Origin of the sequence: Arthrobacter sp. LAPM80, assembly GCF_046736435.1 — a bacterium.
Classification (GTDB): Bacteria; Actinomycetota; Actinomycetes; order Actinomycetales; family Micrococcaceae; genus Specibacter.
This window is the reverse complement of record NZ_JBCHVD010000018.1, coordinates 1-57,671: the sequence shown is the minus strand read 5'-3', so window position 1 is coordinate 57,671 and position 57,671 is coordinate 1. Positions and strand designations below refer to the sequence as shown.

Below are 57,671 nucleotides of genomic sequence, written 5' to 3'. Positions count from 1 at the left end.
GGGTGCCCAGCAACGAGTTCCCGGCCATTTCACGGTCAAGCAGCTCGAAGAAGTCAATGGCACCAAAGCTCAACCGACTTCCGTCCAGATCCTCCGGGCGGAAGCAGGTGACGATGTGGATGTGCGTCCGGGCGCGGGTCATGGCAAGTGCGAACTTGGCCCGGCCGTCGGGCTCTGACAATGAGCCGAAGCCGTGCAGGGCACGCCCGTGCGGCGTGCGGCCGTAGCCGAGCGAGAAGATGACCCTGTCCCGGACCAGTCCGGCAGCCCTGTCAACTGTGACAACCCTGAATGATTCCGGGCCTGAGGCAAAGAACTCGGCCAGCAGCGGGTGGTTGGCCATGTGCAGGCGGATGGCCTGCGCAACCCTCACAGCATGGCGTTCGCTGGCGGTGATGATGGCCAAGGACTCGCGCGGGTGGACCCGTGCGTGTTCAAAGACCAGGTCAACAACGCGGTTGACCTCGGCGACCACCGATTCCACCCCGCTGTCGCCAACGCCGGGAAGGCCCTTGCCGTCGGGCAGGTAATCCACGGTGATGGCACGGTCCACGCCTGTCACGGCGCGGCCGTCGGGCAGGCGCTCCAGCTGGGAGTCGTAGAATCCTGTGCTGAGCTGGCGGACCAGGTCCTCATCCACTGCACGGTAGGAAACCGTCAGGCGGTGGCGCGGGAACACCCGCGACAGCGCACCAAACACGCTCTCCAGGGGATGCTGGCCGGCGCCACGGGTGTCGGGCGCACTCACGGCGACGGAGAAACTCTTGGGGCAGGCGGTCTGCTCATCGCCGAAGGCGACCACCTGCTCGGCACGGGCCAGCGCCGGCAGCGCCGACTGCAGGGACGTGGACTCGGCGTCGAGAATCACGACGGCGTCAAAACGATAGCCTGCCGGAATCGCCGAGGGCACCACGAGCGGGCTCAGCACAAAGACAGGTGCAAGGTTACGCAACAGGTCAGGCGCCTGGGTGGCCAGCGCGGCAAGGGAAACCCGGCCGTCCTTCAACACATTGCGCAGCATCTCGCCCTGGCGGTCGCGACCGGCCAGCGCCTCGGCCCACTGCTGGGCAAGGCCCCAGCGGATCCGACCCGGGCAGGAGGCAACGTGTGCCTGATCGGCCAGGCGGAACTCGGCTTCCAAGCGGCGCAGGTTTTCGCCGTCGGACATGGCAAGGTATTCATCCCCGCTGATCATGGCCTCAAGCGCAGACTGCCACCAGGCCAGCTCGAGCTCGGCGCCGACATGTGCGGCGGGCACCTCGCGGCGGGCCAAATCGTCAAGAAGTTCGCCAAGGCCCTGCTCGCGCATGCCTTCCAGCAGCAGGGTGCGCTCGGGCAGCGTCTCGAGGGATTCCTTGGAGGCGACGAGGGCTTCCAGGCGGCCGGCGAGCTCACCGGCGTTGAAGTTCAGCAGGTCCCCGCCGTCAACTGTGCGCTCCAGGACGCTCCCGAGCGTCAGCAGCTTCTCCCGCAGGCTCAAGTAGGTGCGGCTCAGCTCGGCCAGACCCGCGGGCACTGTCGGGTGGCGCTTGCTCGTGGCAGCCTCGGCCCACAGGGCGCTTTGCTCATTGACGAGCAACAGCGAGGCGTGCAGATCGGCGATGTGCACGCCGGGGCGGACAAGGTCCTTGGCGTTGCGGCGGAAACGTGCACGCTGCAGGGCGGGCATCTCGATGCCGCGCTCCCGGCGCCAGGCTGCGGTGGCCGTTGCCGCGATCATCTCGTCGGTTGACCAGTCGAAAATATCGGCATTGAACTTATCAAGGCTCTCGCGGATCGCCACCAGCATGTTCAGCTGGCGCCCCCACTGCGCAAAGGAATTACCCTGGCTGATTTGGCCAAATTCAGCCACCTCACGCATCTTCACGGCAAAGTCAGGGACGTTTTCGTTCAGCTGCTGGGCCAGTGCGTAGGCCGATTCGGTTTCCTTGCGCGTGACCATGCGGGCCCCGTGCCAGGCACTGCTCACAGCAACTTGGCTGAACGCACCCAGCTCCGCTGCGCGGCGCAGACGGACGGTCAGTTCCTTGCGATCCTTGATGCTGTCAAGCACGCTGCGCTTCAGGCGCACCGTGGTGGACGGGGCCGGGTGGATCGAGGTCAACTCGGCCAGCGACTGCATGGCCTGGTAGGGGGAGCAACCCCAACGGTCACGCACATTGTGCAGGCTGGCCACGTGGTCAACCAGCTGGTGGCGGTGGTTAACAAGCGTTTCGTGCAGGCTGCCAAGCGCCGGTTCAACGGCTTTTTCGTTGCGTGTGATGGCACGGATCAGCTGTGACTTGATCTGCTGCGGCCCGGTTTGGGCGCTGAGCTGCAGGAGCAGGGAATCCAGGTCGTGGTCGGCGAGGATCTGAGCAAATTCGTTCAGGGTGCCCCGCCGTTCACCGACCACAAGGACGCTCTTGCCGTCGTGAACCAGCTGGGCGACGGCGTTGATCGCGGTCTGGGTCTGACCCGTGCCGGGGGGTGTTGAAACCAGCACCGATTCGCCACTGCGGATCATGTCAAGCACGTACTGCTGCTGCGGGTCGGCGTCGAGCACCAGGATTTCATCTTCAGGCCGGCGGTCATCAAGCGCGGTGAAGCGGGAACGGTCGGGTTCAATCTCAACAGGAAGGACGTCGTCGCCGCTGTGGGCCTGCAGCCTCTCGAGCAGGTCGCTGCCGGCCGACAGTGCGGGATCGCTAAGGTTGTCGGCAAGGAACGCAAAGGTGGAGACCACAAGTTCGTGTTCCACCGTGGCCCCGGGAATGGGCGCAAGGAGGGTGCGGACGCGGTCAAGGACGGGGGCCGGGTCAAAGCGTGCGGTGCTGTAGGCCAGGCGTCCAAGCGCCCCGGCGTCAAGGTGGATGTTCGTGTGCCGGGCCAGGTGCTTGACCAGGGCTGGGTTCACCTGGGCCTGCTCCATCAGCTGGAGTTCGTAGTCATCCTGGCCCTGGCGGACGGTAAGTGCGACGGCGGCCAGCAGCACGGGCGCGCAAATCTCCGACGCGCCTTCTTCCGCGCCAGGGGTCCACCGGGCCATCCCGGCGGCGAGGTATCCGACGTCGATCCCGCGGTCGGTGCTCAGTTCAAAGATTTTGGCACGCAGCGCTGCGGCGGCCCGCTTGGCGCCCGCGTAGTGTTCGGGCTCGCGGACCAGCGTGGACAGGCGCGTCTTGCGGCCTGCCAGAAGCTGGGCGAGGCCCGACGGGTGTGCATGTGTGAGGGCGATGCTGCCGTGCGCGGTCCTGACGAAGGCCAGCGCCGTGTCAGCGCCGGAATAGGAATCCAATCCAGCAAGCCAGGTTTGGAGCTCCAATGAACTCTCCTTGGGACCTGCGACTTCGGACACGGGTGCCTTCTTCTCTGCATTTGAGCGAAACGGTCTTGACCATACTGACATGCAATTTAGGCTATCGTCCCCAGCCTTTTATTGCCTGTTCGGCACACTGGGGAGCACCAAATAAAGCCAGAAATTCGGCTATATTTGCTGCTCCCCAGTAGTCCGGCGGGAATTACTCCCACTCAATGGTTCCCGGTGGCTTGGACGTGACGTCCAGGACAACCCGGTTTACACCTTCCACCTCATTGGTGATTCGGTTTGAGATCTTTGCCAGCAGGTCGTACGGCAGGCGTGACCAGTCGGCCGTCATGGCGTCCTCGGAGGACACCGGACGAAGGACGATCGGGTGGCCGTAGGTGCGGCCGTCGCCCATGACGCCAACGCTGCGGACGTCTGCAAGCAGAACAACCGGCATCTGCCATACTTCGTTGTCCAGGCCGGCTGCTGTCAGTTCGGCACGGGCAATGGCGTCTGCCTTGCGCAGAAGCTCCAGGCGTTCGCCGGTGATTTCACCGACGATGCGGATGCCCAGGCCTGGGCCGGGGAACGGCTGGCGGCCGACGATCTCGGCAGGCAGGCCCAACTCGGCGCCAACTGCACGGACTTCGTCCTTGAACAACGCACGCAACGGCTCGACGAGCTCGAAGCGCAGGTCCTCGGGCAGTCCGCCAACGTTGTGGTGGCTCTTGATGTTGGCTGCGCCTTCACCGCCGCCGGATTCCACAACGTCCGGGTACAGGGTCCCCTGGACCAGGAACTTGATCTCTTCACCCTCGGAAGCAGCCTCGGCCATGATGGCGCGCTCTGCTTCCTCGAAGGCGCGGATGAATTCGCGGCCAATGATCTTGCGCTTGGTCTCCGGATCGGAAACACCGGCGAGGGCGTTCAGGAAGCGGTCCTGCTCGTTGGCAACGTACAGCTTGGCGCCCGTGGAGGCCACGAAGTCGAGCTCAACCTGCTCGGCCTCGCCCTGACGGAGCAGGCCGTGGTTGACGAACACGCACGTGAGCTGGTCGCCCACTGCACGCTGCACCAGGGCAGCGGCAACGGCGGAGTCAACGCCGCCGGAGAGGCCGCAAATAACCTTTGCGTCGCCAATCTGGGCCTTGATGCGGTCAACCTGCTCGTCAAGGATCGACGTTGCGGTCCAGTTCTTTTCCAGCTTTGCGCCGTCGAACAGGAAGTTCTCAAGCACCTTCTGGCCGAATTCGGAGTGCTTGACCTCGGGGTGCCACTGGACACCGAAGAGGCACTTCTCCTCGTTGGCGAACGCGGCAACCGGAGCGCCCGCGGAGGAAGCAAGTACGTCGAACCCCTCGGGGGCCTTCTGCACGCTGTCACCGTGGCTCATCCAGGTGGTTTGGTCCTGGCCGGTTGAGCTGAGGATGGATCGGCTTTCGCCGAGGATCTGCACCTGGGTTGCCCCGTATTCGCGCAGGCCGGTTTCAGCAACGGTTCCGCCCAGGGCTGCGGCCATGGCCTGGAAGCCATAGCAAATGCCGAGGACCGGGATGCCGGCTTCAAAAAGGTCTGCACCAACATTGGGTGCGCCTTCCGCGTAGACACTCGAGGGTCCACCGGAGAGGATGATGGCAGCTGGGTTTTTAGCCAGCAACTGCGCAGTTGTATAGGTATGCGGCACGATTTCCGAGTACACATTGGCCTCACGCACGCGGCGCGCAATCAACTGGGCGTACTGGGCACCGTAGTCCACAACCAGGACGGGCTTCTGGGAAGTCTGGGCCTTAGCGGGATTAGTCACTCTTCAATCTTAACCCACACGGCAGCCACCGGGTCCCGGCCCTGCTCTTTCAGTGACCAGTGACTCAAAAAACGCCCTTCAATGAAGGGCGTTTTTTGAGTCACTGCAGGGCCTTGTCTGGCCCGTAAATTCAGGGGTGGCTGATCAGTACCGCTTCCCGGCCTTGGGATTCGCGGCGACCTCGGCCACTACTTCCTTGTGCACCTTGCCCTCAACGATGAAGGAAAGGAACGGGACAACGCCACCCAGGGCGATCAGGACCAGCTTGCCGAAAGGCCAGCGCATCAGGGTCCACAGGCGGAAGTCCGCGATGAGGTAGACGACGTACATCCAGCCGTGCACAATCAGGACCATGGTGGACAGGTTCAGCCCGCCTGTGACAGGCATGACGCCACCGTCAATGCTGACCAGGCCCAGGCCGTGGCTGGCGCCTGCGGTGTCGGTGCCTCCGGCGATCAGGACACTCTGGAATCCGTAGCGCAGGACGAGTTCAACGACAAGCAGCAACAGCATTGTTCCCGTGGCATATGCGAGCACCTTGTAGAACTTTAGGGCGGTAAGGATCTGTGCCGGGGTTCCGCCAAAACGGCGCTTGGGTGCCTTGGCTGCGGGCTTGGGTGTTGCCCCGGCGGCGTTGCCGTTCCCGGGGGCGGCTTGTCCTGTGTTCTGGTGCTCGGTCACTGTGCCGGCTCTCCTCAATCTCTGCATGGCGTCAGACTGCTCAACGAAGGCAGCCTGTTCATAGTAGGTCAGCCCGTGCGGGCTGTGGTGGGGCGTCAGTCGTCCACTTCGTCGTCGTTATCGATGTCAAAGAGTTCATCCTGGTCGCGGCGGTAGTCGTCAGCCACCAGACGCCACCACAGGAATACTGCAAATCCGGCGAACACGGCCCACTCAATGGAGTAGAAAATGTTCAGCCAGTTGACCTTGCTGTTCTGGTCGGTGGCTGTCACGGTAATCGGCACCAGCGCCCCGGCCTGGGTCGAGGCGCCAACTGCGTGGCCGTCAAGGGTTTCGCTGTAGGAAATGACGAAGGCGGAGTAGGTGGTGACAGACCAGATGTTGGTCAGTTCAGCCGATGATACTGCGTCAACCTGACCGGCAGGCAGGTCCTTCTTCAGCTCAGGGCCTTCGGAGTTCAACAGCCTGCCATCAATTTTCACGGTTCCAACGGGCGCAGCAGGCGGATTGTCGGGGGTCGGGGCCCATCCGCGGGCCACCGGGATCACCACTTCCCGGGTGGCCGCAACGCCTGCGGGGGGAACTGCACCGTCCACCACGAACGCCGTCACGACCCAGTAACCAACCTTGCCGTCTTGCAAACGCGACGGGACCAGGACCTGCTTGGTCGCATCAAAATGGCCAGAAGCAGTGACAAGCTGCCCCTCGGTGTCTCCCAACATGGGTTTGCCCGGCTCGATCGTTTCAAGCAGCGGCTGAACCTTTTCGGTGACCGAAGGCGGTGCCACATCTCGTTGAAGTGAGCGGGAGAACTGCCACTGGCTCAAGAGGACGAGAACGGCGCACACAGCCAGCGCAAAGACCAGCGCGGCGATCCATTTGGGCTTCATGGCAGTTTTTAACACACTTCAACGGTACTTCGTAAGCATGTAGAACAACGAATGCAGTGATGACGGCCCCACCAGTGAAGGTGGGAGGGTGCGGCTGGGCCCACGCGCCCGGGGGACCCGCTGCGAGCGTGCGAGCGGTGGGAGGGTGCGGCTGGGCCCACGCGCCCGGGGGACCCGCTGCGAGCGTGCGAGCGGTGGGAGTGTGCGAGCGGTGGGAGGGTGTGGCTGGGCCCACGCGCCCGAGGGACCCGCTGCGAGCGTGCGAGCGGTGGGAGGGAGCGGGGACTAGTGGTCGAAGAAGACCAGACTGGAGTTGATCAGCTCGGCGATGACCTCGGCGTCGTGCGCCCGGCGCAGCGACTCGCGGAAGTTCTCCTTGAATAGGGAACGCGCCAGAGTGGCCAGCACTTCTAGGTGTGCCGAGAAGGAAGTTGACGGGGTCCCGATTAGGAGAATGACAGTTGCGGGGCCATCCACGGCACCAAAGTCAAGGCTGTGGTCGAACTTCGTGATGCCCACGGCGATGGAAATTTCCTGCACGTACTCGCTCCGGGCGTGCGGCAGGCCGACCCCGCCTGGCAGGCCGGTGGCCATCTGGTGTTCGCGGGCGTTGACGTCGCGAAGGAAGCCCTCAAGGTCCGAGACCCTGCCCTGTTCGAATAGTTTGGCGGCAAGTTGGGCAGCCGCGTCTTCCTTGGATTCCGCCACCATTTCCAGTATTACCAACCCCGGGTTGGTCAGTTCTGTTTCGTAGCGTTCCAGCGAACCCAGTGTCATTGTTACCTTTCGGCGGGATTAAAGGCTGCGAATAAAGAGGCCGCGTGCCAATGCCGGCTGCATGCCCCAGTCTATCCCCACGTGCTGGGGCACGACTCTGGATCTGCTAATTATTGGGAACTCTCAAGCAATCTGTGGTGCGTTCTGAGGTATTTCGCAAATCGGGGTCACTATCCCAGCGGTGAGGTTCGACGCGACGACTGTTAAACCTGAATCCACCGATCCGGTTTGGGGTTGCTCGGCGTTTTAAGCACGAAATGTCCGTCTTTTAGGGGAAAATTGGCTTACCACAGTCAAATTTTCTTACCCAGAAGAGGACATCTCGTAGATGCTAGTTTCCCATACCGCAGCGGCCATGTCAGTTTCCTTTGACGAGGCGAATCTTGTGTCGCCGGCCGGGTTGGTGCCGGTGATGCGCCTGGGCCAGGACGCGGGACTGCACGAGCTAACTGATGAGTGGTTGTCCGTGCCGACGGACAAGGGCGCGAATGCGGGGTTGAAGGTCGCCGCGCTGGTCGCGGGCATGGTTGCCGGGGCCGATTCCATTGATGACATGGCGGTGTTGCGCCACGGCGGGATGAAGAAGATCTTCACGGGTTGCTATGCCCCGTCCACGTTGGGTTCGTTCCTGCGCTCCTTCACGTTCGGGCATGTGCGCCAGCTCGACGCGGTCGCCTCCCGACTCCTGGTGAACCTGGCCCGGAAGGCTCCGCTGTTTGGGACCCCGTCCGGGGAGGACTTTGTCTTCGTCGATGTGGACGACACCATCGTGGAGGTCCACGGATACCAGAAGCAGGGTTCCGGGTACGGGTATTCCGGGGTCCGTGGCCTCAACGCCCTGCTCGCCACCGCCTCCACGAGGGACACCGCCCCGGTGATCATCGGTCAGCGCCTGCGCAAGGGAGCCGCGAATTCGGCCCGTGGAGCCAAGAAATTCATCACCGAGTCGTTGGGGACCCTCAAACGCACTGGCGTGGCAGGGCCGGTGCTGTGTCGTTTTGATTCGGCCTACTACGGCCACCCCGCCGTCAGCGCGGCCCTGGCCGGTGGCGCGCAGGTTTCGGTCACGGTGAGCATGAACCCCGCCGTCAAACGCGCCATCGCGGGGGTCCCGGATTCTGCGTGGGTGCCGATCCAGTACACGAACGCCGTCTTCGACGAGGCCACCGAGGCATGGGTGTCGGCCGCGGAAGTCGCCGAAGTGCCGTTTACTGCGTTCTCCTCACGGACGAAGGATGAGAGAATCACCGGCAGGCTGGTGGTGCGCCGCATCCCGGAACTGAACCCGAAAGCCGTTGAGGGGCAGCCGACCCTCTTTGACACGCACCGCTTCCACGCGTTCTTCACCACCGTTGATGCCAAGGACCTGGACACGGTCGCAGCCGACAAGACCCACCGCCGCCACGCCATTATCGAGCAGGTCAATGCCGACCTCAAAGACAGCGCCCTGGCCCACCTGCCCTCGGGGCATTTCGGGGCGAATTCGGCATGGCTCGTTGCCGCGGTGATGGCCCATAACCTGACCCGGGCTGCCGGGGTCCTTGCCGGCGGGGCTTTCGCCAAGGCCAGGACCGGCACGATCCGGGCCAAACTCATCATTGTCCCCGCCCGGATCGCTTCCAGCGCCCGAAAAATACGGCTCCACCTACCCGAATCCTGGCCCTGGCAAACTGCTTGGGAGAACCTCCACACCGCAACCCACTCGCCACCACGAGCAGCATAAAACCCGTCAACCCAGCCAGTACCGGCGCAACCCAGGAACCCCAACGTGGAACACCAACGGCAGCAAGGCCGAACACTCGCCCCTGCCCCAAATCACAAAATCACGAAAAACCGGGAACTGGCACGAGCCCGGCCCGGATCGGTGGATACAGGTTAAACGCACGGCGCCCCGATCCGCAGGGACCGGGGCGCCGAAAGCGCTGATGTTCACACCGTTTCGCTACGGTGAAACGATGACCTCAACCCGCTGGAATTCCTTCAAATCGGAGTATCCGGTGGTTGCCATGGAGCGGCGCAGTGCACCGATCAGGTTGGAGGCGCCGTCAGCCTGGTGTGCGGGGCCGTAGAGGACCTCCTGCAGGGTGCCAACGGTTCCCATGTGCACGCGGTGTCCGCGCGGGAGTTCCTGGTGGTGCGCCTCCGCACCCCAGTGCCAACCCTGGCCGGGGGCCTCGGCGGCGCGGGACAGGGCAGCCCCGAGCATGACGGCGTCGGCGCCCATGGCAATGGCCTTGACGATGTCGCCGCTTGAGCCCATGCCGCCGTCGGCGATGACATGCACGTAGCGTCCACCTGATTCGTCCATGTAGTCGCGGCGTGCCGAAGCAACGTCGGAGATGGCGCTTGCCATGGGTGAGCGGATGCCCAGCGCGCGGCCTGTGGTGGTGGAGGCTCCGCCGCCGAAACCGACCAGGACGCCTGCCGCGCCGGTGCGCATCAGGTGCAGTGCCGGTGTGTAGCCTGCCGCGCCGCCAACGATGACGGGGACGTCGAGTTCGTAGATGAACTGCTTCAGGTTCAGCGGTTCAGTCGATTTGGAGACGTGCTCGGCCGACACCGTGGTCCCGCGGATCACGAAGATATCGACGCCTGCTGCGACAACAGTCTTGTAGAACTCCTGGGTGCGCTGCGGTGTCAGGGAGCCGGCAACAGTCACGCCCGCGGCGCGGATCTCGGCCAGGCGTGCGGTGATCAGTTCCGCTTTGATGGGTTCGCTGTAGATCTTCTGCAGGCGCACGGTGGTCTCGGGGTCCATGACGGAGGCCTGCAGCAGCGCTATCTCATCGAGTTGCGGCTGCGGATCCTCGTACCTGGTCCACAGGCCTTCCAAGTCCACGACACCCAGTCCGCCGAGCTTGCCGAGGGCGATCGCGGTCTCGGGGGACATCACCGAGTCCATCGGTGCACCCAACACGGGAATGTCGAACTGGTAGGCGTCGATCTGCCATTTCACCGATACGTCCTGGGGATCACGGGTACGCCGGGAGGGCACAATCGCAATCTCATCCAACGAGTATGCGCGGCGTCCACGCTTTCCACGGCCAATCTCAATCTCATAAGTCACGTCCCCTAGCCTATCGCAGCGAGCACCGGAGCCATGAAAGCGGTGGCCTTATTGCGTAGCGAGTGCAGCTTCCAGAGTTTTGGCGGCGTGACTTTCCAGCTCCGCGATGGCTTCCACCCGGGACGCCATCGCAACAAAATCGGGCTCTGCGGCGGCACCCACCAATCCTGTCAGCGCATCCCAGTGCTCCCCTAACGCCCGGTATTGCGCAGCGGCTTCTTGCAGTCCTGCACGTTGGACACCGGAGAACCCCTCCCCTATCAGCGCCGCCTCCGCCAGGAAGCGCGCATACAACGGACGCAGGGCGCCGGGCCCGCTGAAACGTTTTCCTGCCAGCAGCCCGTGCAGCATGTCCATCCCGATCCGCGCACGTTCCGGGTCGGCGAAAATCCGCAACCAGCCGTGCTTGGACTTCCCGTCAGTGAGCCGCTGGGCCCAGGTCTGCATGCCCAAAATGCCAAAATTGTTCGCGTACCCTGGCGGGATTCCCGGCGGCGACTGTTGTGACAGCAGTTCCCGCACCGTCTCCGCCATTGCCTGGCGCACTGTGCCGGCGCCCAATTCCTCGCCGGACACCGGGTCCCCGCCACGAGTGACCACATGCCCCTGCCAATGCTTGTCCGCCTTGCGTGAGCCGCGCGCCTGCGCCAGCGCGGCCGGACTGATCCGCTCAAGCCGCCCTCCGCCGTCGTCCATCAGGTAATCCTCGCCGTCGCGGGAAACCACGGCGACGTCCACCGATTCCATGTCGGCCACCGGATCCTCGGCAGCCCAAGGCAGCTTCCCCCTGACAACCCGCACGACGGCGGGCACCCCGCTTTCCAGCGCAGCATCCAGCCTTGACTGGGCCAGGCTTGCACTGCCCGTCTGCTGGATGTTGATGGCGGCACCGCTGCGGCGCACCAGATTCTCCGTGTAGGGGCCGGGGTGGAAGCGCGTGACGGCCGACGCCGTGGTGGTGTCCTTGTATTCGAAGGTGAAGATCATGAACCCGATCCCCCCGGCCAGCCCTGACAGCATGGCCTCGGTGAAGGGCGCCCCGGTGAACGGGTTGTGCACGCCGGACGCGGCCATGACGCGGGTCCACAGCCCCGAGTCCCAATGCGAATATTCGGTGCCGGGGTTATAGGGGGAAAGCATGCGTCGATTCTATCCGCGCATGGTGAGGGCTGCCCACCACGGATGAGTTCACTGTCGCCTCGCTGACGCTCAGCCGGGCCCCTTGGCCGCTAGGCTTGTTCCATGACCCAGACTGAACTGCGCATGACCGACCACGAGCTTCTGGCCCTGCTCTCCATGACACCCACGGAATCGGCCGCCGTCACACGGGACCTGCTGCGCCTTGACCAGCATGCCGACAACCAGCTGCTGCACAACGCCGGGCTGACCACCCTGATGGCGCGCGGGCTCGCCGAGCCGCAGGGCGAGAAAATTGTTCCCGTGGAGAAGGGCGCCGTAGTTGGATCCGTGCTGTCACAGGCCCAGGAGTGGCTTGAAATCTCCCTGACCACCCCCACCAGCAACCACGTGCTCTTCGCTGTCGGCTCCAACGTTGGTGCCATCCTGCTGAGCATCAACCACTTCGGGCTGCACGAGGTCCAACCGATTGAATCCGGCCCGGCAATGCTCGTCCTGGGCCTGCACCTGTGCAATGAATACCTGACAGGCGCGGCAGAGGGCCTGCCCGCCACAGCCGCCATCCGTCGGATCCGTCTCGGCCAGGAAACCGTCGTGGTCGGGCTGACAGCCGTCGAAAACGGCGACTGGCTGCTGGGCGGCGGCGCCGATTCCGGGCCCGCCGAGGAAGCCCTCCCCGCGGCCGAGGCCATGGCGAAATTCAAGGCCGCGTTGGAGGCCTAGCTCCCCCCTTAAGTTAAAGTGCGACGGCGGTGACCCACCCTCCCAAGGTGGGTCACCGCCGTCGGACTTTAGTGGGGTTATTTGTTGAGGTAGTTCGGGGCCTCAACCGTCATCTGGATGTCGTGCGGGTGTGATTCCTTCAGACCGGCTGCCGTGATGCGCACAAACTTGCCGCGCGCCTTCAGCTCCGGAATGGTCGGCGAGCCGACGTAGAACATGGTCTGTCGCAGGCCACCGACGAGCTGGTACGCCACGGAAGAGAGCGGACCCCTGTAGGCCACGCGGCCCTCGATGCCTTCGGGGATGAGCTTCTCGTCCCCTGTGACGTCGGCTTGGAAGTAGCGGTCCTTGGAGTAGGACTTGTTCTTGCCACGCGACTGCATGGCACCCAGTGAGCCCATGCCGCGGTAGGTCTTGAACTGCTTGCCGTTGACGAACACGGTGTCGCCCGGGGACTCCTCCGTGCCGGCCAGCAAGGAACCGAGCATGACAGTGTCGGCACCGGCAACGAGTGCCTTGCCGATGTCGCCGGAGTACTGCAGACCGCCGTCGGCAATCAACGGCACACCGGCCGGGATGGCAGCCTTGGCTGATTCGTAGATGGCGGTGATCTGCGGTACGCCAACGCCGGCCACGACGCGGGTGGTGCAGATGGAGCCCGGGCCGACACCGACCTTGATGCCATCAGAACCTGCGTCGATCAGAGCTTGGGCACCTTCACGCGTTGCTGCCTGGCCACCGATGACGTCAACGTGGGCTGCAGCTTTTTCACTCTTGAGGCGGGCGATCATTTCCAGTACGCCCTGGCTGTGACCGTTGGCGGTGTCAACGAACAAGGCGTCGACACCGGCGTCGACCAGGGTCATGGCGCGTTCGAACCCGTCGCCGAAGAAGCCGATCGCGGCACCGACACGCAGCCGGCCGCCGTCGTCCTTGGTGGCCAGCGGGTACTGCTCGGCCTTGGAAAAGTCCTTGACGGTGATGAGGCCGCGGAGAACGCCGGCGTCGTCAACGAGCGGGAGCTTTTCAATTTTGTTCTTGCCCAGCAGGCGGGAAGCTTCCTCGCGGCTGATGCCGACGCGGCCGGTGATCAGCGGCATGTGGGTCATGACGTCGCGGACAAGGCGCTGCGAGTACTCGTTTTCGGGGATGAAAACGGTGTCGCGGTTGGTCACGATGCCGATCAGGCGGCCGCCTTCATCAACCACGGGCAGGCCCGAAACACGGTACCTGGCACACAGCTCATCAAGGTCCGCCAGTGTTGCGTCGGGGCCCACGGTGACCGGGTTGGTGATCATGCCGGATTCGCTGCGCTTGACCAGGTCAACTTCCTCGGCCTGGCGCTCGATGGAAAGGTTGCGGTGCACCACGCCCAAACCACCCTGGCGGGCCATGGCGATGGCCATGCGGGATTCTGTCACGGTGTCCATGGCGGCGGAGAGCAACGGTGTTTGCACCGTGATCCGCTTGGATACCCGTGAGCTGGTGTCGGCTTCGGACGGGATGACGTTGGTGTGCCCGGGGAGGAGCAAAACGTCGTCGTACGTCAGGCCAACAAAGGCGAACGGATCATGAATTTCAGGCTGGGACACGAAGGCTCCTTGGCGGGGGTAGAACCATATGAGGGGTGTGCATCCTATGGCCGGTCCCGTGATTACGAAGCTGGCCTGTGCGTTGAATACAGTCTAAACGACGGCGGCGCCGACCTTATTCCGCAGTGGCGCAGCCCACGGCTGCTGTTTCCCCACGTCGCACCGGTTCAGGCAGAAACGTCAAAAGTGCTTGCCGTCCATGCACACGGCCCGACCATGTACTGCCTCTATCCCCTAGAATCAACCGCACGAGCCGACACAACAAAGGAACACCCATGGCACTTCAAATCCGCATTGTTGTCCCATCCGGCGCTGCCGACTCGGTCATCTCGATTGCCCGCAACCACCCGGGGGTTGCGGAAATCTCCTGCATGGAAGGCGCATCCCTGGTGCCGCAGGGAGACGTCATCGTCCTGCAGGCGGTGCGGGAATCGGTCGAAGGGCTGCTGGAAAAGTTGCATGAGCTCGACATCGGCCATCAAGGCTCCGTCAGCATCACAGCACCGGAACTTGTCATTTCAGACAGGCTGGAGGAAGCCGACCGCGAAGTCGCGGGGGACGGTGCCGACGCCATCATCTGGGATGAAGTGGAAAAGGACACCAACGCAGATTCGAAGCTGACGTGGAGCTACCTGACTTTTTTGATCATTGCTGTTCAATTGGCAGGGATCGGCATCCTCACCGATTCCACCATCGCCATCGTCGGGGCCATGGTGGTGGGCCCGGAATTCGGCCCACTGGCAGGACTGGCGTTGGCCGTGGTGGACCGCCGGTGGAAACTTGCCCGCCGGGCCGCCGTGGCGCTCGTTGTCGGTTTCCCGATCGCCATGGCGTTGACAGCGCTGGCCACTGTCGTTTCGGCGTGGTTGGGCTTGTTCAGCCCGGCTGAGGTGCTCAGCCAAAACCGGGCCACCGAATTTATTTACCACCCGGGGCCCTACTCGTTCATCGTGGCAGTTCTAGCTGGGGCGGCAGGCATGCTCTCACTGATCGGCAGGAAATCCGCGGCCCTGGTGGGCGTCTTCATTTCCGTCACGACGGTTCCCGCGGCCGGATATGTTGCCGTGGCACTGGTGCTTGGCGAGCATGGCCGGGCCGCCGGGTCGGCACTGCAGCTGTTCATCAATGGTGCAGGGATCGTGGTGTCCGCTGCCGCCGTGCTGCTTCTATACAGGATGGTGCGGCGTCGGCGGCCGGCACCCACCCGCTACTCTGCAGCCAACGCGGCGGCAACGGCGCACAGTGTGGGCTCGCGGAACCCCTTCCGCCGGTGACCACCTCTTTACGTGGTCCCAGGAGTTCCAATACTGGGATTCGCAGCGAGGCTGAGGCACAGTGGTGATATGAAGGAATTAGCTGCAGGGCTCTTGACTAACCGTTCTCCGGAACCGGACCTCCATGGTACGCCGCGCCCGCAACGGGGCTTGATGACAGTGCTACGCCGATACCCTCTGGTGTGGCTGACGGTCCTAACAGGCATCATAGTGGCGTTTATGCTGCTGACCGGCCATCAAGATGCCGCACGCTGGACGGCAATCATCTACGCCGTCGCCATCGCTTTGCATCAGGGCGTTGGCATGGTCAAGGACATCATGCGCGGTCACTGGGGGACAGACATTCTTGCGGTCACGGCGATCTTTGCCACGGTGGCCGTTGGCGAATACATCGCATCTTTGATCATCATCTTGATGCTGACCGGGGGCGCCGCCCTTGAGGATTACGCCACGGGACGCGCCAACCGGGAGCTGCGTTCGCTGCTCGAACGCGCACCACGCCTTGCCCACCGCGAGAACCCCGATGGGACAACCTCAGATGTGCCACTGACTGAGATTGAGATTGGCGATTCGCTGCTAGTCCGTCCGGCAGAAGTGGTGCCGGTGGATGGTGTATTGCTCTCCGGCCCGGCCATGTTTGACGAATCGGCACTGCGAGGGGAAAGTATGCCTGTTGAGCACTTTGTGGACGATCCCGTGCTCAGCGGAGCCGTCAACGGGCCAGGTGCTGTGCGTATCAGGGTGAGCGCCCGTGAGGAAGATTCCCAGTTCAGCCGCATCATTGCCCTGGTGCGCGATGCTGCCGAAAGCAAAGCCCCCGTGGTGCGGCTCGCTGACAGGTACGCCGTCCCGTTCACGGCTTTTTCGTTGGCACTGGCCGGGTTGGCGTGGTTTCTCAGTAGCGACCCCGCCCGCTTTGCCGAAGTCCTCGTGGTGGCGACCCCTTGCCCCTTGCTGATTGCCGCGCCAGTGGCCTTTTTGGGCGGCATGAGCCGGTCCGCTAAATCCGGAATCATCGTCAAGAGCGGAGGAACACTAGAGCAACTCTCTCGGGTCAAGACAGCCGCATTCGACAAGACCGGAACACTGACAAGTGGCGAGCCCACACTCCATGAGATCCGCAGCATCGGGCTGGACCCTGACGAGTTACTGGCGCTCACTGCCTCTGCAGAGCAATACTCCTCCCATGTGTTGGCCGCCGCTATCGTGACCGAGGCACGGTCCCGAGGATTGGCGCTCCACATCACCGATTCTGCCATCGAGCACGCAACCAATGGGGTCAGCGCCAATTTTGGCGGACGCCATATTTTGGTGGGCAAACGCGCCTTTGTTGCTAGCCAAGCCAGCGGCGTTCAGGAGGTGTCACTGGCAGGCGGGCAGTTGGCCGTCTATGTAGGCATTGACGGGCGCTTTGCCGGGACCCTGATTATGCGGGATCCGCTGCGTCCAGAAGCGCCAGCCACTTTAGCAGCACTGCAGGCACTAGGGGTAGCCGATAGGGTCATGCTCACGGGGGACGCCGAGGCAACGGCGAAGTTTATTGCTGCGGAGGCTGGCATCACCGAGATCCATGCCGGGTTGCTGCCTGCTGACAAAGTGCGGCTCGTCAATGCGTTGGAGCACCGCCAGGTGTTGATGGTGGGCGACGGGATCAATGATGCCCCCGTCCTTGCCTCGGCCGACGTCGGAATTGCCATGGGTGCCAAGGGCTCCACCGCAGCAAGCGAGTCAGCAGATGTTGTCATCATGGTCGATGATCTGGCCAAGGTGGCCCAGTCGGTGCAGATCGGGCAGCGGACGGTGCGGATCGCCGTCGAAAGTATCTGGATTGGCATCATCCTCAGTGTGGGGCTGATGTTTATGGCAGCGTGGGGGCTGATCCCTGCCGTGGCCGGGGCACTTGCCCAAGAAGTCATTGACCTGGCCACCATCTTAAACGCCCTGCGCGCATTGACCCCCGGCAAGAAACCACGTTAAGTGCCAAAAGTGACACCGTTTGCGCTTTCGGACACCGGTATACCGGTGTCCGAAAGCGCAAACGGTGTCACTTTTGGCAAGCCCACACCTTCGGAAGAAACGTGTCGGGCCAACGCCTGCGACGGGTCCAGATATGGGTCGCTAGCGACCCATATCTGAGGGCGTGGGGATTAGTGCTGGTGGGCTGCTTCGGCGTCCTCGGCAGGCTTGTCCGACACGAGAACCTCGGTGGTGAGCACCAGTGCCGCGATGGAGGCTGCGTTGCGCAGGGCCGAGCGGGTGACCTTGACCGGGTCGATGACGCCGGCGGAGACCAGGTTCTCGTACACGCCGGTTGCTGCGTTGAAGCCGAAGCCGTCTTCAAGTTCGCCAACCTTGTGCACAACAACGTAGCCGTCGTGGCCTGCGTTCTGGGCGATCCAGCGCAGCGGCTGAGCTACAGCCTTGCGAACCAGCTCGATGGCGGTTGCAGAGTCGCCGGTCAGGGCGGTCACTGTTGCGTCGTCGTCGAGTGCCTTGGCTGCCTGGACCAGTGCGGAACCGCCACCGGCAACAATGCCTTCTTCCAAAGCTGCACGCGTTGCGGACACTGCGTCCTCAATGCGGTGCTTCTTTTCCTTCAGCTCGACCTCGGTGGCTGCGCCAACCTTGATCACGCCGATGCCGCCGGCCAGCTTGGCCAGGCGTTCCTGCAGCTTTTCCTTGTCCCAGTCGGAGTCGGTGCGCTTGAGCTCGGCGTGCAGCTGGGCAACGCGGGCTGCAACATCGTCAGCGGTGCCAGCACCGTCAACAATGGTGGTGTTGTCCTTGGTGACAGTGATGCGGCGGGCCGTACCCAGCACCTCGAGACCGACCTGGTCCAGGGACAGGCCGATCTCTGCGGAAACAACCTGTGCGCCGGTCAGGATCGCGATGTCCTGCAGCATGGCCTTGCGGCGGTCCCCGAAGCCCGGAGCCTTGACGGCAACAACGTTCAAGGTGCCGCGCAAACGGTTGACGATCAGCGTGGACAGTGCCTCGCCGTCGACGTCTTCGGCAATGATGAACAGCGGCTTGTTGGCAGCAAGTGCCTTTTCCAGCAGCGGCAGGAATTCCTGCAGGTTGGAGATCTTGCCCTGGTTGATCAGAACCAGTGCATCTTCCATGACAGCTTCCTGGCGTTCCGCATCGGTGACGAAGTACGGGGACAGGTAGCCCTTGTCGAACTGCATGCCCTCGGTGAGGACCAGTTCGGTTGAGGTGGTCGAGGACTCTTCGATGGTGATGACACCATCCTTGCCGACCTTCTCGAATGCCTCGGCGAGCAGGTCACCGATTTCCTGGCTCTGAGCGGAGATGGCGGCAACTTCTGCAACCTGTCCACCCTCGACCGGGCGGGCGTTCTCCAGCAAACGCTTGGCAATGGCTTCAACTGAAACCTGGATGCCGCGCTTGAGCTCGCCGGGAGCCGCACCTGCAGCAACGTTGCGCAGGCCTTCCTTGACCAGTGCCTGTGCCAAAACGGTGGCCGTGGTGGTGCCGTCGCCGGCAACATCGTTGGTCTTCGTGGCAACTTCCTTGGCCAGCTGTGCGCCGAGGTTCTCGTACGGGTCTTCAAGCTCGATCTCGCGAGCAATGGTGACGCCGTCGTTGGTGATGGTGGGGGCGCCCCACTTCTTGTCCAGCACTACGTTGCGACCGCGCGGGCCGAGGGTCACCTTGACGGTGTCGGCGAGCTTATCGATACCGGCCTCAAGGGCCTTCCGAGCGTCGTCATTAAAAGCAAGCTGCTTAGCCATGCGTTGTGTTCCTTTCACGCAAAGACCCCACGGCCGTGACCTGTGAACGGTCCCGGTCGCGGGGCTTTACAAAGTGGTTACGGGACGAAAGTCGTTACTTAACGACGATGGCCAGTACGTCGCGGGCCGAGAGGACGAGCAGCTCTTCGCCACCGGTCTTCACTTCGGTTCCACCGTACTTGGAGTAAATGACGACGTCGCCAACGGCAACATCGATCGGGACACGGTTGCCGTTGTCATCAACGCGGCCGGGTCCCACTGCCACAACTTCGCCCTCCTGGGGCTTTTCCTTGGCAGTATCCGGGATAACCAGACCGGAAGCGGTGGTCAGCTCTGCTTCGAGCTGGCGAACAACAATACGATCCTCAAGAGGCTTAATAGAGACCGACACTCGGACCTCCCTTTCACATGCGTAAATTTCTTGGATGCCTGGCAGTCTTCCTCGCCATGATGTGCGGAGCGCCAACCGTCGTCGCGGTGCCGGTAGTGCTCCCATGGCCAAAAAGATCAGCAAGTTAGCAGCCTCAGGGTGAGAGTGCTAACTCCGACTCTAGGGAATCGATTAGCACTCGGTCAAGGCGAGTGCCAGCTTTAGCCCCAAAAGTACGACGGCGGCGGGCCCGGTTTCGCTCATGGCGCACCTTTGCCCCGACCCGACCGTGATGGCAGGATGGGCAAATGACAAAAAGTCCTGTGCACGTGCGAGGCCTGACGAAGGCGTACGGGGCCTTCACCGCCGTCGACGGCATCAGCTTCGACATCGATGAAGGCGAAACCTTTGCCCTGCTAGGCCCCAACGGCGCAGGGAAAAGCACCACTATTGAAATCCTTGAAGGCTACCGGGACAGGACCGGCGGCGACGTGGAGGTGCTTGGCGTCGATCCCCAACGCGGCGGGTTGGACTGGAAGGCGCAGCTCGGGATCGTGCTGCAGTCAACGGGCGAGAGCGGCAATGTCACGGTCCTTGAGCAGCTCAATCACTTCGCCGGCTACTACCCCAACCCGCGCAATGTAGCTGAGGTCATCGAAGCCGTGGGACTTTCCGGCAAGGCCAAGACCCGAATCGGCAAACTCTCCGGGGGCCAGCGCCGGCGGGTGGACGTGGCCCTTGGCATCATTGGCCGGCCCCGGCTGCTGTTTCTGGATGAGCCGACCACCGGCTTTGACCCCGAGGCAAGGCGCCAGTTTTGGGGGCTTGTCACCGAACTCCAGGACGAGGGCACCACCATCTTGCTGACGACCCACTACCTGGATGAGGCGGCAACCCTGGCCGACCGCGCGGGGGTCATCCTTGGCGGAAAACTCGTGGACATCGGCGCCATCGACGACATTGGCGGACCCGGCGCAAAGGTGCCGCTCGTGCGGTGGCGGCAGGACGGCGTCGTACATCAGCAGCGGACGGCCGAGCCATCGGCACTGGCCGCGCGGCTGTATGCGGAGGCAGGCGGAGAGGTTGATTCGCTGGAAATCACCAGGCCAAGCCTTGAGGACATTTACCTTGAGCTTGTGGGCAGCCATGCGGCGGCCGGCGCGGAAGTCCAGGAGGATGCAGCATGAGGACACTGGCGCTGGGGGCATCCCGGATCGGATATGAACTGCGGGTGTACTTCCGCCAAGGCGACTCCGTCTTCTTCACGTTCCTTTTCCCCATCCTGATGTTGTCGGTATTCGCCGTGGCTTTCAGCACCAGCGGGAACCTCGGCGCGGCACCCGACGGCACCGGCGGCATCAGCTTCGCGGCGTACTACGTCCCCGGCATGGTCGCTGCGGGCATGCTGCTCAGCGGCGTGCAGAACCTGGGCGTGGACATTGCCGGGGAGAAGGGCGACGGCACGCTCAAACGGCTGGCGGGCACTCCCCTGCCTGTATTCTCGTACTTCATGGGCAAGATCGGCATGGTGTTCGCCAGCTCGGTCATGCAGGTGATTTTGTTGCTGCTCGTGGCCCGCTTTGCCTTCGATGTGGCAATGCCCACCGAACCCGCCAAGTGGCTGACGTTCGCCTGGGTGTTCCTGTTTGGCGTCATCACCAGCTGCGTTTTGGGCATTGCGCTCTCGGCACTGCCGCGGACGGGGAAAAGCGCCACGGCCGTGGTCATCCCGATCGTGCTCCTGCTGCAGTTCATCTCGGGCGTCTACCTGAACTTTTCCCAGCTGCCCGGCTGGCTGCAAAACATCGCCAGCATCTTCCCGCTGAAATGGATGGCCCAGGGGATGCGCAGCGTGTTTCTGCCGGCGTCGTTCGAGGCCGCCGAACCCAGCGGAGCCTGGAACCTGGGGCTGGTGGCCCTGGTCATGGGGCTGTGGCTCGTCGTAGGCATGGTCCTGTGCCGTTTCACGTTCAGGTGGATTCGCCGGGACAGCTGAATGCCCGACGGCGCCCGGCTGGCCAAGGGGGGCGTCCGGCGTGTCGCGGCTGGCGGTTAGGGTTAATGCATGGCCGCTGACGCAATTTCCCCCCTGCTCACTGTTGAAGGCTGGGAACTTTTGTCCTCCCTTGACCCCTACAGCGAGGCAGACTCCCTCAAGCTCAACGAATCCCTGCGCAAGGCCGGGCACTCCCCCGAGCTCGTGGCCGCCGCGCTCACGCAGTCAAGGCTGCGGGCCAAGGCCGAGGCCAAATTTGGCGAGTTCGCCCACCAGATGCTGTTCACCCAGACGGGGCTGGAACAAGCCACCCGCCTGAGCATCGCAGCCCTGCACGCGCAAAGATTTACGACGGCGGGCATCACCTCGGTTGCCGACCTGGGCTGCGGTCTGGGCGCCGACTCGCTTGCGATGGCCAGCCTTGACATCAACGTGACAGCCGTGGAAATGGACGAGGTCACCGCCGCCTGCACCACAGTGAACCTCATGCCTTTCCCCCACGCCAAGGTGCTGTGCTCCCAGGCGCAGGACGTTGACCTCACAGGCATCCAGGGGGTGTGGCTTGACCCGGCCCGCCGCACCACCAGCACCTCCGGCACCACCCGCCTCTTTGATCCCGAGGCGTTCTCCCCGCCCCTGTCCTTCGTTGAGGAGCTGGCGGACAGGGGCCTGGCCGTGGGCGTGAAAATGGGGCCCGGAATCCCGCACGAGGCCGTGCCGGAGACGGCCGAAGCCCAGTGGATTTCCATCAACGGCGACGTCGTGGAGGCCGGACTGTATTTCAACCAGTTGGCCCGCCCCGGCATCCGCCGCGCAGCCCTTGTCATCGGCCGCCATGGCAACGCCGAGCTGACAAGTGCCCAGAAGTATGAGCCGGCGAAGCAGGACGCGGAGCTCGGCCCCATCAGCGGCTACCTCTACGAGCCCGACGGCGCCGTCATCCGCGCCGGGCTGGTGGCGGACCTGGCCAGGAGCATGGGCGCGCACCTGCTGGATGAGCACATCGCGTACCTGTCCTCCGACACCCACATCGAGACCCCGTTTGCCCGCAGCTACAAGGTCATTGAGGTGAAGCCGTTCAACGTCAAGGCTCTGAAGGCCTGGGTGAAGGGTAATCGGATCGGCGTGCTCGACATCAAGAAGCGCGGCATCTCCACGACCCCCGAGGAACTGCGCCGCCAGTTGTTGACAGGTTCGGGCAAGGGGCCGAACAAGGCCACGCTGATACTGACCCGGATCGGCGAGGACCGTGTCGCGGTAGTTGTTGAACCCCACACCCCCTAAACGCTCGGTTACTTTTGGTCCACTTTTGACGAACGCTCCCGCACCAAAGTGAGGGAGCGTACGTCATTTAAGCCCCAAAAGTAACCGAGCGTTGCGTGGTGCGGGGTCAGCTGCGGGAGAACTCCGAGGCTTCTCGGACCAGTTCGGGGCTGGGGCGCACGCCCGTATACAGGACAAACTGCTCCTCGGCCTGGATCGCGATGACCTCCGCGCCCGTGATGACCTGCTTTCCGGCAGCCCGGCCAGCCTTGACCAGCGGGGTTTCGGAGGGAAGCGCGACGACGTCGAACACGACCTGCGCGGCGCCCACCGCAGTGTCGCTGAAGGACTGGACGGACTCGTCGGTGCCGGCCATGCCCAAGGGAGTGACGTTGATGATCATCCCGGCCGTGGCGTCGCCGACCTCGGCCAGCCATGCGAAACCGTACAGCGCGGCAAGAGCCCGGCCACGCTCCTCGTTGCGGGCCACGATCGTGACCTGGGTGAATCCGGCGTCGCGCACGGCAGCGGCAACAGCCTTGGCCATGCCACCTGAACCCCGCAGCAAGACAGGGGTGGAAGGTTGCACTTCATGCACTGCCAAAAGCCTGGCGATGGCAAGGTAGTCGGTGTTGTACGCGGTCAGAACCCCGCCGTCGTTGACGATGGTGTTGACCGAATCTATGGCCGAGGCGGAGGCATCCATGGCGTCGACCAGGGCAATGACGTCTTCCTTGTACGGCATCGACACGGCGGCCCCGCGGATGCCCAGACCCCGGATGCCGGCAACGGCCTGCGCAATGTCGGTGGGCGCAAACGCCTTGTAGACGAAGTTCAGTCCGAGCGCGTCGTAAAGGTAATTGTGGAAGCGTGTGCCAATGTTGCTGGGCCGCGCGGCGAGGGAAATGCACAAGGTCATGTCTTTGTTCAGGATCGGCACCTTACCATTGTGCCGCAGTTCCTGAACTACAATCAGAAGGCAGCAGGCACCCTTGCCGACTTGCACTACAACTCCACCATTGCCAAGGGGGCCCCGTGAAGATTGATTTCGCCAAGTCAGAGCAGTCAACGCTGGGCCTGGAATGGGAAATTGCCCTTGTCGACCAGCAGACCGGTGAACTTGCCGCGCGCGCCGATGATGTTTTCAAAAACATCCAGGCCGCCGATCCTGCCGCGTGGAAAGATGGCGAGCACGCCCACATCAAGGGTGAAATGCTGCAGAACACTGTTGAGTTGGTCACAGGAGTCTGCCATACGGTCGCCGAAGGCACAGACGACCTGCGGCGCAGCCTGAACATCCTCCGGGATGCTTCAACACCGCTCGGGCTTGACCTCCTCAGCGCCGGAACCCACCCCTTCAGCGACCCGCGCACCCAGGCAGTCACCGACAAGGAACGCTACGCGAAGCTTGTCGACAGGACCCAGTGGTGGGGCAGCCAGATGCTCATTTACGGCGTGCACGTCCACGTCGGCCTGGACCATGTTGCCAAGGCCATGCCCATCCTTGACGGGCTCATCAACTACTTCCCGCATTTCCAGGCGCTCTCCGCCTCCTCCCCGTACTGGAACGGCGAGGACACCGGTTATGCATCACAGCGGGCGCTCATGTTCCAGCAGCTGCCCACGGCAGGCCTGCCGTTCCAGTTCCCCGACTGGGCCGCCTACGAGTCCTACGTGCAGGACATGTTCACCACCGGTGTCATTGACGCGACCAACGAAATCCGCTGGGACATCCGCCCCGTGGCAGGCCTGGGCACCATTGAAATGCGCATCTGCGACGGCATGTCCACCCTCAAGGAAATTGGCGCCATCGCGGCCCTGACCCAGTGCCTCGTGGAGGATTTCTCAAATACCTTGAACGACGGCGGCACCATCCCCACCATGCCGCCGTGGCACATCCAGGAAAACAAGTGGCGCGCGGCCCGTTACGGCATGGACGCCATCATCATCCTCGATGCGGCAGGCAAGGAGCAGCTTGTCACCGAGCACACAGTGGAACTGCTGAACAAGCTCGAGCCCGTGGCGGCCAAACTTGGCTGCTCCGACGAGCTCGCCAGCGTCGAGAAGATCATTTCCGGCGGGGCCAGTTACCAGCGCCAGCGCCGTGTCGCCGCCGCCAACGACGGCGAGCTGCGCGCCGTCGTGCGTGAACTTGTCGCGGAGATGGCAGGCAACTAACCCTTGCGCGGGGCTGTTCTTAGTGAATTCTTAGATTCCGTGGAGAACAGTTGAGGCAGGGCCTTCGGGCCACGTCCTGTCCGCCATGAATCGGAGTTGTTTGATGCCGTCACCATCCACCATAGGAAAGTCCAACGCCAGACCTGTCCGCGCCACGCGGTTGGCGGTGCTGCCGCAACCCGTCTTCTGGGGGGTGTGGGTTGCCGTCCTGTCGGTTGCCGTGCTGGCACTCGGGTTCTTTGTCGCGTCCACGCCCGACTTCACCTCGGGTGAATTCACGATCGACCAGGAGCTGAGCCGGGACCACGTTGGCATCCTGACAGCCTTGGCAATGGTGATCGACAGGGCATTTTCGCCTGTCGGCGGGTTCACCATGATCGCACTGGTGTGCCTGTTCCTGCTGCTGGTGCGCAAGTCGCCCGTCAATGCCATCGCCTTTGGCGGCGTGGCGGCCACGGGGTGGCTCTCAAGCCAGTTCTTCAAGGTCCTCGTCGAACGCCAGCGGCCAAATCCGGCGCTGCTCTTTGATCCACTTGCCCCTGAAACCGGTTCAAACAGTTTCCCCAGCGGGCATGTGGCCCTGGCCGTCGGCCTGGCCTGGGCGTTCTGGTTCCTGCTGCGCAACGGCCGCTGGGCCAAGGTTGCGGCGCTTCTTGCCCTGGTGGTTCCCGTGGTTGTGGCCTTGTCCAGGATTTATGTCGGGGTGCACTACCCCACCGACGTCGCGGCGTCCTTCCTGGCTGCGAGCGCCGGGGTGCTCGTGTTCGCGGGTGTGTGGAACAGGTACCAGGGCGCGGTTCTGCCCCGGATCCCACTGCTCGCCCGGTTCGGGCCGCTCACAGCCGCGACGTCCACCCACCCGAACTCCTGATCGAGGCCCCTTTGCTGAATCACATTGTTCCCTCACTGCACGGCCTTCTTGCAGGAGGTGCCCAAGTCGGCGGCCTTCTTCCCCCGGGCCTGAAGTCACTGCTGGATCCCGCCGCGCTGCTTGGCGGATTCGGACCGGCCACGCTCGCCGTCGTGGCCCTGATTGTCTTCATTGAATCGGGGCTGTTGTTCCCGTTCCTGCCGGGCGACTCGCTGCTTTTCACGGCCGGGCTCCTGCACCAGCAGCTGAACCTGACGCTTCCGGTGCTGATTGGCGTCGTGGTACTGGCGGCCATTGCAGGCGACCAGGTGGGCTACATGCTGGGCCGCACGTTTGGCCGGCGCTGGTTCAAGGACGACGCCCGCATCCTCAAGACCAAGTACCTGGTGGAAACCGAGGAGTTCTTCGCCAAGCGCGGCGGTTGGGCCATTGTGTTGGCCCGCTTTGTCCCGGTGGTGCGCACCTTCACACCCCTGGTGGCGGGCGTGGCCAATTACAACTACAGGAAATTCACGCTGTGGAACATTCTCGGCGCCGTTGGCTGGGGCAGTTCGGTCGTCCTGCTGGGCACGTGGCTGGGCCACTACGACATCATCGCCAAGAACGTCGATGCCATCGCTATCCTGCTGGTCCTGGCCTCGGTGCTGCCGGGCGTCATCAGCCTCCTGCACAAGCGCCGCGTGGCGAAGGCCGGATCCAGGGCCGGATCCCCCGAGACCGGGCTGGAGTCCGTTCCGGAGTCCTTTCAGGCGTCCGCTGCGGAGACCGGGCCTGAGTCCGGACAAACTGCCGGGCAAGCAAGGGACAATAAGGAGCATGCGCATTGATGAGAGGCCACGGCTCCTGCTGGTTGAAGACGATCCCGTCCTGGGACCGCTGATAGCCGAGCTTTTGGCTGACGACTACGACGTCCAGCTGGCATCAGACGGGCAAAAGGGCCTGCATCTGGGGCTGACAGCGCATTGGGAGGCCATGGTCATCGACCGTGGCCTGCCCGGCATGGACGGTCTGGAGCTGGTGTCGGCGCTGCGCACCAAAGGCATCACCACCCCCGCCATCATTCTCACGGCGCTGGGCAGAACGGCCGAAAAAATTGCCGGGCTCGACGCCGGAGCGAACGACTACATGACCAAGCCCTTCGACGCCGGTGAGCTCAGGGCGCGGCTGCGTGCCATGACCCGAAGCTTCACGCCCGCCCCGGAACAGCTGCAGGTGGGCGACTGGCTCCTTGACCCCGGCAGCCGTTCCCTGCGTTCAAGCTACGGCGGGCAGGTGGGGCTGACAGCCAAGGAGAGTGAATTCCTTGCGCTGCTGGCAGGCAGCCCCGAGCGAGTGTTCACCCGCCAGGAATTGATGCATGACCTCTTCCACCCCGATGACTCGCAAAGTGTCATTGACACCTACGTGCATTACCTGCGCAAGAAGGTGTCCAAGTCAGTGATCCGCACCGTGCATGGCATGGGCTACCAGATAGGCGACGGTGCATGAAAATCCCTCACTCACTCCGCTTCCTGGGCACGGGCTTGCCCTCGAGTGCCGATTCACCCCAGCTGCGCCGCGCAGCCCTCATGGTGGGCCTGCGCATCGCCATCGCCATTGCCGTGATGGTTGTGGCTGTCATCATTGCCGCCGCCTTGTACATGCTGTACCTCTCGGACCATCCGAATGTGGCCTCAGCCGACACCTCGACCCGCGTCTATGTTGAATCCAATGACATGCTCAAGGCCATGGTGCTGGCCGGCATCGCCGGCGTTCTGGCGGCTGGGGCCATTGGCTGGCTCAGTGCCCGCAGCGCCATCCGCCCGCTGGGCCGTGCCTTGGAGATGCAGCGGCGCTTTGTCCAGGACGCCAGCCACGAGCTACGCACCCCGTTGACCATTCTTGACTCCCGCGTCCAGCTGGCCGAGCACAAGGTGGAGCCGGGCACCGACGCCGCCCGTCTGCTCGGGCAGATCCGCCAGGACACGGCCGCGCTGTCGGCGACGGTGCAGGAACTTCTCCTTGCCGCCACGGGGGAATCCACCGAGCAGGCCGAACACGTGGGCGTCCCCCAACTCGTCGATGAGGTGGCAGGTAGCCTGGCGGACCTGGCCGCCTCCCGCGGCATTGTGTTGCAAACCATGCACGACGGCGACCCCCGGGTCCGTATCCAGGCCAACAGTTTGCGCCGTGCCATCCTCGGCCTCGTCGACAACGCCCTGAACCACACCCCCGAAGGCGGCACCATCTCTGTCGCCACTTCATCACGGGGACGCACTGTCACAGTCACTGTCGCCGACACCGGTACGGGGATCACCGGCATGGACCCGGCACGGGTGTTCGACCGTTTTGCCCACAGCAGCACGCCCGCAACCGGCGGCCGTCGCAGCTACGGGCTGGGGCTGGCACTCGTTCGGGAGATTGCCGTTGCCGCTGGCGGATCGATTGAGATAGCGTCCACCGGCCCGGGCGGAACCACCATGGAATTGACGCTGCCGGCAGCCCGCTGACCCGCCCGCCCCACCAAACGCTCGGTTACGTCCTGTCCTCAAACACGGAACGCTCGGTTATGTCCGGTCCTCAGACACGGAACGCTCGGTTACCGAGCAACCGAGCGTTTCCAATTTCGGCGCAGAAACCAACCGAGCGTTCACCGGCCGTTCACATGCTTCGGCTACCATCGAACATTGACGCACATAGGCCACGAAAAGAGCCAACCGCATGAGCAACACACAGGGGCTGGCCCGCAGGCTGGGAACATTTGACGCCGTCGTGATTGGACTGGGCTCCATGATCGGGGCCGGGGTGTTTGCCGCCTTCACGCCCGCCGCCCAGGCCGCGGGGTCAGGACTGCTGATCGGCCTGGCGGTGGCAGCCTTCGTGGCATACTGCAATGCCACGTCCTCCGCCCAGCTGGCCGCTGCCTACCCCACCTCCGGCGGCACGTACGTGTACGGCAGGGAACGGCTGGGTCCCTGGCCGGGCTTCCTTGCGGGCTGGGGGTTTGTGGTTGGCAAGGTGGCGAGCAGCGCGGCCATGGCCATGACCTTTGCCGCCTACGCCGCGCCCGCCGGTTGGGAGCGCCCGGTGGCGATTGCCGCCGTCGTGCTTCTTGTCGCTGTCAACTACACGGGCGTGAGCCGCACTGCCTCGCTCGCCCGGATCATTGTGTTTGCCGTCCTGGCGGCGCTGGCCATCGCGGTTGCCGCCGTGTGGGCAGGGCATCCCGGCATCACCGGCGCCACGCTCCTGGGTGGCGGCCTGCTCTCGCACGGGTGGTACGGGATCCTGCAGTCAGCGGGGCTGCTGTTCTTCGCGTTTGCCGGTTATGCCCGGATCGCCACGCTGGGCGAGGAGGTCCGGGATCCGCGCCGCACCATCCCGCGCGCCATTCTGCTGGCCCTGGCCATCGCCGCCGCCGTGTATGCCTGCGTGGGCCTGACCCTTCTTGCCTCGCTGGGGCCCGACGGCGTTGCCACCAACCCCGCTCCCCTCGCCGCCGCCGTGGCGTCAGGGCCGGGGGCCTGGGCCGCGCCGGTAGTGCGGATCGGCGCCGCGCTGGCGTCCCTGGGTGCGCTGCTTGCCTTGGTGGCAGGGCTGGGGCGCACATCGCTGGCCATGGCCCGCGAGTCCGACCTCCCCCGCTGGTTTGCAGCCGTCCATCCCCGGTTCAAGGTGCCGCACCGGGCGGAGATGGCCCTGGGCGCGGTGATTTGCGTGATCATCGCCTTCGCCGACCTCCGCGGCGCCATCGGGTTTTCGTCCTTTGGTGTGCTTGTGTACTACCTCGTGGCCAACGTGTCGGCGTTCACCCAGGGCGGTGCGGACCGCCGCTACCCGCGGTTCCTACAGCTGCTGGGCGCCGCGGCGTGCGTGGTTCTCGTGGCGACGCTGCCCGTGGGCGCCGTCGCGGCTGGGCTGGTGATGTTCGCAGTCGGTATCGGCTACCGATTCCTGCGACTGCGGCGGAGTCGCTAGAGGCTGATGCTCGTCACGGGCATCGAGGAGTCAGTGGCGAAAGCCAAATCGCTGGGCGCAACGCCCTTCATGACGAGCTGGGCGCCGAGGGCGGCGACCATGGCCCCGTTGTCGGTGCACAGTGAGAGCTTCGGCACCAGCAACGTGATGCCGGCGGCCGCGCACCGCTGCTTCGCGAGCTCACGCAGCCGCGAGTTGGCGGCCACTCCCCCACCGAGCAACAAGGTGGTGATGCCGTGTTCGCGGCAGGCCAGCACTGCCTTCGCTGTGATGACATCCAGCACGGATTCTTGGAACGACGCCGCAATGTCGGCCACGGGAACGTCCTCGCCGCGGGCCTCGTACCCCTCCACGCAGCGGGCAACGGCCGTCTTCAGGCCGGAGAAGGAGAAGTCGTAGCGGTGCGGCCCGGGTTCTTCGGCTGTGCCCATGTACTTGGGCATTGTCAGTCCGCGGGGGAACCGCACAGCCTTGGCGTTGCCCTCCTTGGCGAGCCTGTCGATGGCGGGCCCGCCGGGGTAGCTCAGCCCCAGCAGCCGGGCGACCTTGTCAAACGCCTCGCCGGCTGCGTCATCGATCGTGGCGCCGAGCAGTTCGACGTCGGAAGCAATGCTGCGCACCCGCAGAATCTCGGTATGCCCGCCGGAGACCAAAAGGGCACCCAGATTCTCCGGCAGCGCCCCGCCGTCGTACGCGGCAGTGATGGATTCATCCAGCAGCCCGACGCCAACATGCGCCACGAGGTGGTTGATGGCGTACAGCGGCTTGCCCGTGGCAAGGGCCAGCGCCTTGGCCGCGCTGACGCCCACCATGAGCGCCCCGGCCAGGCCTGGCCCGCTTGTGACGGCTATCGCGTCGACGTCCTGGAGCGTCACGCCGGCGTCGGCGAGCGCCTGCGCCAGGGTGGGCACAAACGCGTCAAGGTGTGCGCGGGAGGCGATTTCGGGGATCACTCCGCCGAAGCGCACGTGTTCTTCCATGGAGGAGGAGACCGTGTTTGTCAGCAGTTCGGTGCCGCGCACCAGCCCCACACCAGTTTCGTCGCAGGAGGATTCAATCCCCAGGATCAGCGGGTTGGCCGGGTTCATGACGGGTCCTTCTTTGTAGTGTTGTTGGCCAGGCTCAGGCGCATGATCAGCCCGTCAGAGCCGTCGCGGTAGTACCTGCGCCGCGTGTGGATGTGTTCAAAGCCGTAGCGCCGGTAGAGATTTTGCGCCCGCGGGTTGGTCGAGCTGACCTCAAGCATGATGTCCTCGGCACCGCGCCGCACGGCCTCGGCGATGAGCTCGTCCATCATGGCCCGGGCAATGCCGCGCCCCTCGAATTCGGGCAGGACACCAATGGTCTGGATGTCCCCGATCGGCGGCACGCACATCAGCCCGGCGTAGCCCACGGCCTGCCGTTCGCCGTCTTCATGTTCGACGCCGGATGGCAGCTCCGCGATGACGTACCGCCGGGTTTCGGGCTGGGCAAGCTCACCAACGAACATGTCGCGGGGCCAGGAGTCCACGCCAAAAAGGTGCTTGTCCAGCGCCGTAATGAAGTCAATGTCGGCAGGGACCATGTCGCGCAGCACGGCGGGCGGGTGTGCCGGGGCGTTGCCGTCCGTCATCAGAGCGCGCGCTTCCGGGGTCCGGGCACCTTGGCGTCAGACTCGCGCAGATACAGCGGTGTTGAATCGAGCAGGCCGGCGCCTTCGACGGAACCGGCGGCCATGATCTTGCGTGCGGCGGCGCGGCCCAGGTCAACGGCCGTCGGCTGGGCCTTTGCCAAGGGTTCGTAGACACTGCAGCCGTTGCCGGCAAGGACGTCTTCGTAGAGTCCTGCCCCGGCACCAAACACCTGGACGCCTGAAATTTCATCGGCCGGGCCAACATGCGGGCCATCGATCAGGTGGGCGCCGGCGCTGTACCTTGCCCAGTACACTTCCTTGCGGCGGGCGTCCGTGGCGATGACGAAGTCACCCATGGCGAGAGGCCCCACGGCCCGGCCGTCCCTGTAGGCGGGCGAGTCAAAGACCTGGTGTGCCAGCGCGTCCAGGCTCATCATGCCGTACAGCGGAACGCCCCAGGTGAAGCTGAGCGTGCGGGCCATGGCGATGCCGGCCCGCAGGCCTGTGAAGGGTCCCGGGCCGGTGCCCACCACAATGGCATCCAACGTGGGACCCTCGGTGACGGGGTCGGTGAACAGCGACTTCACGCCCGGCGCCAGCACCTCGGCGTGGCTGCGGGTGTCGGCGGTGGCGAAGTTTGCCACCAGTTCCGCCGTCCGCACGGGGTCAAGCGGGTCGAAGTCAAGGATGGCGGCACTGGCAACGGCCGATGTGTCAATGGTCAGGATTCGCACGTCATTCAGCCTATTCTGTTGTGTTCACAAGCTGGCCGAGCACCGAAAAGTCAATGCCGTCCCAGCGCGGTCCGACGGCATTCAAGCGCAGGGTGCGGGGTTCGTCGTCGTCCTCATCAGCATCAAACGTGTCGGCGAAGTCCATGCTCCCGTCGTCCGCGTCCTCGGTTTGCCCCAAGGTTTCATCGCCGGGGGCAGGCAGAGCGCCGCCCACGGCACGCACGAGTTCAATGTCAAGCCGGCTGGCGGCGAGATGCTCGACCCGATCTACGCCCCACTCCACGACAGTCACCGAGGTGTCCATGGTGTTTTCAAGGTCGATGTCATCAATCTCGCCGGGGGTGGCCAGGCGATACGCGTCAACGTGGACAAGGTCCGGGCCGCCTGGATTGTGGCCATCTGCCAGGTTCGGGTGGATGCGCACCAGGACAAAGGTGGGGGAAATGATGCCTTCGCGCACGCCAAGGCTGCGGCCCAGGCCCTGCGTGAAGGTGGTTTTTCCCGCGCCGAGTTCCCCACTGAGAATGACCAGGTCCCCGGCCCGCAACAGCCGGGCGAGGTTTTCGGCCAGCTGCTGGGTTTGGGTCGCGGTGCTGGTGGCAAACTCCCAGGCCGTCACAGCCCACCACCGGCAGCAGCGCCCGTCCCGTCGGCAGCGCCGTCGCCCGCGCCACCCACGTAGCTGCGCGGCACCCGCTGGCTGATGCGGGTCACGATTTCATAGTTGATGGTTCCGGCAGCCGCCGCCCACTGCTCGACCAGGGGTCCGCCGTCGGCCCCGTTACCAAAGAGCACGGCCGTGGCACCCAGCGCGGAACCGGGAACCTCGGCATCGGCAAAGCCGTCGCGGCCGGCCGGTCCCAGGTCTATGACCATCTGGTCCATGGCGATGCGCCCCACCACGGGGTAGGTGACGCCGTTGACGCGGACAGGACCGCCCGTGGCGATGCGCGGAATCCCGTCGGCATAGCCCAACGGCACAAGGCCGAGGGTGGTGGCCTGCGTGGTCTTGTAGTTCGACCCGTAGGAGACGCCCTGGCCGGACGGAACGTCCTTGCACAGGGCGATCAGGGTCTGCACGGTCATGGCCGGGACAAGGCCCAGATCCGCGGACGTCTGGTCCGCAAAGGGTGACATCCCGTACATGCCAAGACCCACCCGGACCATGTCAAAGTGCGCGTCGGGGCGCGACAGGGTGGCCGGGGTGTTGGCGATGTGGCGCACGTCTGGCTGCACGCCCGCCGCCTCGGCCACGGCAATTGCCTCGCGGAAGCGTTCGAGCTGCTCATCGGTTTCGGGGCGGCTGGGTTCATCGGCAACGGCCAGGTGGCTGAAAATCCCGACCACACGCAGCAGGCCCTGCGACTCGTACACCATGGCCGCGGCGACGAGCGCCTGCCAGTCCTGGCGGGAGCAGCCGTTGCGGCCAAGTCCGGTGTCAATCTTCAAATGGATCCGGGCGGGGCGCTGCACTTCACGCGCAGCGGCAACGATGTGCCCAAGTTCCCACCCCGAGCAGCCGAGGTCGATGTCCTGTTCGACGGCGGCCATGAAGTCGGTTTCGGGCGTGTGCAGCCACGACAGCACAGGCGCGTCGATGCCTGCCGCGCGCAGGGCCAGGGCCTCGGATACGTGGGCCGTTCCCAGCCACTGCGCCCCTGCTTCAAGCGCGGTGCGGGCCACCTGGAACATGCCGTGCCCGTAGGCGTCGGCCTTCACCACGGCCATGAATTGGGCCGGTGCACAGATCTCACGCAGGCGGCGGATATTGTTGGCGATCGCGGACAGGTCAATGATGGCTTGCCGTTCAAGGCCGTGACTCGGCGCTGGAACTGGCACAACAGATGGGCTCACCCACCCATTTTAGGCCCTTTTCGACGGCGGCCCGTTTCCACGCCCGACGGCGGCCAGCGCGGCACCGTTTGCCGCCCACCTCCGTCCGGGCTAGGACGACGCCACCGGCAGTGGGAAGATTAGTACAGTATTTTTATCCGCAGCCCGTGCCGGCTGCCGCGTTCAACCATGCCTGCAGCGATCAACTGCAGCAACCACGCCCCGTCAGGAGGAAGCTGTGCACCAGGTCAGGCGGGTCGCCATGCTCTCCCTCCACACGTCCCCGCTGGAACAGCCCGGTGGCGGCGACGCCGGCGGCATGAACGTTTATGTCAGGCACCTGGCACTTGAATTGGCTGCCACGGGTGTTGCCGTTGACATTTACACCCGCCGCGCCGACGCCGGGCAGCCGGACACCGTCGAGTTGGCACCCCACGTGAATGTCCACCACGTCTCTGCCGGGCCCTTCGCCAAGGTGTCCAAGGAAGCTCTGCCTGAGCTCATCACTGAGATGGCCGACGCCGTCGCCGACCATGTTGCCTCCCTCCCAGGGGAGCCGGCGAGGGTTATCCACTCGCACTATTGGGTGTCGGGCATGGCAGGGATTTTGGTGGCCAAGCGCCTCGACCTGCCGCTCGTGCACACCATGCACACCATGGCCCGGGTCAAGAACCACAACCTGCCCGCCGACCAGACGGCCGAACCCGGCATCCGTGAGGATGGCGAGCAGCACATCGTGGCGGCGGCAACGCGCCTGATCGCGAACACCACGGCCGAGGCTGCCGAGCTCGAGCGCCACTACGACGGTTGCGAGCAGCGCATCGACGTGGTCTCCCCCGGCGTCGACCTGAAGATTTTCAAGCCGGCGTTCAGGGACCGCTCACGGCAGGAACTTGGCATTGCGTCCGGGGTTTTCCACGTGGTCTTCGCCGGCCGCCTGCAGCGCCTGAAGGGCCCGCACGTCCTGGTCAAGGCCGCGGCCATCCTGCGCGCCGAGCGTCCCGATATCGACCTGCAGTTCTCCTTCCTTGGCGCGCGCAGCGGCAACGACAAATATGACCTTGCCGCCATGATCGACGACGCCGGCCTCTCGGCCGTAGCCGCCGTCCACCCTCCAGTGCAGGCCGGGGAACTTGCCGATTGGTACCGCAGCGCCGACGTGGTCGCCGTCCCCTCCTCCAGCGAGTCCTTCGGGCTTGTCGCACTTGAGGCCCAGGCTTGCGGCACACCTGTCATCGCCACGAACGTCGGCGGCCTGCCGCGGGCTGTCAGTGACGGACGCACGGGGCTGCTTGTCGAGGGCCGCTCGCCCAGGCTGTGGGCCGAGGCCATCGCATCCCTGCACGACTTCGCCGCGACGCGGGCTGACATGGGCCGTGCCGCATCTGTCTTTGCGGAGTCCTTCGGCTGGGAGAAAACGGCGGCCCAGACAGTCCAAAGCTACGACCTTGCCCTGACGTACCAGTACGTCACCCCTCCGGGCTGCTGACCCCTGGCCTTCCGGCCAACCGTCAGACGCACGTCGCCGTGGTGTTGCTGACTTTTTGGGCAATACCCGATTTTTCCGAGTGTCACAGCTCACATTCCGCGCGCCTCTCGGTAGCGTTCCTCGGGTGGCTGCGCCGGCTGTTTGGGCGCCCTTTCATCCCTCGGGTTCCATGCCGCCGCGCCTGTTGCACCCGTCTGGCAATGACGCCCGGTGGGGATCCTGTTGAAAGGTTCACAGCACCATGAAACGAATGGGAAGAACTCTCTTTCGAAGCCCTGGAATGCGGAAGGCCGTGGCAGTGTGCGCGGGCCTGCCCCTGCTCCTGGTCTCAGTGGGGGCATTGCCGGCCTCGGCCAACTCGGGCGGCCAAGCAACAACAACCCTCGCCCAAGCGAACATCGATCCACTGCTCTACCAGGCGGGACGTTACATTGTGGTCCTGGCCGAGCAGCCCATTGCCATGTACGACGGCGGCACGGCCGGACTGGCACGCACCAGGCCGCAGGCCGGTCAAAAGCTTGATGCCACCCGGCCCGAGGTAAAGAAGTACAAGGCCCATCTGGAGAACAGGCAGGCCAGCGTTGCAAAGACGGAAAACGTCAAGGTCAAGCGCACGTTCACGGCCGCCCTCAACGGCTTCTCCGCTGACCTCTCGGCCGGTCAGGCCCTGGCCCTGGCCAAGGACCCCGGCGTCCTGATGGTCGCCCCTGACACGGAGAACGCCCCCGACTACTCGAGCACCGATTTCCTGGGCCTTAGCGGCCCCAACGGCAGCTGGAACAAGGCTTTCGGCGGACAGGCCAATGCGGGCAAGGGCGTGGTGGTGGGCATCATCGACACCGGATACACGCCGTCGAGCCCGTTCTTCGCCGGCGAAAAGGTCAAGCCGCTAAAGGGTGAGCCACAGGTTGGCGTGCCCTATCGCACGGGTGACGGCAAGATCGCCATGCTGAAAGCCAACGGGGACACCTTCTCCGGCGAATGCCAGCAGGGCGTGGAGACGGGAGCCGATTTTGACGGCACGGCCTGCAACTCCAAGGTGCTCAGCGCGCACTACTTTGCCGACGACTTCGTCAAGTATGTGGCCCCTGAACACCGAGCGCCCCAGGAGGTGCTCTCCCCCGTTGATGTGGCCAGCCACGGCACGCACACTGGCAGCACGGCCGCCGGCAACGCCAACATCCGGGCTTCCATCGGGGGTCGGGACATGGGTATCACTGGCGGCGTGGCCCCGGCTGCGAAGCTCTCCGTGTACAAGATTTGTTGGGAAGACGACGATCCTGCCACGGGCGGCTGCTATTCGTCCGCGGCTGTTGCGGCCATCAACCAGGCCATCCTTGACGGCGTCGACGTGCTGAACTATTCCATCTCCGGCAGCACCGACACCACCACGGACCCCGTATCGCTGGCGTTCCTGTCCGCGACCTCGGCCGGGATCTTTGTTGCCGCCTCCGCCGGCAACTCCGGACCCACGGCAGGCACCGTCAACCACGGCGCCCCGTGGGTGACAACTGTCGCCGCCACGTCGTTCTCCTCCGAGCTGCAGGGCACTGCGGAATTCTCCGACGGCACCAAGTTCCGCGGAGCCAGCATGATGAGCCAATCCCTGCCACCGCGTCATGTGGTCCTTGCGGCCACGGCTGCTGCGGCCGGCGCGGCCACGCCCGCACTCTGCGGGCCAAACGCTTTGGACGCCACCAAGGTTGCGGGAAAGGTTGTGGTGTGTGACAGGGGCGTGTTCGCCCGCACCGCCAAGAGCGACGAGGTCAAGCGTGCAGGCGGCGTGGGGATGATCCTCGCCAATCTCACGCCCTCCTCCGAGGACGTTGACCTGCATGCTGTGCCCACTGTCCACGTGAACCCGCCGGCAACCCAGCTCATCAAGGACAAGGTGACGGCCAACCCGGACATCCTTGTCGCCCTGGTGAACAAGGACACCACGGGTCTGCCCGTGGACCCGCAGCCGCAGGTTGCCGGGTTCTCCTCACGCGGACCGTTGGCCGCCGCGGGCTCGGACCTGCTCAAGCCCGACGTCGCCGCACCAGGGGTTGCCGTGCTGGCAGGGGTTTCCCCGATTGCATCCGGTGGCGACCAGTTCGGCATGATGTCAGGAACGTCCATGGCGTCCCCGCATGTAGCCGGCTTTGCCGCACTCCTGATGGCCAGGAACCCCACCTGGTCCCCTGCCGCGGTGAAGTCATCCATGATGACAACGGCCACCAAGGTGGTGAACGCGGACGGCAGCAAGAACACCGACCTCTTCGCAACGGGTGCAGGCCAAACGGCGGTGGCCACGGCCCTCTCGCCGGGACTTGTTTACGACGCCGGTGACACCGAATACCTGAAGTTTATTCAAGGCACGGGCCTGGATCTTGGCATCCCGGGCCTGGGCAGCACGGCTCCGCGGGACATGAACGTTGCCTCCTTCGCGGTAGGCGGCCTGGCCGGCAAGGTCACTGTCACCCGGACCGTCACGGCCCTCAAGCCGGGGCTTTACCGGGCCGTGGCGAACGTCCCCGGCGTCAACGTCCGGGTCACACCGTCGGTGTTGAACTTCCCCGCAGCCGGCGATCAGCGCACTTTTAAGGTCACCTTTGAAAATGTCTCGGCCACCCTGGGCAAGTTTGCCATGGGCAGCTTGGCCTGGGAGGGTGCCGGCACCACGGTGACGTCTCCGGTCGCCGTGCGGCCACTGCCTGTGCTTGTCGCACCGGAGGTTTCATTCAGCTCAACCAAGTCGACTGACAGCGGCAAGATCCCGGTGGTTTCGGGCACGGGAACTCCGGTGACAATGACTCTTGACGGCCTGTCCAAGGCGGATTCAAGCGCCATTGAGCTGGTTCCCGGACCGCTGGTTGTGGGTTCGAACAAGTCCAACTTCCTCAAGGAGGTGACGGTACCGGCGGGGACCAAACTGGCCAAGTTCCAGGTGATCTCCTCGGATCCCGCCGCCGACTACGACATGATCGTGTTCAACCCTCAGGGTCAGTACAGCGACGTCAGGACGCCTTCCTCCAGCGAGACACTTTCGCTGTCCAACCCGGCACCGGGCACGTACACCGTGCTGGCCAACCTGTACTCAAGCCCCGGCGGGGCGGCCGTCAAGGCCAGCGTTGACGCTGCCGTGCTGGGCTCGAACGTCGGAAATGCCTCGGTGACCCCCAACCCGCTCAAGCTGGCCAACGGCAAGTCGGGCACCGTGACACTGGGGTGGACCGGGTTGGCGCCGGGCTCCTACCTGGGCCGGGTTTCCTTCGGCGGCACCGGCACCGAGACGTTTGTCTCCGTCATCATCTCCCCCAACGGCACGGCCGTGCTGCCCGGCGAGGGCCATGGCAAGGACAAGCCAAAGAAGGGGAAAGATAACAGGTCGGCGTTCCCCTCCGACCAGGCGCCCGGCGACCTTTTGAGATAACGCAGGGCTCCGACCCACCCCTCTCAACGCACGACGGCGGCCATCCAGCAAGTCTGGATGGCCGCCGTCGTGCGTTATGCACCAGGGTTTACGTTCATGGTTTGGGCCCGTGGGTTAGATGGCGCCGGTGCCGCCACCGAGCGCACCGAACAGCGGGGCAAGCGCCTGCCAGCTGGCGATCTCGCAGCCGTCTGTGCGCTTGAAGGTTGCCTTCACTTCCCTGCCCTTGAACGAGCCGGTGACCACAGCAACCTCCGGGCCGCCATATTGCTGAGTGCAGGCGCGCGCGGGGTCTGGGACGGGGAAGAACATCTTTTCGCCATGGAGTTCCACGGCGGCCAGGGCGGCTGCGGGGTCAGGCAGCGTGGAAACAGGGGACGGTGTCGGGCCGTCGGCCACGAGCCGGAACTGGTGCGGCGCGGCCCCGGGTGATTCAGTGAGCGTGATCGAAAGGTCGATGGCACCGGTGGCCGGTGGGGTGGCGGCTGATTCTCCGCCGGCGTCACCCGGTGGGGACACCTGCGCGCAAGCGGCCAGCACGGCGGCGGCCGAGACCAGCAGCACCACCATTGCCAGCCGCAACCCGCGAGCCGGCTTCGGAGTTCCGGCCATCCTTGACCGACCCGGCCCGATGGGATGGATTGAACGGATTGACTGTTGTTGCATTCCTACCGCCTCCTTAGCTTTTCTGCCATGCTAACCCGAGGTCCGAACATCGGCCCGGGAAAGGCGATCCACCATTTTCGCGCCCGCCTCCCGTCTATGCCCCCGGTCTGCGGGGCGCATAAACGGGAGGCGGGCGCATTTGTTACCGGCATTCCACCGGACAATGTCGCAGTTCCCGAGCAGGACGGCAGCTAGAGCACAAACGCCAGGGCCTGGATGGCCACGGCAGCTGCCCCGCGGGCCCATTCGGTGAAGTCGGCCGATGCCACCCGCAGCGTGACGGGGCCCGCCTCGGGGTCCCTGTCCGCTGCCAGCGCGGCCAGGACTGAGGCTTCGACGGCTGCAAACAGGCCAATGCCCTCACCGCCCAGCACAACTGTGTTGACCATCGTCAGGTTTGCCGCTGCTGCAATCAATTTGCCCAGCGCCTTCCCTGCCGCCTCAAGGACGGCCGACGCCGCACGGTTGCCCCCTGCTGCCAGCTCGAGCGCCTGCGCGTAGTCGACGGGGCGGCCCAGTGCGGAGGAAATCTGCTGGCAAATGCTGGGGATGGACAGCATCGCGGTGGAGCAGCCACGGTGTCCCTCCATGCACAGCGGCCCGTTGGGGTCCAGCGACAAATGCCCGCCGAGGCCCAGGCCGGTGTCAGGAGTGCGCATGACGTGGTCCCTGATGGCCAGGCCGTAGCCGACCCCGGCCCCTACGGTGATGACGGCGAAATCCGACACTTCCCGACCGGCCCCAAACCACTGCTCGGCAGCCACGAGCGCCGTGACGTCGTTGTCGACCACAACAGGCAGTTCCAGCCGTGCGGCCAGCAGCGCGCCCAGGGGCTCATCGTTCCAGCCAAGGAACGGCGCCCTATGGACAACGCCATCCGGGCGGACCTGGCCGCCCAGGGACACACCTACACCAGTGACTGCCGCACCTGTTTCGGCACCCAGCTGCCCTGTCAGCTGTTCAATTCCAGCCACCACCGTCTCGACGTCGGTCCCGGCAAGGGGCAGGGTGGCCTCGGCCAGGATGGTTGCCCGCAGGTCCGTCACCACGGCCTGCAGCAGGTCGCCGGCGACCTTGACACCCACAAAACGGGCGCTGTCGCTGCGTACGTCCAGCAGCCGTACGGGACGCCCCACGCTACCGTCAGCAAGCAATTCCCCCTCAACCAGCAGGCCTGAGTCAAGCAGCGGCTTGCTCAGGCGGGTCAGGCTCGCGACGCTCAGCCTGAGTTCCTTCGCCAGTTCCCCGCGGGAGAGGGGTCCACGGACAAGCACCAGGCGGGCCAGCTCAAGGGCCGAGTCCGCGAGCGCAGCGGAGTTCTCGCGCTGCTCCGCGTGCCGTGCCGGAAGGGGTCGGGCAGTGTTCATGAGGATCAGTTTATTGCAGGATGAATATAATTCCAGTCCGACATTCGCTGTTTTGGCCGAAATTGCCCACCAGCGTGACCCTTGACACAATAATTACTTTTGCGGTAAAACTATCCAATGAGCACAGCACCCCTTTCGATCCCCGCACATGTCCAGCTGCACCGCGGGGGCACCTCGGTCATCGTCGACCTGACAACCGCCGGCACGCCCACCATCTTGCATTGGGGCCCTGCCACGGGCACGTTGTCCGAGGTGGAACTGGCGTCCCTTGCCACGGCTTCCCGTCCCCAGCGCGTCTCCGGCGGCATCGACACCCCCGCCCGTCTGGGCCTTGTGCCACAGGAAGTCTTCGGCTGGCAGGGTTCCCCGGCACTCATCGGCCAGAGGGCCGCCGGCTCGTGGGCAAACGCCCTGTCCACCACCGAGGCAATTTCCGACGCCGGTTCCCTCACGATCACGGCGGAGGACCCCACGGGTGAACTCCGGCTCGTCACGGAACTGGCCCTCACGGGTGCAGGCGTGCTGAAGCAGCGCCACACCCTGACCAACATCGGCAGCACCGACTACCAGCTGCACCGGCTGACGGCGTTCTTCCCGCTGCCGGCGTCGGCCACCACAGTCCAGGACGCCACGGGCCGCCACCTGAAGGAACGCACGGCGCAGCGCCGGCCCCTGACCGTCGGGGCACATGTGCGTGAAAGCCGCCGCGGCCGCCCCGGGGCAGATGCCACGCTGCTGATGCTGGCAGGATCCGACAGTTTCGGCTTCCGCAGCGGACTGGTCCACGGCGTGCACACGGCATGGAGCGGCAACCACCGCCTCACGGCCGAGCAGACCATCACCAGCGACAGTTTCCTGTCAGCGGGCGAGCTGCTCCTGCCCGGCGAAGTTGTCCTCACACCGGGGAAGTCCCACACCACCCCGTGGGCACTCGGCTCCTGGGGCAACGGCCTGGACCAGCTCTCAGCACGGTTCCACGAGGACCTGCGGGCACGCGAGAGGCACCCCCGCCGCCCCCGCCCCGTCACGTTGAACACCTGGGAGGCCGTGTACTTCAACCACGACCTGGACACGTTGAAGAAGCTGGCCGAGAAGGCCGCAAGCATCGGCGTCGAGCGCTTCGTCCTCGACGACGGCTGGTTCCTTGGCCGCCGCGACGACACCGCGGGCCTGGGCGACTGGTTTGTGGACGCCGCCGTATGGCCCAACGGGTTGGACCCGATCATTGACCACGTCCACGGCCTCGGCATGGAGTTCGGCTTGTGGTTTGAACCCGAAATGGTCAACCCCGACAGCGAACTTGCCCGCAACCACCCGGACTGGCTCCTGCACACCGAGGGGCACGTGCCGGTTTCGGCCCGGCAGCAACAGGTTCTGAACCTCGCCAACCCCGACTGCTTTGACTACCTCCTGGGTCGCATCGACGCCATCCTCTCTGAATACCCCATCAGCTACATCAAGTGGGACCACAACCGGGACTTGCTTGACGCCACCGATCCCCGTACCGGCCGTGCATCGGTGCGCGAAACAACACTCGCCCTATACCGGCTGCTGGCCGAGCTGAAGGCCCGCCACCCCGACCTTGAAATTGAAAACTGTGCCTCGGGCGGCGCCCGCGTGGACCTTGGCATCCTGGATTACACGGACAGGATCTGGACCAGCGACTGCATCGACCCGATCGAACGCCTCGACAACCAGGCCAACACCGGGCTGCTTGTCCCCTACGAACTCATGGGCGCCCACATTGGCGGGCCGAAGTCGCACTCAACCCGCCGCCAGCACAGCCTGGGCTTCATGGCCCGCACCGCAATTTTTGGCCACTTTGGCATCGAATGGGACATCAGCGGTATCTCTGCCGAGCAAACTGCCGAGCTGGCCGGATGGGTGGCGTTCCACAAGGATCACAGGGACCTGTTCCACTCGGGCATCAGCGTCCATGCGGAGCCGGATCCGGCCCTGGACGTGCGCGGCGTCGTGGCCCGGGACGGCGCACGCGCCGTGTACTCCCTCACACAACGAACAGCCTCAACCACCTACCCTTCGGGGCGCATCACCCTGCCGGGGCTGGACCCGGAAACGCTGTACAGGGTTCGGCTCACGCACCCGCTCAATGACGACGTCGGCAATGGCCAATCCCCGCTCGACTGGGCACAGGCCGAAACGATTCTTTCCGGACGGCTGCTGGGCTCCATAGGCCTGCAGTGCCCCGTGCTCTTCCCGGAACAAGCCGTTTTGATCACCGCTGAAACGGCCAGCTAAGGACTTCCCCTGAGCCCCGAGCAAATATTCCACCCCAACAGGGCGGCCGGTGTGGATGTGGCACTGGCTGGCATGCAGGGCTTCTTCAACCCTGGCCGCATCATCGGCTACTTCAACCATCACGTCCCGGACCGCAACGACGCAGGATTGCTCACCGGCATGGACCACGAATTTGAAAAGGACCCCGCCCGCACCACCAGGCCCCTCACCAGCCAGGCAATGGGCATCTAGTGGCTCTTGCCCTCAAGGGCCAGCTGCAGGCCTTCGACCAGACGGTGGCCCTGGTCATCCACTTGGTGGTCATCGTCGTCCTGTCGCTGCCGTCAATGTACGTCCTCGCACCCAAGGAGTCCGAGCTTCCCTGAGCCTACTTATCGAAAAGCCGGCCGAAGGCACCCCGGCCGAGGTCCGAGGTCGTTCCCCACCATCATGTTGCCCATAACGAAGGAGACGGCGGTGCTTGGCATGGACCACGTGCTGGAAGGTCATCTTCCCGATCTCAAAACCCGCACCCTGGCCCTGGTCCACTACGTCTTCCAAAGTCAATTCAACTCCGATCACACCCCCGCTTTTGCTTCCTACCTCATGGCCATGGCACCGTTGCTTCTGGTTTACATGTTCGCCCAGCGCTGGGTCATCTCCGGCGTTATGAGAGGATCCACCCAATAATGACTGCCCCCGCTTCCGCCCCCGCCACGAAATCCGACGCCGTGCACCCCGGCGCCGCTTGGTGGCGCCAGGCCGCCGTCTACCAGATCTACCCACGCAGCTTCTCCGACGCCAACGGCGACGGCATGGGCGACCTCCCCGGCGTCACAGCACGCATGGGCTACCTCGCCGAGCTGGGCATCGACGCGATCTGGCTCAGCCCGTTCTACCCCTCGGCCTTGGCCGACGGCGGTTACGACGTGGACGATTACCGCAACGTCGATCCCCGGCTGGGCTCCCTTGACGACTTTGACGCCATGATGGCCGCCGCGCACGCCGAAAACATCAGGGTCATCGTCGATCTGGTCCCCAACCACTCATCCAACCGGCACGAGTGGTTTAAGGCCGCCCTTGCCTCCGCCCCGGGCTCCCCCGAGCGCGCCAGGTACCACTTCCTTGAGGGGCTTGGGGACGACGGCGAGCTGCCGCCGTCGGACTGGCCCTCCCACTTCGGCGGGCCCGCATGGACCCGTGTCATTGAGAGCGCTGGGCCCCGCGCCGGACAGCTCGGCCAGTGGTACCTGCACCTGTTCGCCTCCGAGCAGCCTGACTTCAACTGGGACCACCCCGAGGTCCGCGAGGACTTCCACACCACGCTGCGCTTCTGGTCCGACCGCGGCGTTGACGGCTTCCGCGTTGACGTGGCGCACGGCCTGGCCAAGGACATGTCGTTGCCGCTGAGGTCCAAGCCGAAGCTGGAAATCCTTGTCTCCGACGGCTCGGACCCCTTGTTTGACCGCGACGCCGTGCATGAGATCTTCGCCGGCTGGCGTTCGGTCCTGAACGAGTACGACCCGCCCAAGGCCGCCGTTGCCGAGGCATGGGTTCCGTTTACCGAGCGGCGCCTGAAGTACGCGCGCCCCACCGAGCTGGGCCAGGCCTTCAACTTCGACCTGCTGCAGGCGCACTTCGATGCCACCGAATTCCGCACCATTGCCGAAAAGTGCCTCGATGAGGCCGAGGCTTCCGGCGCTTCATCGACCTGGGTGTTCTCCAACCATGACGTCATCCGCCACGCATCCCGCTACAGCCTGCCTGATGACACAACCCATGCAGGACTTGACGCGTGGCTGATGGCCGACGGCGCCACTCCCATTGCCAACCCTGAGCGCGGTTTGCGCCGGGCCAGGGCCGCGACGCTGTTCATGCTGGGTCTGCCCGGCTCGGCCTACCTGTACCAGGGCGAGGAACTGGGACTCTTCGAGGTTGCCGACCTGCCGCATGCTTCTCTGCAGGACCCCACCTGGTTCCGCACGGGAAAGAAGATCAAGGGCCGGGACGGCTGCAGGGTGCCGCTGCCGTGGTCAGCAAACAGCGCCAACTTCGGTTTCGGCGGCACGCCGTGGCTGCCCCAGCCCGAGTGGTTTGCCGGGTTGGCTGCCGACACCCAGGACGGCAACGCCGGCTCAACGCTTGAGATGTACAGGGCCGCGCTGAAGCTGCGCCGCGAGCTGCAGTCGGAGGAGTCCCTTGAATGGTTGAGTGCGCCCGGCGCCGAGGTGGTGCACTACCGCCGCCCCAACGGCTGGGAGGTGCTCACCAACTTTGGTGCCGTGGCCGCGGCGCTGCCGTCCGGCGTCGACCTGTCAAAGGTGGTCCTGCGCTCCGGCGGTGAGAACGGGACAGGGGAGGCGAGCATCGAGGCCGAATCAACCCTCTGGCTCGCCCCCTAACCCCAACGCTCGGTTACTTTCCGTCGTCATTGACCCGACGCTCGGTTGCTTTTCGTCGCCATTGGCTCGACGCTCCCTCACCTTTTGTCGTTCCGCTGTCCTGCCTCGGCGGAAGGTGAGGGGCTGGCTGTGGATAACTTCTGCGGGCGGCGCGACTTTAGGGCCACACTGATTCCATGGAGAATCGAGAGGAAGCGCCTTTTCCCGCAGTCCCCTTCACGCTGAAGGAGGCCCAGGCCATGGGCGTCACGCCGGGACGGCTGCGCAACAGGGATATTGCAGGCATCAGCAAGGGGCTTTACCGGCCGGTATCGTGGGAATTTGAGCTGCGGGATGCGGCACGGGTCTTGTGCACAGCGACGCCCGGCGCCTGGATCTCGCATTCCACGGCGGCCAGACTACATGGATTGATCCTGCCACCGTGGTTGTCAGCGTCCAATGAACTACATCTGAGCAAACCCAGAAAGCTGCCCGAGACACGGCGCAATGGCATCACCGGGCACACAGTTGTTGTTCGGGAGGGCGAAGTTGAGACGGACGGGGAGCTGCGCATCAGCACCAGGGCACGCACCTGGCTCGATCTGGCGCGCACCCTGCCCCTGCATGACCTTATCTGCGCCGGCGACCAGCTCATCCGCGTACCGCGGCCCGAATTTGAGGGCCGCGTTGCGCCGTACGCCACACTCGTATCGCTCCGCGACATGGTGGGGCACCACGGGAACCTTCAGGGCATCGTCCGCGCCAGGGCGGCACTCGGGCTCATGCGGGTGGGCTCGGACTCCGGCCCCGAAACCCTGCTGCGTCTTGCCATGCTCGACGCCGGCCTGCCGGAGCCCGATTTGCAGCTCACCTTGTGGAACCGCCCCGGCAGCCCATCGGCGGATGCCGGCTATCGACTGCGTCGCATCGCGTTGCAGTACGACGGCGCCCATCACCTCGATGAGTTGCAGCAGCAAAGCGACAGGCGTCGGGACAACGCCTTCAGGGCGGCCGGATGGACCGTCATGGTCTTCACCCAGGACGACCTGGCCGACGGCTTTGAAGGTGCAGTCCGCCGCATCAAAAGGGCACTCCGGGATGCGTGGGTCGATCCCGCCATCGCCTCCGGCTTTTCTTCGGGCAGATAGCATCAGCCACGTCAGCCCGTGCGAAACCACCTGTTAAATGTAGAACGCTCCCTCAATTGTTGAGGAAGCGTTCTGCATTCGGCAACGGAAACCAACCGAGCGTCCGCGTGAAACGAACCGAAAGTAACCGAGCGTTTAGCCGGGGAGGTTAGATGTCGCCGCGGATGAAGGCTTCAACCTTTTCGTGGGCGATATCGTCAGCGTACTGCTCCGGCGGGGACTTCATGAAGTAGCTTGAAGCCGACAGGATGGGGCCGCCGATGCCGCGGTCAAGGGCGATCTTCGCAGCACGGATGGCGTCAATGATGACACCGGCCGAGTTAGGTGAATCCCATACTTCTAGCTTGTACTCGAGGGAGACGGGGGCGTCACCGAAGTTGCGGCCTTCAAGGCGGACGAAGGCCCACTTGCGGTCATCGAGCCAGGCCACGTAATCGGACGGGCCGATGTGAACGTCGTCGGCACTCAACTCGGCTGAGGTGTTGGAGGTGACGGCCTGCGTTTTGGAGATCTTCTTGGATTCAAGGCGATCACGCTCGAGCATGTTCTTGAAGTCCATGTTGCCACCAACGTTGAGCTGGTAAGTGCGGTCAAGGGTCACGCCGCGGTCTTCGAACAACTTCGCCATGACACGGTGCGTGATGGTTGCACCGATCTGGGACTTGATGTCATCGCCCACGATCGGCACACCGGCAGCGGTGAACTTGTCGGCCCATTCCTTGGTGCCTGCGATGAAGACGGGCAGGGCGTTGACGAAGGCAACGCCTGCGTCGATGGCGCACTGGGCGTAGAACTTTGCGGCGGCTTCCGAGCCCACGGGCAGGTAGCAGACCAGGACGTCAACCTTCGCGGCCGCAAGCGTTGCAACAACGTCGACAGCCTCGGCGTCGGATTCAACGATGGTCTCGCGGTAGTACTTGCCAAGGCCGTCCAGGGTGGGGCCGCGAAGCACGGGGACGTCTAGGTTGGGAACGTCAGCCAGCTTGATGGTGTTGTTCTCACTGGCGCCAATAGCCTCGGAAAGGTCCAGGCCCACCTTCTTGCTGTCAACGTCAAAGGCAGCAACAAACTGCACGTCATTGACGTGGTACTGGCCGAACTCTACGTGCATCAGGCCCGGAACCTTGACGCTGGCGTCAGCATCGCGGTAATACTCGACGCCCTGCACCAGCGATGAGGCACAGTTGCCTACTCCGACAATGGCAACCCGGATAGGATGATTGGACACGGAACTCCTTCATAAAAAAACGTACACGGGTCCGGCCCTCACACTGCGGTGAAGGGTCGACGCACGCCTCTACACATGACGTAAAAGCACGACGCACGGCTGTTTCGACCGGACCTGACGCCCCAACGGCGCCCTAACCATAATTGCCAACACCCCCTGCCCCGAATATGTTCCCTCGTGGCAGGAATGTCTCCTTTAGTTCTACCACCGGTAGCGCGGCACAGGCACATCGCGTGCGCCTATGCCGCCGGGGTGGCTGCTACTTTTGCGCCCACCTGTTGATGTCGGATTCGACGGCGAACTCGTCGATCGCCGTCAGCTCGGCCTCCGTGAAGCCAAGGTTGTTGATGGCGGCGACGGTGTTTTCCAGTTGTGCCACGCTGGAGGCCCCGACGAGGGCCGAGGTGACGGGGGTGCCCTTGGGCTGCTCGCGCAGGATCCAGGCGATGGCCATCTGAGCCAGTGACTGGCCGCGGCCTGCGGCAATGTCGTTGAGCCCGCGGACGCGGGCCATCTTTTCCTCTGTCAGGTCATGTTCGTGCAGGAAGTGCTCCTTGGCGGCGCGGGAATCGGCCGGCACACCCTTCAGGTAGCGGTCCGTCAGCATGCCCTGGGCCAGCGGCGAGAACGCGATGGATCCGGCACCGACTGATTCGAGGGTTTCGTACAGGTTGGGGTCACCGTTTTCCGTCCAGCGGTTCAGCATGGAGTAGGAGGGCTGGTGGATGAGCAGCGGGGTGCCCATTTCCTTCAGGATCCGTGCAGCCTCAAGGGTCTGCGCCGGGGTGTAGGAGGAGATGCCTGCGTACAGCGCCTTGCCGGAGCGGACGGCGCGGTCCAAGGCCCCCACGGTTTCCTCCATGGGGGTCTCCGGATCCGGGCGGTGGCTGTAGAAGATGTCCACGTAGTCAAGGCCCATGCGCGAGAGCGACTGGTCCAGGCTGGCGAGCAGGTACTTGCGGGAGCCCCATTCGCCATACGGACCCGGCCACATGTCGTAGCCGGCCTTGGTGGAGATGACGAGCTCGTCACGGTACGGCGCGAAATCTTCCTTCAGGTGGCGGCCGAAGTTCGTCTCGGCGCTGCCGGCCAGCGGGCCGTAGTTGTTGGCAAGGTCAAAATGGTTGACGCCCAGGTCGAAGGCGCGGCGCAGGATGTCCCGCTGCACACCAAACGGCTTGTCGTCACCGAAATTGTGCCACAGGCCAAGCGAGATGGCGGGCAGTTTCAGCCCGCTACGGCCGACTCGGCGGTAGGGCATGGTTTCGTAGCGGTTTTCCGCGGCGTGAAAAGTCATACCTGCCATCTTGCCACGCAATTGTTGTGAGCTGTGTCTAATTCCGGTCCGGGGCGCGCAGCACCAGCACGGAGCCGGAGGTGACGGCCACGATCGCGCCTGCTTCGAACTCGGTGGCAGATACGCCGTCGGTGCGGATTTCAACCACCCACCGGGATGCGTACTCGTTACTTGGCAGGGTGAAGTCCACGTCGTCGCCGCCTCCGTTGAACAGCATCAGGAAGCAGTCGTCGACCACTTCCCTGCCCCGGGCGTCGCAGTCAGGAATTCCCCCGCCGTTGAGGAACACGCCAATGCTGCGGCCAAATCCGCTGTCCCAGTCAGCCGCCGTCATGGCCGCCGCGTCGGGGCGCAGCCACACGATGTCCGCCAGTGCGCCGTCTTCCCCGTGTTCCACGGGGCGCCCGTCAAAGAACCGACGACGGCGGAACACCGGGTGGGCTTCCCGCAGCCGTCCCAGCCGGGAGACAAAGTTGATGAGCCCTGTGTCGGCTCCCGCCCAGTCGATCCAGGTCAGGGGCGAGTCCTGGGCGTAGGCATTGTTGTTTCCCTTTTGGGTCCTGCCCAGTTCGTCGCCGTGGAGCATCATGGGCACGCCCTGGGACAGCAGCAAGGTGGTGAGGAAGTTCCGTTGTGCCCGGGCCCGCCGCTCAAGCACCCGGGGGTCGCCGGTGGGGCCTTCCACCCCGTAGTTCCAGGACCGGTTGTGGGATTCGCCGTCGCGGTTGTCCTCGCCGTTGGCCTCGTTGTGCTTGTCGTTGCAGCTGACAAGGTCAGCCAGGGTAAAGCCGTCGTGGGCCGTGACAAAGTTGATGGAGGCCACCGGACGGCGACCCGAGTGGCCGTAGAGGTCCGATGAGCCCGTCAGGCGCGACGCGAACTCACCCAGCGTGGACGGTTCACCTCGCCAAAAGTCCCTGACGGTGTCGCGGTACTTGCCGTTCCATTCGGTCCATTGGGGAGGGAAGTTGCCCACCTGGTAGCCGCCCGGTCCCAGGTCCCACGGCTCCGCGATGAGCTTGACCCGGGAGACAACGGGGTCCTGCTGGACCATTTCAAAGAACGAGGAGAGCTTGTCGACGTCGTAAAACTCTCGCGCGAGCGTGGCCGCCAAGTCGAAGCGAAAGCCGTCAACATGCATTTCCTGCACCCAGTACCGCAGCGAATCCATGATGAGCTGCAGCGAGTGGGGTTGGCGGACATTGAGGGAGTTCCCCGTGCCCGTGTAGTCCAGGTAGTGCTCCTTGTTGGCGTCGTCCAGCCGGTAATAGGCGTCGTTGTCGATGCCTCGGAAGGACAACGTGGGGCCCAGGTGGTTTCCCTCACCCGTGTGGTTGTACACCACGTCCAGGATCACCTCCAGGCCGTGGCTGTGCAGTTCCTTGACCATTTCCTTGAACTCACGGACCTGCTCGCAGGGGTCGCTGCTTGCCGCGTACTCGTTGTGCGGGGCAAGGAAGCCGATCGTGTTGTAGCCCCAATAATTTCTCAGTCCCTGCCCCAACAGCCGCTCGTCCTGGACAAATTGATGCACGGGCATGAGTTCCACGGCCGTGACGCCAAGTTTTTTCAGGTGGGATACGACGGCGGGGTGGGCCACCGCCGCATAGCTGCCGCGCAGGTGTTCAGGCACCGCAGAATGAAGCGCCGTCAGACCCTTGACGTGCGCCTCGTATATGACGCTCTGGTGGTACGGGATGTCCGGCTTCCTGTCGAGGTTCCCTTCCCCGTCAGACCAGTCAAAGCTGTCATCGACAACCACGCTTCTGTACGTGTAGGCTGCGGAATCGTCATCGTTGCGGACAAGCGGCTCCCCCAGTTCGTAGGCGAAGACCGGCTGTCCCCAGTTGACGACGCCGTCAATCGCCTTCGCGTATGGGTCAAGCAGCAGTTTTGCGGAGTTGAAGCGCAGCCCGTTGGCAGGGTCCCATGGCCCGGAAACCCTGTATCCGTACCGCTGCCCCTGCCCGACCCCTGGAATGTAACCGTGCCACACATAGCCGTCAACCTCGGTGAGTTGGAGGCGGGTTTCGTTCCCGGCATGGTCAAAGAGGCAGAGTTCCACTGACTGTGCGCCGTCGCTGAACAGGGCAAAGTTGGTGCCGCCGCCGTCTGGGCGGGCACCTAATGGATGATCCCTGCCAGGCCAGATTTCCATGTTTTTCCCTGCTTGATGATGGAGCCTGAAATTGCCGTGTCTGCGTCCGGGGTCAGCTGCCCTGCTCCGACAGCCGCGCCCAGACGGTGGGAATACGGGCCGCAAGCATGCCGGCGTTCAATGGTTGCCCCGGCTCCTCGTGTGCCAGTTCCCCGTGCAGTGCGGCTGCGAGCGCGGCAGTACGGGCCAGGCCCACCTGCGATGGCGTGGTTCCGCAGCCCATGGCCAGCAGCGCCACAAGGATTCCGGCCAAGGTGTCCCCGCTTCCTGCCGTCGCCAGCCGCGGCGTGCCGTTGGCCTGGAGGAAGACCGTTCCGTCGGGCGCAGCCACCACGGTGGCCGGTCCCTTGAGCAGGACAACGGCCCCGAACAAGGCAGCGGCGCGTCGGGCGGCGGCCACTGGGGAGGCCTCGATGGCCGGGCGTTCAAGCTCCACTCCCGAGCGCGCAAACTGGGCGGCAAGTTCGCCGGCGTGCGGCGTAAGGACCAGATGGGCGTTGGGGGTCTCGGCGTCCCTGACCGGTTTCACCAGCGCCAGCGCCCCGGCATCAACCACTGTGGGAATCCATGAACTGGATCCCCAAGCACGCCCGGCAACAATGGCTTCCCCGGCGCGTTGCATTTGTGCGGGATCCCCGTCGATGCCGGGCCCGACAAGCCACGCCTGGACCCTGACATCTTGTGGGGAATCCTGCGAACACACGACTTCAGGGTTGCGCAGGTGCAGCGTCTGCGCCACCTGGTCCGGCCCCAGGTACCGCACCATCCCGGGCCCGCAGGCGGACGCCGCGGCGGCGGCCAGCAATCCGGCACCCGGATATTGGGTGGACCCGGCAACAATTCCGGCCACCCCACGCGTGTATTTGTGGTCGGCTGTGGCGGGCAAGGGCAGCAACGCGGCCAAGTCGGCTGGCTCAAGGCTGAGCACGTCAGCCGTGCCAAGGAATTGACCAATGCCAAGGTCAACAAGCCTCACGGCACCGCAATACTCTCCGCCGGGGGCCGCTAGCAGCCCGGACTTGTACGCACCGAAGGTGACTGTGAGATCTGCGTGCAGCACGGGCAGGTGCACCTCACCGGTGGTTGCATCGACCCCGCTGGGCAGGTCGCAGGCAACCACCGCGGGCCGCCCGGTCCCGGAGAGTTCTTCCAACGCGGCGACAATCGAGGCGGCAGGCTCCCGCAGCCCGCCCCTGCCACCCGTGCCAAGCAGTCCGTCAACAACGACGTCGGACGCGCCGGCTTCCGCTGCCATCCGCTCCAGCGCACCGGCCCCACGGCCGGCGTCGTCCCCCAGCGCGACGCACCGTCCCCCGGCCTTCTCAAAAGCGGCGAGGGCATCGGGGTGGGTTCGATCGCCGGTGAGCAGCGCCGTCGTGGCCGCACCCCGGCAAGATAACCACGCGCCGGCATACAAGGCGTCGCCGCCATTGTTGCCGGAGCTAACAAGCAGTGTCACTTTTGCCCCGTACAGGCCCCGTCCGCGGGACCGCACGGCGAAGACCACTCCCATCGCGAGCCCGTATGCGGCTGTGCGCATGAGGTCGCCGCCGAGACCGGAATCCAGCAGGGGCTGTTCTGCGGCGCGGACAGCGGCGGCGGAGTGGGCGCTGATCATGTCAGCTTTCGGCTATCACCATGGCCGTGGCGACGCCGGCGTCGTGGCTCATGGACAGGTGCCAGTGCTTGATGCCCTTCGCCTTGGCCACAGCCGCAACGGTGCCCTTTACATTGATGGTGGGCCCGTGCTCGTCAAGGCCGATCCAGCAGTCCTGCCAGTTCATGCCGGCCGGGGCTCCGAGGGCCTTCGCCACGGATTCCTTGGCCGCGAAGCGGGCGGCCAGCGATTGTGTGTTCAGGCCGCGTTCGGCAGGAACGAAGAGCCTGTCACGCAGGCCAGGAGTCCGCTCCAGTTGGCGCCCGAACCGCTCAATGTCAACAACGTCCACACCAATCCCAATAATCATGCCCCCAGCCTATCCCCCAGCGGCTCCCACGACTGAGAACCCCTGCAAAAAAGCCGCCGTTTGCGGTTTAGTGCAAGAACCGGGCAGGAGCTACTCGACGGTGACCGACTTGGCCAGGTTGCGCGGCTGGTCGACGTCGAACCCCTTCGCGGTGGCCAGTGCCAAGGCAAAGATCTGCAGGGGAACAGTTGTCAGCAGTGGCGCAAGGAGCGTGCTGGTTTCCGGGATGTAGAAAACGTGTTCCGCGTGCTCCCGCACGGACTCGTCGCCCTCTTCTGCAATCACGATCGTCATCGCCCCGCGGGCTCTGACTTCCTGGATGTTGGAAACAACCTTGGCGTGCAGGGAATCCCGGCCACGCGGGGAGGGAACAACCACAATGACAGCCTGGCCCTCTTCAATCAGGGCGATGGGCCCGTGCTTGAGTTCGCCTGCGGCAAAGCCTTCGGCGTGGATGTAGGCCAGTTCCTTGAGCTTTAAGGCCCCTTCCATGGCCACCGGGTAGCCTACGTGGCGGCCCAGGAACAGCACGGTGCGGGTATCGGCCATGCTCCTGGCCAGGTCTTTGATCTGGTCGGCGTTGGCGAGTACGCTGGCAATCTTCGCCGGCACCTTCGCCAGTTCGGCGAGAATGTCCTTGATCTGTCCCTGGAACAAGTTTCCGCGCAGCTGTGCCAAATAAAGGCCCAGGAGGTAGGCGGCAGTAATCTGCGCCAGGAACGCTTTGGTGGAGGCCACGGCAATCTCGGGCCCGGCGTGGGTGTACAGCACGGCATCGGACTCACGCGGAATGGTGGAGCCATTGGTGTTGCAGATGGCGACCGTCTTAGCACCCTGTTCGCGGGCGTAGCGAACGGCCATCAGGGTGTCCATGGTCTCACCCGACTGGGAGAGGGAGACAATGAGCGTGCGCTCATCAACAATGGGGTCCCTGTATCTGAACTCGTGGGACAGCTCCACCTCGGTGGGGATCCTGCACCAGTGCTCAATGGCGTACCTGGCAACCTGGCCCGCATAGGCGGAGGTGCCACACGCAAGGACAATGATCCGGTTGATTGTTTTTAGCACGGACGGGTCAACACGAAGCTCATCGAGGGTGAGGTTGCCTTCACCGTCGGTGCGGCCCAGCAGGGTCTGGGCCACGGCGTCGGGCTGGTCGTTGATTTCCTTTTCCATGAAGGACGGGTAGCCGTCCTTCTTTGCGGCGGCCGCATCCCAGTCCACCCTGTATTCGCGGCCTTCGGCGGGAACGCCGTTGAAGTCTGTGATCTCCACGTTCTCGGCGCTGATGGTCACGACCTGGTCCTGGCCAAGCTCCACGGCCCGGCGCGTGTAGTCGATAAAGCCCGAGACGTCGGAGCCAAGGAAGTTTTCGCCGTCGCCCAGGCCAACAACCAGGGGAGAGTTGCGGCGCGCGGCGACAATAACGCCCGGCTCGTCGGCATGAAGGGCAACGAGGGTGAAAGCGCCTTCCAACTGCCGTGCCACTGCCGCCATGGCCCGGGAGAGTCGGCCAGTGGAGGGCACACCGGGTTCAGCGAGAACAAGCTCGCGGTAAGTATCCCCGAGCAGGGTCGCTGCCACTTCGGTGTCCGTCTGGGAAACAAAGCTGTGCCCCCGCTTGAGCAGGGTGGCCTTGAGAACTGAATAGTTTTCAATGATGCCGTTGTGGACCACCGACAACGCGCCGCCGTCAACGACGTGCGGGTGGGCGTTTTCGTCGGTGGGGCCGCCATGCGTTGCCCAGCGCGTGTGCCCGATGCCACTTGACGCCGCTGGCAGCGGGTTCTGCTCCAGCTCTTCAAGGAGCTTGGCAAGCTTGCCGCTCTTCTTGCGCATTTCAATGCCGTTGGCACCCGCAACCGCAATGCCGGCCGAGTCGTAGCCCCGGTACTCCAGCCGCCGAAGTCCCTCAACGATCACCTCGAGGGCGCGATGATTGGCTGACAAACTTGTTCCTTGAGCCGGGGCGGTACCGGCGTATCCCACAATTCCACACATGAAAAACAATCATAAACCCCAGATCATTTGCAGGACGTTCTACGTCTTCGCGCGTCAGTGCGGACGAAAAAATGTCATCCACTCGCTTCCTGTGACACCGCTGCGTTTCCCACCCAACGGCAAACAAGGCAGACTTGAGCCTGTGACAGCGCAAAGAACCGAGCCCGGCAGCAGCGTCAGCGCCTCCCCCTTCGTGGAGTTGGACCGTCAGACGTGGTCGCGCCTGGCCAACAAAATTGAGCAACCCCTCAACGAAGAGGACGTCCAGCGCCTGCGAGGCCTAGGTGACCAGCTCAACATGCGTGAAATCCATGACGTGTACCTGCCGCTCTCGCGCCTCCTGAACCTGTACGTCGGTGCCGCCGGGCACCTGCACAGCGCAACCACAACTTTTTTGGGCGAGAGGGGCTCCCGAACCCCCTTCGTCATCGGCGTCGCAGGCTCTGTCGCCGTGGGCAAGTCCACCACCGCACGTGTGCTGCGCGAGATGCTGCGCCGCTGGCCGGACACCCCCAATGTTGAGCTTGTCACCACCGACGGCTTCCTCTATCCCAACGCCGAGCTTGAACGCCGCGGACTCATGGGCCGCAAGGGATTCCCCGAGTCCTACGACCGCCGGGCCCTCCTAAGATTTGTCAGTGCCGTCAAGAGCGGCGCCGAGGAAGTCCGCGCCCCCATGTACGACCACCTCACCTATGACATCGTCCCCGGTAAAGAGGTCGTTGTCCGCCGCCCCGAGGTCCTCATTGTCGAGGGACTGAACGTGCTGGCCGCGGCACGCCCGCGCAGCGACGGCCGCTCCGGCCTGGCCGTCAGCGACTTCTTCGACTTCTCCATCTACGTCGACGCCAAGACCAGCCATATCGAGCAGTGGTACATCGAGCGGTTTCGGTCACTGCGCAGCAGTTCCTTCGCCGACCCCGACTCATATTTCCGCCGCTATGCAGGCCTGTCAGACGTCGAGGCCACGGCCACCGCCGCCCACATCTGGAAGAGCATCAACGAGCCCAACCTGCTCCAAAACGTCTTGCCCACGCGCGGCCGCGCCCAGCTGGTGCTCACCAAGGATGCCGACCATTCCATCCGGCGCATGCTGCTAAGGAAGGTCTAGTGCCCGTTGTTGGCTTCCACCAGTCCAGGCGGCCGCGCCAGACCCCGGCCGACCGCCTGAAGCGCGAACTCACCTGGCCCCGCCCGGGCGGCATTGCCGTCTCCCTGGCAGGCGCGGCGCTGGTTTTCTGCGGGGCGGTGTCCCTCTCCCCCGCCAGCGGCGCGGCTTCCTCCCCCGCTGCCGTTTCCTCCCAGGCAAGTACGACGGCGGTCCCCGGCCTTGCGCCCGCCCCGATCGCCACGTCGACCACCGCGCCGCAGACCACGGCACCACTGGTGGCGGGCGCGGCCGCCGCGTCACCGATCCAGCTACTGTTCGCCCCGCTCGCCGCCGCGGAGGCTCTCGTGCTTGACGTCACGGCCCCCAACAGCCCGCTGGTACTTGTCAACAAGCGCCATCCGCTCACCCCGGCCAACTACGCGCCGAGCGATCTGGTTACCCCGAACGTGCTCTCCGGCTCCACCGAACCGGCACTCCTGCGCGCCGAGGCAGGTGCAGCGGCCGAACGCATGTTTGCTGCCGCCGCCGCACGGGGCGTGCACATCACGGTCAAGAGCGGCTACCGCTCGTACGACACCCAGGCGTCCGTGTACAACGGTTATGTGGCCGGCAAGGGTGTCGACGCCGCGGACTCCACCTCGGCCCGTCCCGGATTCTCCGAACACCAGACCGGGCTGGCCCTGGACATTGGCGACGCCGGCGCAGACACGGCCTGCGATTTCACCACCTGTTTTGCGGGCACGGCGGCCGCGCAGTGGGTGGACACGCACGGGGCAGAATATGGCTTCGTTGTCAGGTATATTCCCGGCGAAGAGGACGTGACAGGCTATGTGGCCGAACCGTGGCACCTGCGCTACCTCGGTGTTGCCGTGGCACAGGACATGCAGCTCCGCGGCATTCACAGCTACGAGGGCTATTTAGGGCTACCGCCTGCCCCTAGTTACAAATAGGGCTACACAAAATATTCCCTGAAACCCTCCCGGACCTCCGGGAGTACGGTAGCTTGGTGGCATGATAAAGGGATTCAGAGATTTCATTATGAAAGGCAACGTCGTAGACCTTGCCGTCGCCGTGGTTATAGGTGCTGCCTTTGGAGCGGTTGTTAACTCCTTGGTGACGAACATCCTGATGCCACTCATCGCTGCCATAGTTGGTTCACCCAACTTCGATGGCTTCGCATTGCTCACCATCAATGGCGTGGACATCAAGTTCGGTGTGTTCCTGACCGTCTTGGTCAACTTCGTCATCGTTGCTGCAGCCATTTACTTCATGGTGGTGGTTCCGATGAACCACATCATTGCCCGTCGCGATGCCAAACTGGGCATCCCGGCAGGCGAGCCTGTGGTTGATCCGCAGATTGAATTGCTGACCGAAATCCGTGACGCGCTCAAGGCCCGCCCCACCG

The 57,671-nt window shown here is 64.4% G+C and carries 48 protein-coding genes (1 of these 48 running past the window's edge); 24 read left to right on the top strand and 24 right to left on the bottom strand.

Annotated features, from left to right (window positions below):
• From AAGW05_RS15455 to AAGW05_RS15435, 5 genes are all read right to left on the bottom strand, one after another.
• Nucleotides 1-3,388, bottom strand: the 5' portion of a protein-coding gene (locus AAGW05_RS15455; protein ID WP_411805448.1) for a DUF4011 domain-containing protein. The gene continues 812 nt to the left of window position 1, outside the view; the window shows 3,388 of its 4,200 coding nt (coding positions 1-3,388); it begins with the start codon at nucleotides 3,386-3,388; the stop codon falls past the left edge of the window.
• A gap of 112 nt (nucleotides 3,389-3,500) precedes the next feature.
• On the bottom strand, nucleotides 3,501-5,090 hold the full coding sequence (guaA, locus tag AAGW05_RS15450) for a glutamine-hydrolyzing GMP synthase (RefSeq protein WP_411805447.1): 1,590 nt from the start codon (nucleotides 5,088-5,090) through the stop codon (nucleotides 3,501-3,503).
• 144 nt (nucleotides 5,091-5,234) lie between these two features.
• Nucleotides 5,235-5,654 carry a DUF3817 domain-containing protein gene (locus AAGW05_RS15445; protein ID WP_411805460.1) on the bottom strand — a complete coding sequence of 140 codons (420 nt, stop codon included), beginning with the start codon at nucleotides 5,652-5,654 and terminating at the stop codon, nucleotides 5,235-5,237.
• 212 nt (nucleotides 5,655-5,866) lie between these two features.
• On the bottom strand, nucleotides 5,867-6,661 hold the full coding sequence (locus tag AAGW05_RS15440) for an SURF1 family protein (protein WP_411805446.1): 795 nt from the start codon (nucleotides 6,659-6,661) through the stop codon (nucleotides 5,867-5,869).
• A 285-nt stretch (nucleotides 6,662-6,946) separates the two neighbouring features.
• On the bottom strand, nucleotides 6,947-7,438 hold the full coding sequence (locus AAGW05_RS15435; protein WP_411805445.1) for a PTS sugar transporter subunit IIA: 492 nt from the start codon (nucleotides 7,436-7,438) through the stop codon (nucleotides 6,947-6,949).
• Between the two features lie 328 nt (nucleotides 7,439-7,766).
• On the opposite strand from AAGW05_RS15435, the gene AAGW05_RS15430 reads away from it, so the two are divergent.
• The gene (locus tag AAGW05_RS15430) at nucleotides 7,767-9,161 is read left to right on the top strand and encodes an IS1380 family transposase (protein ID WP_411805444.1); all 1,395 of its coding nucleotides are present in this window, start codon (nucleotides 7,767-7,769) and stop codon (nucleotides 9,159-9,161) included.
• A 219-nt stretch (nucleotides 9,162-9,380) separates the two neighbouring features.
• Here AAGW05_RS15430 and AAGW05_RS15425 read toward each other — a convergent pair whose 3' ends face one another.
• Nucleotides 9,381-10,505 (bottom strand): GuaB3 family IMP dehydrogenase-related protein, encoded by a 1,125-nt coding sequence (locus AAGW05_RS15425; RefSeq protein WP_411805443.1) that lies wholly within the window; start codon nucleotides 10,503-10,505, stop codon nucleotides 9,381-9,383.
• A gap of 48 nt (nucleotides 10,506-10,553) precedes the next feature.
• Nucleotides 10,554-11,645 carry a BtrH N-terminal domain-containing protein gene (locus AAGW05_RS15420; protein ID WP_411805442.1) on the bottom strand — a complete coding sequence of 364 codons (1,092 nt, stop codon included), beginning with the start codon at nucleotides 11,643-11,645 and terminating at the stop codon, nucleotides 10,554-10,556.
• A 102-nt stretch (nucleotides 11,646-11,747) separates the two neighbouring features.
• Here AAGW05_RS15420 and AAGW05_RS15415 point away from each other — a divergent pair, with 102 nt between their 5' ends.
• Complete coding sequence (locus tag AAGW05_RS15415) at nucleotides 11,748-12,365, top strand: hypothetical protein (protein ID WP_411805441.1); 618 nt, start codon at nucleotides 11,748-11,750, stop codon at nucleotides 12,363-12,365.
• A gap of 77 nt (nucleotides 12,366-12,442) precedes the next feature.
• Here the strand turns inward: AAGW05_RS15415 and guaB are convergent, their stop codons facing one another.
• On the bottom strand, nucleotides 12,443-13,957 hold the full coding sequence (gene guaB, locus AAGW05_RS15410) for an IMP dehydrogenase (protein WP_411805440.1): 1,515 nt from the start codon (nucleotides 13,955-13,957) through the stop codon (nucleotides 12,443-12,445).
• A 275-nt stretch (nucleotides 13,958-14,232) separates the two neighbouring features.
• On the opposite strand from guaB, the gene AAGW05_RS15405 reads away from it, so the two are divergent.
• Both AAGW05_RS15405 and AAGW05_RS15400 read left to right on the top strand, forming a co-directional pair.
• A complete protein-coding gene (locus AAGW05_RS15405; RefSeq protein ID WP_411805439.1) occupies nucleotides 14,233-15,231 on the top strand; it encodes a DUF389 domain-containing protein in 999 nt (332 codons plus the stop codon).
• Between the two features lie 219 nt (nucleotides 15,232-15,450).
• Nucleotides 15,451-17,208: a heavy metal translocating P-type ATPase gene (locus AAGW05_RS15400; RefSeq protein WP_411805459.1), complete on the top strand. Its 1,758-nt coding sequence runs from the start codon at nucleotides 15,451-15,453 to the stop codon at nucleotides 17,206-17,208.
• Between the two features lie 170 nt (nucleotides 17,209-17,378).
• Here the strand turns inward: AAGW05_RS15400 and groL are convergent, their stop codons facing one another.
• Nucleotides 17,379-18,986 (bottom strand): chaperonin GroEL, encoded by a 1,608-nt coding sequence (groL, locus tag AAGW05_RS15395; protein ID WP_411805438.1) that lies wholly within the window; start codon nucleotides 18,984-18,986, stop codon nucleotides 17,379-17,381.
• 94 nt (nucleotides 18,987-19,080) lie between these two features.
• The gene (gene groES / locus AAGW05_RS15390; RefSeq protein ID WP_038464523.1) at nucleotides 19,081-19,377 is read right to left on the bottom strand and encodes a co-chaperone GroES; all 297 of its coding nucleotides are present in this window, start codon (nucleotides 19,375-19,377) and stop codon (nucleotides 19,081-19,083) included.
• Between the two features lie 287 nt (nucleotides 19,378-19,664).
• On the opposite strand from groES, the gene AAGW05_RS15385 reads away from it, so the two are divergent.
• From AAGW05_RS15385 to AAGW05_RS15375, 3 genes are all read left to right on the top strand, one after another.
• Nucleotides 19,665-20,543, top strand: a complete 879-nt coding sequence (locus AAGW05_RS15385; protein WP_411805437.1) for an ATP-binding cassette domain-containing protein — start codon at nucleotides 19,665-19,667, stop codon at nucleotides 20,541-20,543.
• Nucleotides 20,540-21,352: an ABC transporter permease gene (locus AAGW05_RS15380; RefSeq protein ID WP_411805436.1), complete on the top strand. Its 813-nt coding sequence runs from the start codon at nucleotides 20,540-20,542 to the stop codon at nucleotides 21,350-21,352. Before AAGW05_RS15385 ends, AAGW05_RS15380 begins: the two co-directional genes overlap by 4 nt.
• A 69-nt stretch (nucleotides 21,353-21,421) precedes the next feature.
• Nucleotides 21,422-22,636 carry a THUMP-like domain-containing protein gene (locus AAGW05_RS15375; protein WP_411805435.1) on the top strand — a complete coding sequence of 405 codons (1,215 nt, stop codon included), beginning with the start codon at nucleotides 21,422-21,424 and terminating at the stop codon, nucleotides 22,634-22,636.
• Between the two features lie 106 nt (nucleotides 22,637-22,742).
• Here AAGW05_RS15375 and AAGW05_RS15370 read toward each other — a convergent pair whose 3' ends face one another.
• Entirely contained in the window at nucleotides 22,743-23,555 is an 813-nt protein-coding gene (locus tag AAGW05_RS15370; RefSeq protein WP_411805434.1) for a shikimate 5-dehydrogenase, read from the bottom strand.
• A 95-nt stretch (nucleotides 23,556-23,650) separates the two neighbouring features.
• On the opposite strand from AAGW05_RS15370, the gene AAGW05_RS15365 reads away from it, so the two are divergent.
• The 6 genes from AAGW05_RS15365 to AAGW05_RS15340 all read left to right on the top strand — a co-directional run bounded on the left by AAGW05_RS15365 (nucleotide 23,651) and on the right by AAGW05_RS15340 (nucleotide 29,621).
• Nucleotides 23,651-24,793, top strand: coding sequence for a glutamate--cysteine ligase (locus AAGW05_RS15365; protein WP_411805433.1), 1,143 nt, complete (start codon nucleotides 23,651-23,653; stop codon nucleotides 24,791-24,793).
• Between the two features lie 103 nt (nucleotides 24,794-24,896).
• Entirely contained in the window at nucleotides 24,897-25,664 is a 768-nt protein-coding gene (locus AAGW05_RS15360; RefSeq protein WP_411805432.1) for a phosphatase PAP2 family protein, read from the top strand.
• An 11-nt stretch (nucleotides 25,665-25,675) separates the two neighbouring features.
• Nucleotides 25,676-26,491 carry a DedA family protein gene (locus AAGW05_RS15355; RefSeq protein ID WP_411805430.1) on the top strand — a complete coding sequence of 272 codons (816 nt, stop codon included), beginning with the start codon at nucleotides 25,676-25,678 and terminating at the stop codon, nucleotides 26,489-26,491.
• Entirely contained in the window at nucleotides 26,481-27,152 is a 672-nt protein-coding gene (locus tag AAGW05_RS15350) for a response regulator transcription factor (protein ID WP_411805429.1), read from the top strand. Before AAGW05_RS15355 ends, AAGW05_RS15350 begins: the two co-directional genes overlap by 11 nt.
• Nucleotides 27,149-28,153: a sensor histidine kinase gene (locus AAGW05_RS15345; protein ID WP_411805428.1), complete on the top strand. Its 1,005-nt coding sequence runs from the start codon at nucleotides 27,149-27,151 to the stop codon at nucleotides 28,151-28,153. Before AAGW05_RS15350 ends, AAGW05_RS15345 begins: the two co-directional genes overlap by 4 nt.
• Before the next feature lie 211 nt (nucleotides 28,154-28,364).
• On the top strand, nucleotides 28,365-29,621 hold the full coding sequence (locus AAGW05_RS15340; RefSeq protein ID WP_411805427.1) for an APC family permease: 1,257 nt from the start codon (nucleotides 28,365-28,367) through the stop codon (nucleotides 29,619-29,621).
• Here the strand turns inward: AAGW05_RS15340 and tsaD are convergent.
• Genes tsaD through alr form a run of 5 tightly spaced genes read right to left on the bottom strand, consistent with a single transcriptional unit; the run spans nucleotide 29,618 to nucleotide 33,821 of the window.
• Complete coding sequence (tsaD, locus tag AAGW05_RS15335) at nucleotides 29,618-30,709, bottom strand: tRNA (adenosine(37)-N6)-threonylcarbamoyltransferase complex transferase subunit TsaD (protein ID WP_411805426.1); 1,092 nt, start codon at nucleotides 30,707-30,709, stop codon at nucleotides 29,618-29,620. The genes AAGW05_RS15340 and tsaD overlap by 4 nt on opposite strands.
• The gene (gene rimI, locus AAGW05_RS15330) at nucleotides 30,706-31,233 is read right to left on the bottom strand and encodes a ribosomal protein S18-alanine N-acetyltransferase (protein WP_411805425.1); all 528 of its coding nucleotides are present in this window, start codon (nucleotides 31,231-31,233) and stop codon (nucleotides 30,706-30,708) included. The genes tsaD and rimI overlap by 4 nt, the downstream gene beginning before the upstream one ends.
• Nucleotides 31,233-31,967, bottom strand: coding sequence for a tRNA (adenosine(37)-N6)-threonylcarbamoyltransferase complex dimerization subunit type 1 TsaB (gene tsaB, locus AAGW05_RS15325; protein WP_411805424.1), 735 nt, complete (start codon nucleotides 31,965-31,967; stop codon nucleotides 31,233-31,235). Before tsaB ends, rimI begins: the two co-directional genes overlap by 1 nt.
• Before the next feature lie 10 nt (nucleotides 31,968-31,977).
• Nucleotides 31,978-32,586: a tRNA (adenosine(37)-N6)-threonylcarbamoyltransferase complex ATPase subunit type 1 TsaE gene (gene tsaE / locus AAGW05_RS15320; protein WP_411805423.1), complete on the bottom strand. Its 609-nt coding sequence runs from the start codon at nucleotides 32,584-32,586 to the stop codon at nucleotides 31,978-31,980.
• Entirely contained in the window at nucleotides 32,583-33,821 is a 1,239-nt protein-coding gene (gene alr / locus AAGW05_RS15315; RefSeq protein WP_411805422.1) for an alanine racemase, read from the bottom strand. Before alr ends, tsaE begins: the two co-directional genes overlap by 4 nt.
• 217 nt (nucleotides 33,822-34,038) lie before the next feature.
• On the opposite strand from alr, the gene mshA reads away from it, so the two are divergent.
• Together mshA and AAGW05_RS15305 are read left to right on the top strand one after the other, a co-directional pair.
• Complete coding sequence (gene mshA, locus AAGW05_RS15310) at nucleotides 34,039-35,289, top strand: D-inositol-3-phosphate glycosyltransferase (RefSeq protein WP_411805421.1); 1,251 nt, start codon at nucleotides 34,039-34,041, stop codon at nucleotides 35,287-35,289.
• Nucleotides 35,290-35,530: 241 nt separating this feature from the next.
• Nucleotides 35,531-38,704, top strand: a complete 3,174-nt coding sequence (locus tag AAGW05_RS15305; protein ID WP_411805420.1) for a S8 family serine peptidase — start codon at nucleotides 35,531-35,533, stop codon at nucleotides 38,702-38,704.
• A 114-nt stretch (nucleotides 38,705-38,818) separates the two neighbouring features.
• Here the strand turns inward: AAGW05_RS15305 and AAGW05_RS15300 are convergent, their stop codons facing one another.
• Nucleotides 38,819-39,370 carry a hypothetical protein gene (locus AAGW05_RS15300; protein ID WP_411805419.1) on the bottom strand — a complete coding sequence of 184 codons (552 nt, stop codon included), beginning with the start codon at nucleotides 39,368-39,370 and terminating at the stop codon, nucleotides 38,819-38,821.
• A 191-nt stretch (nucleotides 39,371-39,561) separates the two neighbouring features.
• Complete coding sequence (locus AAGW05_RS15295; protein ID WP_411805418.1) at nucleotides 39,562-40,737, bottom strand: ROK family protein; 1,176 nt, start codon at nucleotides 40,735-40,737, stop codon at nucleotides 39,562-39,564.
• Nucleotides 40,738-40,854: 117 nt separating this feature from the next.
• Here AAGW05_RS15295 and AAGW05_RS15290 point away from each other — a divergent pair, with 117 nt between their 5' ends.
• From AAGW05_RS15290 to AAGW05_RS15265, 6 genes are all read left to right on the top strand, one after another.
• Entirely contained in the window at nucleotides 40,855-42,996 is a 2,142-nt protein-coding gene (locus tag AAGW05_RS15290; RefSeq protein WP_411805417.1) for an alpha-galactosidase, read from the top strand.
• 51 nt (nucleotides 42,997-43,047) lie between these two features.
• A complete protein-coding gene (locus AAGW05_RS15285) occupies nucleotides 43,048-43,227 on the top strand; it encodes a hypothetical protein (RefSeq protein ID WP_411805416.1) in 180 nt (59 codons plus the stop codon).
• Nucleotides 43,227-43,361, top strand: coding sequence for a hypothetical protein (locus AAGW05_RS15280; protein ID WP_411805415.1), 135 nt, complete (start codon nucleotides 43,227-43,229; stop codon nucleotides 43,359-43,361). Before AAGW05_RS15285 ends, AAGW05_RS15280 begins: the two co-directional genes overlap by 1 nt.
• Before the next feature lie 64 nt (nucleotides 43,362-43,425).
• On the top strand, nucleotides 43,426-43,665 hold the full coding sequence (locus AAGW05_RS15275; protein WP_411805414.1) for a hypothetical protein: 240 nt from the start codon (nucleotides 43,426-43,428) through the stop codon (nucleotides 43,663-43,665).
• Nucleotides 43,665-45,377 (top strand): glycoside hydrolase family 13 protein, encoded by a 1,713-nt coding sequence (locus tag AAGW05_RS15270; protein ID WP_411805413.1) that lies wholly within the window; start codon nucleotides 43,665-43,667, stop codon nucleotides 45,375-45,377. The genes AAGW05_RS15275 and AAGW05_RS15270 overlap by 1 nt, the downstream gene beginning before the upstream one ends.
• Before the next feature lie 176 nt (nucleotides 45,378-45,553).
• Entirely contained in the window at nucleotides 45,554-46,504 is a 951-nt protein-coding gene (locus tag AAGW05_RS15265) for a DUF559 domain-containing protein (RefSeq protein WP_411805412.1), read from the top strand.
• 148 nt (nucleotides 46,505-46,652) lie between these two features.
• Here the strand turns inward: AAGW05_RS15265 and AAGW05_RS15260 are convergent, their stop codons facing one another.
• From AAGW05_RS15260 to glmS, 6 genes are all read right to left on the bottom strand, one after another.
• Entirely contained in the window at nucleotides 46,653-47,732 is a 1,080-nt protein-coding gene (locus AAGW05_RS15260; RefSeq protein WP_411805411.1) for an inositol-3-phosphate synthase, read from the bottom strand.
• A gap of 259 nt (nucleotides 47,733-47,991) precedes the next feature.
• Entirely contained in the window at nucleotides 47,992-49,029 is a 1,038-nt protein-coding gene (gene mgrA / locus AAGW05_RS15255) for an L-glyceraldehyde 3-phosphate reductase (protein ID WP_411805410.1), read from the bottom strand.
• A 37-nt stretch (nucleotides 49,030-49,066) separates the two neighbouring features.
• Complete coding sequence (gene glgX, locus AAGW05_RS15250; protein WP_411805409.1) at nucleotides 49,067-51,187, bottom strand: glycogen debranching protein GlgX; 2,121 nt, start codon at nucleotides 51,185-51,187, stop codon at nucleotides 49,067-49,069.
• A gap of 52 nt (nucleotides 51,188-51,239) precedes the next feature.
• The gene (locus AAGW05_RS15245; protein WP_411805408.1) at nucleotides 51,240-52,805 is read right to left on the bottom strand and encodes an NAD(P)H-hydrate dehydratase; all 1,566 of its coding nucleotides are present in this window, start codon (nucleotides 52,803-52,805) and stop codon (nucleotides 51,240-51,242) included.
• Nucleotide 52,806: 1 nt separating this feature from the next.
• Nucleotides 52,807-53,154, bottom strand: a complete 348-nt coding sequence (locus AAGW05_RS15240; RefSeq protein WP_411805407.1) for a holo-ACP synthase — start codon at nucleotides 53,152-53,154, stop codon at nucleotides 52,807-52,809.
• Nucleotides 53,155-53,244: 90 nt separating this feature from the next.
• Nucleotides 53,245-55,155 carry a glutamine--fructose-6-phosphate transaminase (isomerizing) gene (gene glmS, locus AAGW05_RS15235; RefSeq protein WP_411805406.1) on the bottom strand — a complete coding sequence of 637 codons (1,911 nt, stop codon included), beginning with the start codon at nucleotides 55,153-55,155 and terminating at the stop codon, nucleotides 53,245-53,247.
• A 142-nt stretch (nucleotides 55,156-55,297) separates the two neighbouring features.
• Here glmS and coaA point away from each other — a divergent pair, with 142 nt between their 5' ends.
• From coaA to mscL, 3 genes are all read left to right on the top strand, one after another.
• Entirely contained in the window at nucleotides 55,298-56,266 is a 969-nt protein-coding gene (gene coaA, locus AAGW05_RS15230) for a type I pantothenate kinase (protein WP_411805405.1), read from the top strand.
• Nucleotides 56,266-57,216 carry a D-alanyl-D-alanine carboxypeptidase family protein gene (locus AAGW05_RS15225; RefSeq protein WP_411805404.1) on the top strand — a complete coding sequence of 317 codons (951 nt, stop codon included), beginning with the start codon at nucleotides 56,266-56,268 and terminating at the stop codon, nucleotides 57,214-57,216. Before coaA ends, AAGW05_RS15225 begins: the two co-directional genes overlap by 1 nt.
• Nucleotides 57,217-57,277: 61 nt before the next feature.
• A partial coding sequence (mscL, locus tag AAGW05_RS15220; RefSeq protein WP_411805403.1) for a large conductance mechanosensitive channel protein MscL occupies nucleotides 57,278-57,671 on the top strand: 394 nt, incomplete at its 3' end.

Bases quoted from the DNA above. Each gene is read 5' to 3' on its own strand.
- AAGW05_RS15300 (WP_411805419.1), bottom strand. From the start codon at position 39,370: ATGCAACAACAGTCAATCCGTTCAATCCATCCCATCGGGCCGGGTCGG.
- AAGW05_RS15440 (WP_411805446.1), bottom strand. From the start codon at position 6,661: ATGAAGCCCAAATGGATCGCCGCGCTGGTCTTTGCGCTGGCTGTGTGC.
- AAGW05_RS15345 (WP_411805428.1), top strand. From the start codon at position 27,149: ATGAAAATCCCTCACTCACTCCGCTTCCTGGGCACGGGCTTGCCCTCG.
- AAGW05_RS15380 (WP_411805436.1), top strand. From the start codon at position 20,540: ATGAGGACACTGGCGCTGGGGGCATCCCGGATCGGATATGAACTGCGG.
- AAGW05_RS15350 (WP_411805429.1), top strand. From the start codon at position 26,481: ATGCGCATTGATGAGAGGCCACGGCTCCTGCTGGTTGAAGACGATCCC.
- AAGW05_RS15340 (WP_411805427.1), top strand. From the start codon at position 28,365: ATGAGCAACACACAGGGGCTGGCCCGCAGGCTGGGAACATTTGACGCC.
- AAGW05_RS15270 (WP_411805413.1), top strand. From the start codon at position 43,665: ATGACTGCCCCCGCTTCCGCCCCCGCCACGAAATCCGACGCCGTGCAC.
- AAGW05_RS15400 (WP_411805459.1), top strand. From the start codon at position 15,451: ATGCTGCTGACCGGCCATCAAGATGCCGCACGCTGGACGGCAATCATC.
- AAGW05_RS15290 (WP_411805417.1), top strand. From the start codon at position 40,855: ATGAGCACAGCACCCCTTTCGATCCCCGCACATGTCCAGCTGCACCGC.
- AAGW05_RS15375 (WP_411805435.1), top strand. From the start codon at position 21,422: ATGGCCGCTGACGCAATTTCCCCCCTGCTCACTGTTGAAGGCTGGGAA.
- AAGW05_RS15245 (WP_411805408.1), bottom strand. From the start codon at position 52,805: ATGATCAGCGCCCACTCCGCCGCCGCTGTCCGCGCCGCAGAACAGCCC.
- AAGW05_RS15240 (WP_411805407.1), bottom strand. From the start codon at position 53,154: ATGATTATTGGGATTGGTGTGGACGTTGTTGACATTGAGCGGTTCGGG.
- AAGW05_RS15295 (WP_411805418.1), bottom strand. From the start codon at position 40,737: ATGAACACTGCCCGACCCCTTCCGGCACGGCACGCGGAGCAGCGCGAG.
- AAGW05_RS15435 (WP_411805445.1), bottom strand. From the start codon at position 7,438: ATGACACTGGGTTCGCTGGAACGCTACGAAACAGAACTGACCAACCCG.
- AAGW05_RS15415 (WP_411805441.1), top strand. From the start codon at position 11,748: ATGACCCAGACTGAACTGCGCATGACCGACCACGAGCTTCTGGCCCTG.
- glmS (WP_411805406.1), bottom strand. From the start codon at position 55,155: ATGTGTGGAATTGTGGGATACGCCGGTACCGCCCCGGCTCAAGGAACA.
- glgX (WP_411805409.1), bottom strand. From the start codon at position 51,187: ATGGAAATCTGGCCTGGCAGGGATCATCCATTAGGTGCCCGCCCAGAC.
- rimI (WP_411805425.1), bottom strand. From the start codon at position 31,233: ATGACGGACGGCAACGCCCCGGCACACCCGCCCGCCGTGCTGCGCGAC.
- AAGW05_RS15305 (WP_411805420.1), top strand. From the start codon at position 35,531: ATGAAACGAATGGGAAGAACTCTCTTTCGAAGCCCTGGAATGCGGAAG.
- groL (WP_411805438.1), bottom strand. From the start codon at position 18,986: ATGGCTAAGCAGCTTGCTTTTAATGACGACGCTCGGAAGGCCCTTGAG.
- AAGW05_RS15405 (WP_411805439.1), top strand. From the start codon at position 14,233: ATGGCACTTCAAATCCGCATTGTTGTCCCATCCGGCGCTGCCGACTCG.
- AAGW05_RS15420 (WP_411805442.1), bottom strand. From the start codon at position 11,645: ATGCTTTCCCCCTATAACCCCGGCACCGAATATTCGCATTGGGACTCG.
- AAGW05_RS15275 (WP_411805414.1), top strand. From the start codon at position 43,426: ATGTTGCCCATAACGAAGGAGACGGCGGTGCTTGGCATGGACCACGTG.
- mgrA (WP_411805410.1), bottom strand. From the start codon at position 49,029: ATGACTTTTCACGCCGCGGAAAACCGCTACGAAACCATGCCCTACCGC.
- AAGW05_RS15430 (WP_411805444.1), top strand. From the start codon at position 7,767: ATGCTAGTTTCCCATACCGCAGCGGCCATGTCAGTTTCCTTTGACGAG.
- AAGW05_RS15385 (WP_411805437.1), top strand. From the start codon at position 19,665: ATGACAAAAAGTCCTGTGCACGTGCGAGGCCTGACGAAGGCGTACGGG.
- tsaD (WP_411805426.1), bottom strand. From the start codon at position 30,709: ATGAACCCGGCCAACCCGCTGATCCTGGGGATTGAATCCTCCTGCGAC.
- AAGW05_RS15360 (WP_411805432.1), top strand. From the start codon at position 24,897: ATGCCGTCACCATCCACCATAGGAAAGTCCAACGCCAGACCTGTCCGC.
- AAGW05_RS15265 (WP_411805412.1), top strand. From the start codon at position 45,554: ATGGAGAATCGAGAGGAAGCGCCTTTTCCCGCAGTCCCCTTCACGCTG.